This is a genomic window from Rhodoferax aquaticus, assembly GCF_006974105.1.
Taxonomy (GTDB): Bacteria; Pseudomonadota; Gammaproteobacteria; order Burkholderiales; family Burkholderiaceae_C; genus Allorhodoferax; species Allorhodoferax aquaticus_A.
The window spans coordinates 2,575,074-2,631,053 of the sequence record NZ_CP036282.1 but is presented as its reverse complement, the minus strand read 5'-3'; the positions used below and the strand labels follow the sequence as shown (position 1 = coordinate 2,631,053).

Annotated in this window: 53 protein-coding genes and 2 tRNA genes (2 of these 55 running past the window's edge); 34 read left to right on the top strand and 21 right to left on the bottom strand. The window is 55.9% G+C overall.

Translation table 11 applies throughout. From position 1 onward, the window contains the following. Together EXZ61_RS12050 and aat are read right to left on the bottom strand one after the other, a co-directional pair. Window positions 1-493, bottom strand: partial view of an arginyltransferase gene (locus EXZ61_RS12050; protein WP_142812002.1) — the 5' portion only. Its footprint begins 251 nt before the window's first position; the window shows 493 of its 744 coding nt (coding positions 1-493); the start codon lies at window positions 491-493; the stop codon falls past the left edge of the window. A gap of 4 nt (window positions 494-497) precedes the next feature. After that, entirely contained in the window at window positions 498-1,184 is a 687-nt protein-coding gene (gene aat, locus EXZ61_RS12045; protein WP_237218945.1) for a leucyl/phenylalanyl-tRNA--protein transferase, read from the bottom strand. Window positions 1,185-1,326: 142 nt separating this feature from the next. On the opposite strand from aat, the gene EXZ61_RS12040 reads away from it, so the two are divergent. Together EXZ61_RS12040 and EXZ61_RS12035 are read left to right on the top strand one after the other, a co-directional pair. Next, window positions 1,327-1,403, top strand: a tRNA-Pro gene (locus EXZ61_RS12040). A 54-nt stretch (window positions 1,404-1,457) separates the two neighbouring features. Continuing rightward, window positions 1,458-1,534, top strand: a tRNA-Arg gene (locus tag EXZ61_RS12035). A gap of 12 nt (window positions 1,535-1,546) precedes the next feature. Here EXZ61_RS12035 and murI read toward each other — a convergent pair. From murI to EXZ61_RS12020, 3 genes are read right to left on the bottom strand one after another with little or no spacing between them, the layout of a single operon-like run. Beyond that, window positions 1,547-2,368 (bottom strand): glutamate racemase, encoded by an 822-nt coding sequence (gene murI, locus EXZ61_RS12030; RefSeq protein WP_237218944.1) that lies wholly within the window; start codon window positions 2,366-2,368, stop codon window positions 1,547-1,549. 4 nt (window positions 2,369-2,372) lie between these two features. After that, the gene (locus tag EXZ61_RS12025) at window positions 2,373-3,923 is read right to left on the bottom strand and encodes a fumarate hydratase (RefSeq protein WP_142812000.1); all 1,551 of its coding nucleotides are present in this window, start codon (window positions 3,921-3,923) and stop codon (window positions 2,373-2,375) included. A gap of 25 nt (window positions 3,924-3,948) precedes the next feature. After that, window positions 3,949-4,548, bottom strand: coding sequence for a TIGR00645 family protein (locus EXZ61_RS12020; protein ID WP_142811999.1), 600 nt, complete (start codon window positions 4,546-4,548; stop codon window positions 3,949-3,951). Between the two features lie 155 nt (window positions 4,549-4,703). Here EXZ61_RS12020 and acs point away from each other — a divergent pair, with 155 nt between their 5' ends. Next, window positions 4,704-6,701, top strand: a complete 1,998-nt coding sequence (gene acs / locus EXZ61_RS12015; RefSeq protein WP_142811998.1) for an acetate--CoA ligase — start codon at window positions 4,704-4,706, stop codon at window positions 6,699-6,701. A 117-nt stretch (window positions 6,702-6,818) separates the two neighbouring features. Here the strand turns inward: acs and EXZ61_RS12010 are convergent, their stop codons facing one another. After that, window positions 6,819-7,130 carry a c-type cytochrome gene (locus tag EXZ61_RS12010; RefSeq protein ID WP_142811997.1) on the bottom strand — a complete coding sequence of 104 codons (312 nt, stop codon included), beginning with the start codon at window positions 7,128-7,130 and terminating at the stop codon, window positions 6,819-6,821. 93 nt (window positions 7,131-7,223) lie between these two features. Here EXZ61_RS12010 and EXZ61_RS12005 point away from each other — a divergent pair, with 93 nt between their 5' ends. Then, window positions 7,224-7,469, top strand: coding sequence for a TIGR04438 family Trp-rich protein (locus EXZ61_RS12005; RefSeq protein ID WP_142811996.1), 246 nt, complete (start codon window positions 7,224-7,226; stop codon window positions 7,467-7,469). Window positions 7,470-7,567: 98 nt separating this feature from the next. Here EXZ61_RS12005 and ilvD read toward each other — a convergent pair whose 3' ends face one another. After that, window positions 7,568-9,262 carry a dihydroxy-acid dehydratase gene (gene ilvD / locus EXZ61_RS12000; RefSeq protein ID WP_142811995.1) on the bottom strand — a complete coding sequence of 565 codons (1,695 nt, stop codon included), beginning with the start codon at window positions 9,260-9,262 and terminating at the stop codon, window positions 7,568-7,570. Between the two features lie 101 nt (window positions 9,263-9,363). Between ilvD and EXZ61_RS11995 the strand changes: the two genes are divergently transcribed. The 7 genes from EXZ61_RS11995 (at window position 9,364) to EXZ61_RS11965 (ending at window position 19,713) form a co-directional block, all read left to right on the top strand. Continuing rightward, window positions 9,364-10,290 carry a LysR family transcriptional regulator gene (locus EXZ61_RS11995; RefSeq protein WP_142811994.1) on the top strand — a complete coding sequence of 309 codons (927 nt, stop codon included), beginning with the start codon at window positions 9,364-9,366 and terminating at the stop codon, window positions 10,288-10,290. 74 nt (window positions 10,291-10,364) lie between these two features. Beyond that, on the top strand, window positions 10,365-11,216 hold the full coding sequence (lgt, locus tag EXZ61_RS11990) for a prolipoprotein diacylglyceryl transferase (protein WP_142811993.1): 852 nt from the start codon (window positions 10,365-10,367) through the stop codon (window positions 11,214-11,216). A gap of 125 nt (window positions 11,217-11,341) precedes the next feature. Next, on the top strand, window positions 11,342-12,154 hold the full coding sequence (locus tag EXZ61_RS11985; protein ID WP_142811992.1) for an enoyl-CoA hydratase/isomerase family protein: 813 nt from the start codon (window positions 11,342-11,344) through the stop codon (window positions 12,152-12,154). A 52-nt stretch (window positions 12,155-12,206) separates the two neighbouring features. Continuing rightward, window positions 12,207-13,775, top strand: a complete 1,569-nt coding sequence (locus EXZ61_RS11980) for a malonate--CoA ligase (RefSeq protein ID WP_142811991.1) — start codon at window positions 12,207-12,209, stop codon at window positions 13,773-13,775. Between the two features lie 112 nt (window positions 13,776-13,887). Then, window positions 13,888-15,024, top strand: a complete 1,137-nt coding sequence (locus tag EXZ61_RS11975; RefSeq protein ID WP_142811990.1) for an FIST signal transduction protein — start codon at window positions 13,888-13,890, stop codon at window positions 15,022-15,024. A 19-nt stretch (window positions 15,025-15,043) separates the two neighbouring features. Beyond that, window positions 15,044-18,631 carry a response regulator gene (locus tag EXZ61_RS11970; RefSeq protein ID WP_142811989.1) on the top strand — a complete coding sequence of 1,196 codons (3,588 nt, stop codon included), beginning with the start codon at window positions 15,044-15,046 and terminating at the stop codon, window positions 18,629-18,631. 26 nt (window positions 18,632-18,657) lie between these two features. Next, window positions 18,658-19,713: an HD domain-containing phosphohydrolase gene (locus EXZ61_RS11965; protein WP_237218943.1), complete on the top strand. Its 1,056-nt coding sequence runs from the start codon at window positions 18,658-18,660 to the stop codon at window positions 19,711-19,713. A gap of 43 nt (window positions 19,714-19,756) precedes the next feature. Here EXZ61_RS11965 and EXZ61_RS11960 read toward each other — a convergent pair whose 3' ends face one another. Further along, entirely contained in the window at window positions 19,757-20,200 is a 444-nt protein-coding gene (locus tag EXZ61_RS11960; protein ID WP_142811988.1) for a universal stress protein, read from the bottom strand. A gap of 106 nt (window positions 20,201-20,306) precedes the next feature. Here EXZ61_RS11960 and EXZ61_RS11955 point away from each other — a divergent pair, with 106 nt between their 5' ends. From EXZ61_RS11955 to EXZ61_RS11920, 8 genes are all read left to right on the top strand, one after another. Next, window positions 20,307-22,703 carry a heavy metal translocating P-type ATPase gene (locus EXZ61_RS11955; protein ID WP_142811987.1) on the top strand — a complete coding sequence of 799 codons (2,397 nt, stop codon included), beginning with the start codon at window positions 20,307-20,309 and terminating at the stop codon, window positions 22,701-22,703. Beyond that, window positions 22,703-22,840, top strand: a complete 138-nt coding sequence (gene ccoS / locus EXZ61_RS11950; RefSeq protein WP_142811986.1) for a cbb3-type cytochrome oxidase assembly protein CcoS — start codon at window positions 22,703-22,705, stop codon at window positions 22,838-22,840. The genes EXZ61_RS11955 and ccoS overlap by 1 nt, the downstream gene beginning before the upstream one ends. Before the next feature lie 108 nt (window positions 22,841-22,948). After that, the gene (ccoN, locus tag EXZ61_RS11945; RefSeq protein ID WP_142811985.1) at window positions 22,949-24,385 is read left to right on the top strand and encodes a cytochrome-c oxidase, cbb3-type subunit I; all 1,437 of its coding nucleotides are present in this window, start codon (window positions 22,949-22,951) and stop codon (window positions 24,383-24,385) included. Window positions 24,386-24,399: 14 nt separating this feature from the next. Further along, on the top strand, window positions 24,400-25,026 hold the full coding sequence (ccoO, locus tag EXZ61_RS11940) for a cytochrome-c oxidase, cbb3-type subunit II (RefSeq protein ID WP_142811984.1): 627 nt from the start codon (window positions 24,400-24,402) through the stop codon (window positions 25,024-25,026). An 18-nt stretch (window positions 25,027-25,044) separates the two neighbouring features. Further along, the gene (locus EXZ61_RS11935) at window positions 25,045-25,182 is read left to right on the top strand and encodes a cbb3-type cytochrome oxidase subunit 3 (protein WP_142811983.1); all 138 of its coding nucleotides are present in this window, start codon (window positions 25,045-25,047) and stop codon (window positions 25,180-25,182) included. A 19-nt stretch (window positions 25,183-25,201) separates the two neighbouring features. Next, window positions 25,202-26,119, top strand: a complete 918-nt coding sequence (gene ccoP / locus EXZ61_RS11930; protein ID WP_142811982.1) for a cytochrome-c oxidase, cbb3-type subunit III — start codon at window positions 25,202-25,204, stop codon at window positions 26,117-26,119. 32 nt (window positions 26,120-26,151) lie between these two features. Continuing rightward, the gene (gene ccoG / locus EXZ61_RS11925; protein ID WP_425353627.1) at window positions 26,152-27,609 is read left to right on the top strand and encodes a cytochrome c oxidase accessory protein CcoG; all 1,458 of its coding nucleotides are present in this window, start codon (window positions 26,152-26,154) and stop codon (window positions 27,607-27,609) included. A gap of 9 nt (window positions 27,610-27,618) precedes the next feature. Then, the gene (locus EXZ61_RS11920; protein WP_142811980.1) at window positions 27,619-27,882 is read left to right on the top strand and encodes a FixH family protein; all 264 of its coding nucleotides are present in this window, start codon (window positions 27,619-27,621) and stop codon (window positions 27,880-27,882) included. A 49-nt stretch (window positions 27,883-27,931) separates the two neighbouring features. On the opposite strand, the gene EXZ61_RS11915 is transcribed toward EXZ61_RS11920, so the two are convergent. Further along, the gene (locus tag EXZ61_RS11915; protein WP_237219183.1) at window positions 27,932-28,594 is read right to left on the bottom strand and encodes a helix-turn-helix domain-containing protein; all 663 of its coding nucleotides are present in this window, start codon (window positions 28,592-28,594) and stop codon (window positions 27,932-27,934) included. A 258-nt stretch (window positions 28,595-28,852) separates the two neighbouring features. On the opposite strand from EXZ61_RS11915, the gene hemN reads away from it, so the two are divergent. The 6 genes from hemN to EXZ61_RS11885 all read left to right on the top strand — a co-directional run bounded on the left by hemN (window position 28,853) and on the right by EXZ61_RS11885 (window position 35,997). Next, on the top strand, window positions 28,853-30,247 hold the full coding sequence (gene hemN / locus EXZ61_RS11910) for an oxygen-independent coproporphyrinogen III oxidase (protein WP_142811978.1): 1,395 nt from the start codon (window positions 28,853-28,855) through the stop codon (window positions 30,245-30,247). A gap of 9 nt (window positions 30,248-30,256) precedes the next feature. Beyond that, window positions 30,257-30,967 carry a sulfite exporter TauE/SafE family protein gene (locus tag EXZ61_RS11905; protein ID WP_142811977.1) on the top strand — a complete coding sequence of 237 codons (711 nt, stop codon included), beginning with the start codon at window positions 30,257-30,259 and terminating at the stop codon, window positions 30,965-30,967. Between the two features lie 29 nt (window positions 30,968-30,996). Continuing rightward, on the top strand, window positions 30,997-32,013 hold the full coding sequence (gene dusA, locus EXZ61_RS11900) for a tRNA dihydrouridine(20/20a) synthase DusA (protein ID WP_142811976.1): 1,017 nt from the start codon (window positions 30,997-30,999) through the stop codon (window positions 32,011-32,013). A 77-nt stretch (window positions 32,014-32,090) separates the two neighbouring features. After that, window positions 32,091-32,453 carry an ATP-dependent Clp protease adapter ClpS gene (clpS, locus tag EXZ61_RS11895; protein ID WP_142811975.1) on the top strand — a complete coding sequence of 121 codons (363 nt, stop codon included), beginning with the start codon at window positions 32,091-32,093 and terminating at the stop codon, window positions 32,451-32,453. Window positions 32,454-32,531: 78 nt separating this feature from the next. Continuing rightward, complete coding sequence (clpA, locus tag EXZ61_RS11890; RefSeq protein ID WP_142811974.1) at window positions 32,532-34,853, top strand: ATP-dependent Clp protease ATP-binding subunit ClpA; 2,322 nt, start codon at window positions 32,532-32,534, stop codon at window positions 34,851-34,853. Window positions 34,854-35,061: 208 nt separating this feature from the next. Continuing rightward, window positions 35,062-35,997: a patatin-like phospholipase family protein gene (locus tag EXZ61_RS11885; protein ID WP_237218942.1), complete on the top strand. Its 936-nt coding sequence runs from the start codon at window positions 35,062-35,064 to the stop codon at window positions 35,995-35,997. Between the two features lie 200 nt (window positions 35,998-36,197). On the opposite strand, the gene EXZ61_RS11880 is transcribed toward EXZ61_RS11885, so the two are convergent. Further along, window positions 36,198-36,740: a phasin family protein gene (locus EXZ61_RS11880; RefSeq protein ID WP_142811973.1), complete on the bottom strand. Its 543-nt coding sequence runs from the start codon at window positions 36,738-36,740 to the stop codon at window positions 36,198-36,200. 291 nt (window positions 36,741-37,031) lie between these two features. Here EXZ61_RS11880 and EXZ61_RS11875 point away from each other — a divergent pair, with 291 nt between their 5' ends. The 3 genes from EXZ61_RS11875 (at window position 37,032) to EXZ61_RS11865 (ending at window position 40,084) form a co-directional block, all read left to right on the top strand. Then, complete coding sequence (locus EXZ61_RS11875; RefSeq protein ID WP_142811972.1) at window positions 37,032-37,727, top strand: nitroreductase; 696 nt, start codon at window positions 37,032-37,034, stop codon at window positions 37,725-37,727. 30 nt (window positions 37,728-37,757) lie between these two features. Continuing rightward, window positions 37,758-39,005, top strand: coding sequence for a nicotinate phosphoribosyltransferase (pncB, locus tag EXZ61_RS11870; protein WP_142811971.1), 1,248 nt, complete (start codon window positions 37,758-37,760; stop codon window positions 39,003-39,005). Between the two features lie 95 nt (window positions 39,006-39,100). Further along, window positions 39,101-40,084 carry a 2-hydroxyacid dehydrogenase gene (locus EXZ61_RS11865; protein WP_142811970.1) on the top strand — a complete coding sequence of 328 codons (984 nt, stop codon included), beginning with the start codon at window positions 39,101-39,103 and terminating at the stop codon, window positions 40,082-40,084. A gap of 11 nt (window positions 40,085-40,095) precedes the next feature. Here the strand turns inward: EXZ61_RS11865 and EXZ61_RS11860 are convergent, their stop codons facing one another. Further along, a complete protein-coding gene (locus EXZ61_RS11860; protein ID WP_142811969.1) occupies window positions 40,096-40,899 on the bottom strand; it encodes an SPFH domain-containing protein in 804 nt (267 codons plus the stop codon). Between the two features lie 259 nt (window positions 40,900-41,158). On the opposite strand from EXZ61_RS11860, the gene EXZ61_RS11855 reads away from it, so the two are divergent. Continuing rightward, window positions 41,159-42,583, top strand: a complete 1,425-nt coding sequence (locus EXZ61_RS11855; protein ID WP_237218941.1) for a DNA recombination protein RmuC — start codon at window positions 41,159-41,161, stop codon at window positions 42,581-42,583. Beyond that, window positions 42,580-43,809, top strand: a complete 1,230-nt coding sequence (locus tag EXZ61_RS11850; protein WP_237218940.1) for an MFS transporter — start codon at window positions 42,580-42,582, stop codon at window positions 43,807-43,809. The genes EXZ61_RS11855 and EXZ61_RS11850 overlap by 4 nt, the downstream gene beginning before the upstream one ends. Here the strand turns inward: EXZ61_RS11850 and EXZ61_RS11845 are convergent. Then, window positions 43,784-44,659: an LOG family protein gene (locus EXZ61_RS11845; protein WP_142811968.1), complete on the bottom strand. Its 876-nt coding sequence runs from the start codon at window positions 44,657-44,659 to the stop codon at window positions 43,784-43,786. The two genes, EXZ61_RS11850 and EXZ61_RS11845, sit on opposite strands and share 26 nt — an antisense overlap. Window positions 44,660-44,754: 95 nt before the next feature. After that, window positions 44,755-45,696 (bottom strand): LysR family transcriptional regulator, encoded by a 942-nt coding sequence (locus tag EXZ61_RS11840; RefSeq protein WP_142811967.1) that lies wholly within the window; start codon window positions 45,694-45,696, stop codon window positions 44,755-44,757. Between the two features lie 91 nt (window positions 45,697-45,787). Between EXZ61_RS11840 and EXZ61_RS11835 the strand changes: the two genes are divergently transcribed. Beyond that, the gene (locus EXZ61_RS11835; protein ID WP_142811966.1) at window positions 45,788-46,681 is read left to right on the top strand and encodes a DMT family transporter; all 894 of its coding nucleotides are present in this window, start codon (window positions 45,788-45,790) and stop codon (window positions 46,679-46,681) included. A 20-nt stretch (window positions 46,682-46,701) separates the two neighbouring features. On the opposite strand, the gene EXZ61_RS11830 is transcribed toward EXZ61_RS11835, so the two are convergent. Continuing rightward, a complete protein-coding gene (locus EXZ61_RS11830; RefSeq protein WP_142811965.1) occupies window positions 46,702-47,256 on the bottom strand; it encodes a LuxR C-terminal-related transcriptional regulator in 555 nt (184 codons plus the stop codon). A gap of 118 nt (window positions 47,257-47,374) precedes the next feature. Between EXZ61_RS11830 and EXZ61_RS11825 the strand changes: the two genes are divergently transcribed. The 3 genes from EXZ61_RS11825 to EXZ61_RS11815 are packed head-to-tail and all read left to right on the top strand — an operon-like array spanning window position 47,375 to window position 49,274. Next, window positions 47,375-48,082, top strand: coding sequence for a CoA transferase subunit A (locus EXZ61_RS11825; RefSeq protein WP_142811964.1), 708 nt, complete (start codon window positions 47,375-47,377; stop codon window positions 48,080-48,082). Between the two features lie 2 nt (window positions 48,083-48,084). After that, window positions 48,085-48,723, top strand: a complete 639-nt coding sequence (locus EXZ61_RS11820; RefSeq protein WP_142811963.1) for a CoA transferase subunit B — start codon at window positions 48,085-48,087, stop codon at window positions 48,721-48,723. 50 nt (window positions 48,724-48,773) lie between these two features. Further along, window positions 48,774-49,274: a hypothetical protein gene (locus EXZ61_RS11815; protein WP_142811962.1), complete on the top strand. Its 501-nt coding sequence runs from the start codon at window positions 48,774-48,776 to the stop codon at window positions 49,272-49,274. Between the two features lie 55 nt (window positions 49,275-49,329). On the opposite strand, the gene deoA is transcribed toward EXZ61_RS11815, so the two are convergent. The 7 genes from deoA to EXZ61_RS11780 form a co-directional block, all read right to left on the bottom strand. Continuing rightward, entirely contained in the window at window positions 49,330-50,667 is a 1,338-nt protein-coding gene (gene deoA, locus EXZ61_RS11810; protein ID WP_142811961.1) for a thymidine phosphorylase, read from the bottom strand. 24 nt (window positions 50,668-50,691) lie between these two features. Next, window positions 50,692-51,495 (bottom strand): deoxyribose-phosphate aldolase, encoded by an 804-nt coding sequence (deoC, locus tag EXZ61_RS11805; protein ID WP_142811960.1) that lies wholly within the window; start codon window positions 51,493-51,495, stop codon window positions 50,692-50,694. A 51-nt stretch (window positions 51,496-51,546) separates the two neighbouring features. Beyond that, complete coding sequence (locus EXZ61_RS11800) at window positions 51,547-52,359, bottom strand: purine-nucleoside phosphorylase (protein ID WP_142811959.1); 813 nt, start codon at window positions 52,357-52,359, stop codon at window positions 51,547-51,549. Window positions 52,360-52,366: 7 nt separating this feature from the next. Then, window positions 52,367-52,789 carry a cytidine deaminase gene (cdd, locus tag EXZ61_RS11795; RefSeq protein ID WP_178084855.1) on the bottom strand — a complete coding sequence of 141 codons (423 nt, stop codon included), beginning with the start codon at window positions 52,787-52,789 and terminating at the stop codon, window positions 52,367-52,369. Window positions 52,790-52,922: 133 nt separating this feature from the next. After that, window positions 52,923-54,491 (bottom strand): DHA2 family efflux MFS transporter permease subunit, encoded by a 1,569-nt coding sequence (locus EXZ61_RS11790; protein WP_142811958.1) that lies wholly within the window; start codon window positions 54,489-54,491, stop codon window positions 52,923-52,925. Between the two features lie 67 nt (window positions 54,492-54,558). Then, a complete protein-coding gene (locus tag EXZ61_RS11785) occupies window positions 54,559-55,782 on the bottom strand; it encodes an HlyD/EmrA/EmrK family protein (RefSeq protein ID WP_142811957.1) in 1,224 nt (407 codons plus the stop codon). A 58-nt stretch (window positions 55,783-55,840) separates the two neighbouring features. Continuing rightward, window positions 55,841-55,980 carry the final stretch of an efflux transporter outer membrane subunit gene (locus tag EXZ61_RS11780; RefSeq protein ID WP_342590548.1) on the bottom strand. The gene runs 1,342 nt beyond the window's last position, so only the last 140 of its 1,482 coding nucleotides appear in the window; its start codon lies beyond the right edge, outside the window — the gene reads right to left on this strand; the stop codon is at window positions 55,841-55,843.

Here is a 55,980-nt window from a genome sequence, read left to right as displayed (position 1 = left end):
TTAGTTCACCTAAGCCACCGTCCTCTGCGGCTGTGCGAAACTCAATGAGCCTTGAGTTCACTTTGCTGTTCAGTAAAAATTGGCTGTATTGCTCAACACTGTCTTCGTCCATGCCGCCGCCTGCATGCCTACTATTTTGGTAGCGGCGGTACAGTTCGTAGTGTTCATGCATAAAGCCAAGCCCAAGCGTGCGAGCTTGCAGGTCTGAGTGCTGCGCCCACGCCCTGCGTTGGCTGCGATTTGGTTGGAAGGCACCAACCAATATGCGCAAGGGCAAGCAGGCCGCACATCCATCGCAATGCGGGCGATAGGTGAACACCCCACTCCTGCGAAAGCCTTGCGCCACAAGTGCCGAGTAAGCACTGTTATTGATCATGTGGCTGGGCGTGGCTACCTGGGAGCGTGCTTGCCTGTTGTCCAAGTAACTGCATTCGTAAGGTGCAGTGGCGTAGAACTGTATGGCTTGAATGGGGAGGTCTTTGAGGTCCGTCATTCGGTCATCTTTGCAAAATGGTGTCCCAGTATAGAGGGTTGAACGTCCAAGATGGGCCGGGTTGGTTGGTGGCGACAGAAACATGCCCGGCAAATACTGATCGGGGGATTTCTGAAGCCCCTAACGATGTCAAATGATTGGTGTTTTGCTGACAATCAATCATCTCAATGCCATTTGCGCCGGCCCAAGCCACTAGAGCTGCGAGCGCAATTTTTGAAGCATTCGTTTGATGTGCGAACATGGACTCACCAAATAATGCCATGCCAATGTTGACGCAGTACAGTCCACCGACCAGTTCGCCGTTGATCCATGTCTCAACGCTATGTGCATAACCAGCCGCATGGAGTTGCGTATACGCGTCTACCATGCGAGGCATGATCCAAGTCCCAAACTGATCCTTTCGTTTGGATTGCGCGCAAGACTCGATTACTCTAGCGAAAGCGGTATTCATGCGAATTCCCGCTGAGGGGTTTTGGGTGAATTGAACTAGGGTTTTTCGCATAGATCGATGAACCCTAAAGTCACTCGTTTTCAAAACCATTCGGGGGTCAGGGCTCCACCATAGAATGGGTTGGCCCTCACCAAACCAAGGGAACACCGCATTCCGATAGGCTTCCAAGAGCGTTGGTACGTCAAGTGCACCACCTGCCGCCAGCAGGCCTGGTGCATCAGAGTCAGCTGGCCATGCCATGTCGAGCGACGGAAACGGAGCGCTTGGCTTAAGCCATGCTAGAGGGGGAACCGATTGCTGCATATCTATCGTCAGGAGTTATGTAAAAATTTTCTGATCCGCTTCTAAACTAAGGGTTGGAACGGGTTACAATACTAGCTGTCGGGGCGTAGCGCAGCCTGGTAGCGCATCTGCTTTGGGAGCAGAGGGTCGCGAGTTCGAATCCCGCCGCCCCGACCATTCTTTCAAAATCAAAGGCTCTGAAGTTTTACTGCTTTGGGGCCTTTGTTCTTTGTGCCCGTAGCTCAGTTGGATAGAGCAACAGCCTTCTAAGCTGTGGGTCGGGGGTTCGATCCCCTCCGGGCACACCACCTTTGCGTACTTTAGACTGTTAGCACGCGTGAGCTTACGTTTATTCCTAGCCAGCGATGCGCCGCAGCTGCTAGAGCAGCCGGGTCACCAGTGCTGAACAAGTCGAGACTGGCTTGTTCTGCTAATTGTTTGTTGCCTAGTTTGTTTGCAGCTTCGAGTAATCTCCTCGTTTGACGGGCAACTGGCGCACCACCCTCCATAAACGTGACCGCATTGCCTGTGCCCAAGCGCAGCGAGTGCTCGGCGAAAGGGTAATGGGTGCAGCCAAGTACCAAGGTGTCCATCTCACCATGTTGCAGTCCAAAAGTCCCCATGGCACGCGTATATTCAATGCAAGCCGCGTCTATTTTGATCGCGTCGAACGCTTCAATAGCCGGCACAAGATCAGAGCAGGGTTGCAGCACGAAGTTGGCCTGATCTTGCAGCGAGGTCAGGAGGCGTTTGAATTTCTCGCTGCTCAACGTGCTGCGTGTGGCCATCACACCGACAACCTTGGTTTTGCTATGCGCTACGGCTGGTTTCAGTGCGGGCTCAATGCCGATGATGAATAGGTTTGGATGGGCTTCCCGAAGCACATGAATGGCCGCAGCAGTGGCGGTGTTGCACGCGACAACCAAGGCCTTGATCTGGTGGCGTTCCTTGAACCAACGCGCGATCCTGTGCGAGCGCTCAATCAGGTAGTCGTCGTCGCGCTCCCCGTAGGGTGCGTGGCCGCTGTCCGCCACATAGACGAACCTTTCTTGGGGCAGCTCAGTCCTGAGCGCCCGCAGGACGCTCAGGCCACCCACGCCACTGTCAAACACCCCAATGGGGGAGTTACTGATCTTGGACAAGGGCTTAGCGGGATGTCACCGGGATGTTCTTGAATTCGCCGGTAGCAATCTTCTTCTGCCACTCTGCCGGGCCGGTGATGTGCGCGCTGGTGCCACCGGAGTCCACGGCCACCGTGACAGGCATGTCAACCACGTCGAATTCGTAAATCGCTTCCATGCCCAGGTCTTCAAAGCCCACCACCTTGGCGTGTTTGATGGCTTTGGAGACCAAATAAGCTGCGCCGCCCACGGCCATGAGGTATGCCGACTTGTGCTTTTTGATGGCTTCAATGGCGACGGGCCCACGTTCAGCCTTGCCCACCATGGAAATTAAGCCGGTTTGCGCAAGCATCATTTCGGTAAAGCCGTCCATGCGGGTCGCGGTGGTGGGGCCGGCGGGGCCAACGGCTTCACCGGCTACAGGGTCGACGGGGCCCACGTAGTAAATGACGCGATTGGTAAAGTCCACAGGCAGTTTTTCACCCTTGGCTAGCATGCCCTGGATGCGCTTGTGCGCAGCGTCGCGACCGGTCAGCATTTTGCCGTTCAAGAGCAGGGTCTGGCCTGGCTTCCAGCTGGCTACTTCCTCTTTGGTCAGAGTATTCAGGTCGACTTTTTTGCTGAGTTGGTAGTCGGGTGTCCAGTTGACGTTGGGCCACAGGTCCAGTGATGGCGGATCAAGATACACCGGGCCGGAGCCGTCGAGCACGAAGTGCGCGTGGCGGGTGGCTGCGCAATTCGGGATCATGGCCACAGGCTTGCTCGCGGCATGGGTGGGGTACATCTTGATCTTCACGTCCAGCACGGTCGTCAGGCCACCCAGACCTTGTGCGCCTATGCCTAGAGCATTGACCTTCTCGTACAACTCAAGGCGCATTTCTTCCACCTTGTCCAGCGCTTCACCGCGGGACGACTTGGCTTGCAGTTCGTACATGTCTAGGTCGTCCATCAGGCTTTCCTTGGCCATGAGCACCGCCTTTTCCGCAGTACCACCGATGCCGATACCCAGCATGCCCGGCGGGCACCAACCAGCGCCCATGGTGGGTACAGTTTTCAGGACCCAGTCCACCACGCTATCGCCGGGGTTGAGCATGATCATCTTGCTCTTGTTTTCAGAGCCACCGCCCTTGGCTGCGACAGTCACTTCCACGGTCTTGCCGGGCACGATCTCCGTGAATATCACAGCGGGTGTGTTGTCTTTGGTGTTTTTGCGCAGGAACTCGGGATCGGCTACCACCGAAGCACGCAGCGTGTTGTCGGGGTGGTTGTAGCCTTGGCGTACGCCTTCATTGATGGCGTCGTCCAAGCTGCCGGTAAACCCTTCCCAGCGTACATCCATGCCTACTTTAAGGAACACGTTCACGATACCGGTGTCTTGGCAGATAGGTCGGTGGCCGGTGGCGCTCATCTTGCTGTTGGTCAGGATCTGGGCAATGGCGTCTTTGGCAGCTGGGCTCTGCTCGCGCTCGTAGGCACGGGCCAGATGGGCGATGTAGTCAGTAGGGTGGTAGTAGCTGATGTACTGCAGCGCGGCGGATACGGACTCGATCAGGTCTTTTTGGTGAATGCTGGTCATGGTGGCGGCTCGCGGATTGTTGTGATTAATGGGCGTCTGCAGGCCGACTCATGAGTCGGTCAGTGTAGGCAATCGCCATGGCAGACAACAGGAAGGTAATGTGAATTGCGGTTTGTGCAATGAGTACTTTTTCATCGTAGTTCGCGGCATTGATGAAGGTCTTTAGCAAATGGATGGAGCTAATTCCAATGATCGCGGTAGCTAGTTTGACCTTCAAAACGGACGCATTCACGTGGCTCAACCATTCGGGTTGGTCGGGGTGCGTCTCCAGGTCCATGCGGCTTACAAAAGTCTCATAGCCACCCACAATAACCATGATCAGTAAGTTAGAAATCATCACCACATCGATCAGAGCCAGTACCACCAGCATGATGATCGTTTCGTTTAATGCCACAGTGGTCGTAGTCTCCTTGTAGCCAATGCTTGCTATGAGAGACTGGAGAGCAGCTTGGTTGCCAAATGCGGCTTCCAGCAAGTGCACAAGCTCAACCCAAAAGTGAAACACGTAGACGCCTTGTGCTGCAATGAGCCCAACGTAAAGCGGGAGTTGCAACCAGCGACTAGAAAAAATAAAGGCGGGAAGGGGGCGTAAACGCACGGGAGATTTCGGTGTCGGTTGGGTCATAGAAAGTGTCTTTGGAATCGCTTAATTGTAGAGGTGCAGCGCACCAGAGGGCAAAGTGGTTGTGCGCTCAACGTAGTTACAGTCAGTGACCTGTAAGTGCCACGCTCGACAGTGCTGCAAGTTTGAGTTAATTAACTAAATGAGGATGACATACCGTGAGCGAACAACAGTCCACTATCACTTCTGGCTTGGTTGAGAATCGGGTTTTCCCACCCAGTGAAGCCTTCGTTAAAGCAGCGCGCGTATCGGGGATGCCAGCGTATGATGCCTTGTGTGCCGAGGCCGCACAAGACTTCGAAGGTTTTTGGGCCCGTTTGGCGCGTGAGAATCTAAACTGGACCAAGCCATTCACCCAAACGCTGGATGAGTCCCAGGCTCCGTTTTATAAGTGGTTTGCGGATGGAGAGATCAATGCTTCCGCCAACTGCTTGGACAGGCACATGGGGACTGCGGTAGAGAACAAGACCGCGGTCATCTTTGAGGCGGACGACGGCACCGTCACAAAAACAAGTTACAAAGAACTGCTGGCACGGGTAAGCCAGTTTGCCAACGCTTTGAAGGCCCATGGCATTCAAAAAGGTGATCGGGTATTGATTTATATGCCCATGACGCTAGAAGGCGTGATTGCGATGCAAGCTTGCGCGCGTTTGGGTGCCATACACAGCGTGGTTTTTGGTGGTTTTTCCGCCAAGGCTGTGCAAGAGCGCATCATCGACGTGGGTGCGGTTGCGGTCATCACGAGCAACTACCAAATGCGAGGCGGCAAAGAGTTGCCACTTAAAGCCATTGTGGATGAAGGTATGGCGCTGGGCGGTTGCGAAGCGGTAAAGACCGTTTTTGTCTACCAACGCACCGCAACTGCTTGTCCAATGCTCGCGGGTCGCGACAAGACTTTTTCGGAAGTTTTGGCTGGGCAGTCTGCAGACTGCGCGCCAGTGCCCGTGGGGGCGGAACACCCGCTGTTTATCTTGTACACATCTGGTTCCACAGGTAAACCCAAAGGAGTGCAGCACTCCACCGGTGGTTATCTGTTGTGGGCCAAAGTAACCATGGATTGGACCTTTGACCTTAAGCCTGAAGATGTGTTCTGGTGCACTGCCGACATTGGTTGGATCACAGGGCACAGCTACGTGGCCTATGGCCCCTTAGCGGCTGGCGCTACGCAGATTATTTTTGAAGGTATTCCCACCTTCCCCAACGCAGGGCGGTTCTGGCAAATGATTGAGCGCCACAAATGCTCTATCTTCTACACCGCGCCTACAGCGATCCGCTCGTTGATCAAGGCGGCAGAAGGTGATGCAAAAGTGCACCCGGATCGTTCTGACCTCAGCAGCTTGCGCATCTTGGGCTCCGTCGGTGAGCCTATCAATCCAGAGGCGTGGATGTGGTACCACAAGCATGTGGGCCATGAAAAGTGCCCGATCGTAGATACCTTCTGGCAAACCGAAACTGGCGGGCACATGATGACGCCATTGCCCGGTGCAACGCCCTTGGTCCCCGGTAGTTGCACCTTGCCACTGCCTGGCATCATTGCCGCCATTGTGGATGAGGTCGGAAACGACATCCCCAACGGCACCGGTGGCATTTTGGTGGTCAAGCGTCCTTGGCCCTCCATGATTCGCACGATTTGGAATGACCCTGAGCGGTTTAAGAAGAGCTACTTCCCTGAGGAAATGGGAGGGAAGCTGTATTTGGCGGGTGACGGTGCCATTCGCAGTGCGGATCGCGCTTATTTCCGCATCACAGGTCGGATTGACGATGTGCTCAACGTCTCAGGGCATCGCATGGGAACCATGGAAATTGAGTCCGCCTTGGTGGCCAAGACCGACTTGGTTGCAGAAGCTGCGGTAGTGGGCAGGCCTGATGACGTGACTGGCGAGGCCATTTGTGCCTTTGTAGTGCTCAAGCGTCCTTGCCCTAGTGGAGATGAGGCGAAAGCTATCGCCAAAGAGTTGCGCGACTGGGTTGCCAAAGAAATTGGGCCTATTGCTAAACCCAAAGACATTCGATTTGGTGAAAACTTGCCCAAGACTCGGTCGGGCAAGATCATGCGCCGATTGTTGCGTTCCTTGGCCAAAGGAGAAACGATTACCCAAGACACCTCCACCTTGGAAAATCCCGCCATCCTGAGCCAGTTGGGGCAAACCTACTAAGTAGAGCCTGCTGCGTAGAAAGTAAAAAACCCCGCGTTGGCGGGGTTTTTTACGGAGTCGCGTTGTTCGAACAAAAGTCAAGCGCTTGCCTGGCCAGTCGAGCATGCACCCAATCGCTTACTGGCTCAGAATCCAGCCCACCAATTTCTTAGCCTCGGCTTCAGAGACTTGATTCATGGCGGGCATTGGTACTTGACCCCAGACGCCACTCCCACCCTTCAAGATTTTGCTGGCCAATTTGTCCGCTGCGGACTTATCGCCTTTGTACTTGGCGGCTACATCTTTGTACGACGGACCTAGCAGTTTTTTGTCCACCGCATGGCAGGTCATACAATTTTTACTGGTGGCCAAGGCCAAATCAGCGAAGGCTGGGGCTGTGGAGAGAAGCGCGGCTACGCCAAGTGTGGCGGTCATCAAAGAGCGGTTCATGAATGGCCTTTGGGTTGGTTTACAGTATGTCAACGCGATTGTAGTAACAGAGGTTGACTCTAAGGCATTGGCGCAAAAAAGAACGAGGTGACTATGTATTTGGTTGGAATTGGTGTGGTCTTGCTGTTGCTTAAGTACTTGGAGGTAGCGCCGGTTGCGCTGTGGTCTTGGTGGCTGGTGCTTGCACCGTTTGGTTTGGCAACGGCGTGGTGGTATTGGGCAGATTCGTCGGGCTATACCAAGCGCAAAGCGATGGAAGCGGAGCAAGCTAAGAAGCAATCTCGAATCGACCGCAACAAAGAAGCGATGGGGAACCTCAACGCAAAGAAGCGCAAGTAAACGTTGCGGCCTTTTGCGGTTGAAACGCTCGCCATCGCTTCGAAAAGCCAAGCGTTGAGGGCTTGGCTTTTTTGGGAGGCATTCGGGTCTCCGAGTGCTCAATAGTTGTCGAGTACGGCGCCTTTGCTTGCACTGGAGGCATTGAACGCAAACTTCGCCTGAACACCACGGGTGTAGCGGGGTTTGGGGGGTGTCCATGCTGCACGGCGCTTGGCCAAGACTTCATCGCTCACATTGACTTGCAACAGCAACTGGTGCGCATCGATGGTGATGGAGTCGTTCTCTTCAATCAAAGCGATGTTGCCGCCCGCTGCGGCTTCCGGTGCCACGTGTCCCACGACCATGCCCCATGTGCCCCCAGAGAAGCGGCCATCGGTAATTAGTCCTACGGATTCTCCCAAACCTTGGCCTACCAACGCGCCGGTAGGTGCCAGCATTTCTGGCATGCCGGGTCCGCCCTTGGGGCCCAGATAGCGCAGCACCATGACGTCACCGGCCACAATTTTGTTGGCCAAAATTGCAGCCAAGGCAGACTGTTCGTCATCAAAAACCCGTGCAGGCCCTGTCATCACGGGGCGTTTCAGGCCGGTAATCTTTGCGACGCAGCCCTCTGGGCTCAGGTTGCCCTTGAGAATAGCCAGATGCCCTTGTGCATACATGGGGTTGTTAATCGGGCGAATCACGGTCTGATTGGCTGGTGGCTCGTCAGGAATGTCTTTCAGCACTTCTTCAATGGTTTGGCCAGTGATGGTGAGGCAGTCGCCGTTGAGCAAGCCCGCTTTCAGCAAAATCTTCATCACTTGTGGGATGCCACCTGCTTTATGCAACTCGACAGCCAGCGACTTTCCGCTTGGCTTCAGATCGCACAGCACCGGAGTCTTTTTACGCATGCGTTCAAAGTCATCAATGGTCCATTCCACGTCAGCGCAGTGGGCGATGGCCAAAAAGTGCAGCACCGCGTTCGTGGAGCCGCCAGTGGCCATGATGACCGCTACCGCGTTCTCGATGGACTTGCGCGTCACGATGTCGCGTGGCTTGATGTCTTTCTTGATGGCCTCTACCAAAACCCGTGCGGATTCGCGTGCCGACTTTACTTTTTCGTCGTGCTCATTGGCCATGGTGCTGGAGTAAGGCAGAGAGATGCCCAACGCTTCGAAGGCCGACGACATGGTGTTGGCCGTATACATGCCGCCACACGAGCCGGTGCCAGGAATCGCGCGTTTTTCAATTTCGGTCAGGTCGGCGTCGCTGAGCTTGCCGGCGGCGTTTTCGCCCACGGCCTCAAAGACGCTCACGATGTTCAGGTCTTGGCCTTTGTAGTGACCCGGCAGGATGGTTCCACCATAGACATAAATCGCTGGTACGTTGGCGCGCAACATGCCCATCAGGCCGCCGGGCATGTTTTTGTCGCAGCCACCGATGACCAGCACGCCGTCCATCCATTGGCCTTGCACGCAGGTCTCCACGCAGTCTGAAATGACTTCGCGGCTGACCAGTGAATACTTCATGCCTTCGGTGCCCATTGCCATGCCATCTGAAATGGTGGGTGTGCCGAAAATTTGTGCATTGCCGCCTGCATCCAAGATGCCTGCTACGGCTGCATCAGCCAGCTTTTGCAACCCGCTGTTGCACGGCGTGATCGTGCTATGGCCGTTGGCCACGCCCACCATGGGTTTGCCGAAGTCCTCTGCCGTGTAGCCCATCCCGTAGTACATGGAACGGTTAGGCGCCCGGGACTTGCCCTCGGTGATATTTTTGCTGCGGGGATTCATGACGACAGGTTTGATGTCCATGGTGCTTCCTAAATGGCGTGGGTTGACAATGGTGCGAAGTATGCCCGGCTTGATAATGTGACTCCAATCTCTTTTTTAACGCCTATTAATATGTTTTGCATATGAGTACCTCGCCAAGCCTCGCTCTCATCGACTTGCGTGCATGGCGCCAGTTTGTGGCTGTGGCTGAGGAGTTGCACTTCGGCCGCGCGGCCCAACGTTTGTGTATGACCCAGCCGCCGCTGACGCATGCCATTGCCCAGTTGGAAGCAACTGTGGGGGCTCGCTTGTTTGATCGCTCCAAGCGCAGCGTGCAGCTCAGTGCCACAGGGCGCACCTTGTTGCCGCATGCTATCGATTTGTTACAGCGGGCGACCGAATTGCAAGCGCTCGCCCATTCGGCGGCAGAAGGCAGTGCAGGGCGTTTGAAGTTGGCATTTGTCTCGACGGTGGGGTTTGATGTGCTTCCTCAGTGGGTCATGGCGTTCAGGCAAGCCTGCCCGCTGGTGCAGTTGGAGTTGGTCGAAGCTACTGGCGACGTTCAGCTGCTAGGTATGGAGCGCGGAGAGTTTGACGCGGGTTTCTTGTTGCATGCGCCAGGCTTTGCGCCGGTGGGATTAGCGGGGCTCATCCTCAACACCGACTCGTTGGTTTTGGCGATGCCCGAGCAGCATCCACTGGCCCAAGCACCTGTCGTACAGCTGACGGATATGCTTGCAACGCCGCTGGTCATGTTCCCAAGGCGGATCGTGCCCTCACTCTACGACGCCGTGTTTGGTATGTACCACGCAGCAGGGCTTCTGCCTGCGGTGGCCCAAGAGGCGATTCAGATGCAGACCATTGTGAACTTGGTGTCGGCCGGTTTGGGCGTTGCATGGGTGCCGGCGAGTGTGCGGCAGTTTCAGCGCCCTGGCGTTGTCTACCGGCAGGTGGTCGGTGCCGTGGCGCAGTGCCAAACCAGCTTGGTCTGGCCACATAGCAGCCCAGTACTATCGCGTTTTCTGGAGTTTGCGCCGCCGGGCGCATCCTTGCATAAGCTTGGTGCTTAGCGGCAACGTAATGCCTTGGACTTTTAAGGTGCCTGCTTTGCAGGTGGGGCACTAGCGCGTGCACAATCATGGCCATGCTGATTCATCCACAAATTGACCCTGTCGCCTTGCACCTTGGCCCTGTGAGCGTGCATTGGTATGGTTTGACCTATTTGGTCGCATTTGCCTTGTTTATGTTTTTGGGCTATCGCCGGCTCAAGCACCAGCCGTTTGCCAGCCTAGTTGGGCCCCGGGCATGGGCCTTCAAGGATGTTGAAGACATTTTGTTCTTGGGCGTGCTGGGTGTGGTGGCCGGTGGCAGAGTGGGCTACTGCTTGTTCTACAAGCCTTTGTACTATTTTGAGCATCCGCTGGAGATCTTTGCGGTTTGGCAAGGCGGTATGAGTTTTCACGGCGGCATGTTAGGCGTGATCGTGTCCATGGTGTGGTTTGCCTACTCGCGCAAACGGTCATTCTGGCAAGTGGCTGACTTTGTGGCACCTTGCGTACCTACGGGGCTCGCAAGCGGACGGATCGGTAACTTCATCAATGGCGAGTTGTGGGGGCGGGTCGCCGACCCTAGCTTGCCGTGGGCTATGGTGTTCCGCGGTGCAGGCGATGTGCCACGCCACCCCTCTCAGATCTACCAGTTTTTGATGGAAGGCGTGCTTTTGTTTTGCCTGTTGTGGTGGTACGCGCGCCGAGCACAGCCAGTCGCTGGAGTGGGTACCCCATTGGGTTCTGTTCGGGGGCCTCGCCAAGGACAAGTCGCCGCAGCGTTCTTGTTCGGTTACGGGGTCTTTCGCTTTATTGCGGAGTACTTCCGCGAACCCGACGCCCACCTGGGCTTGCTGTCCCTTGGAATGAGCATGGGCCAATGGCTCTGTGTGCCTATGGTGTTGGGCGGGTTGTTGGCTTGGCTATGGTTAGGCAAGAAAAATGGGTGACTGCTGGATAGAGAATGTAGAGAAAAAAGCGCTTTTCGCCCATCAATGCTGCTTAGCCAGCTATCAAAAACGTAGCGAACGCCGCGCTGCATGCAATGTCACCCACCTAAGGTAAGCGCCTCGCTATGACAGGCCATATCCACTACCAAGAAACTGGCGCTGCTGACCGCCGTATTGCACACCTCATCTTGCACCATGAGGGTAAGTTCAACGCCATGTCGCGCGAGATGTGGCGTGCGTTGAGACAACGCTTTGAATCGATAGCGCGCGACGACGGCTTGCGTTGCGTGGTGGTGCGTGGCGCGCAAGGTCATTTTTGTGCTGGCGGCGACATATCGGAGTACCCCAGCTTTAGATTCGACCCTGTCGCATTGCGAGCGTTCCACGAAGACGAGGTCTGGGGCGCACTGCATGCCATGCTGCAGTGCGATGTGCCCTTAGTGGCGCACATTGAAGGCAACTGCATGGGGGCAGGGCTGGAAATCGCTAGCTGCTGCGACATTCGATTAGCCGGGCAGAGCGCCAGGTTTGGTGCGCCTATTGCACGTTTAGGCTTTCCAATGGCTCCCAAGGAAGCGGCACTGGTGACAGGGGCGGTTGGCCATACAACCGCAAAAGCCATGCTGCTCAGTGCAGCCGTGTTTGATGCACCTCACATGCTTGCGCGCGACTTTCTGACCTACGTCCTGCCTGAGCCCGGGCTGGAGGGCGAGGTTGACGCACTGGCGCAGCGCATCGCCAGTTTGGCGCCAGCTGCTGCACGCATGAATAAACGGACGTTGAGAAGCATGAATATGCCATTGCCGCCCGTAGATAGTGTGGAGTGTGCTATGAATTTTGAATCGGATCATGCGGTGGATACATATGCCTACGCGGGATCTTTTGAGCACAGGGAAGGCATCGCGGCCTTCTTGGAAAAGCGCCCACCTTCATTTTGACCTCGCCTCGCTGGCCTTTCGTGTGACACCTTCTCACCTGCTTTCATTTGATATGCCACTTGCACCACCCCTCGCAACCGAAGATAGCAATCTGTTTGCCGCCTTACGCTCTGCGTTTCCCCAGGACCGTACTCGGTGCGCAGTGGAGACCGATACTGGCTTGCACTACTCGTGGCAAGACTTGGACCAGGCCAGCGCCATGGTGGCCAACTTGCTTGCATCTTTGGAGCTACCGGTAGGTTCTAGGCTAGTGGCGCAGGTGGAGAAGTCGGTGGAGGCCATGGTGCTCTACCTTGCCACTTTGCGAGCTGGGCTGGTCTATGTGCCGCTGAACACCGCCTACCAAAGCGCGGAAATGGACTACTTCATTAGCAATGCTCAGCCAGCAGTCGTGGTGTGCAGCACGGTGAACTTCGGCTGGATTAGCAAACTGGCGTTTGTGTCAGGCACACAGTACGTCTTTACGCTCAATGACGACCGCACCGGGTCTTTGCTCGACCGGGCGGCGGGCCACTCCGCGGTGCACACGCCCGTGCTGCGTGCCCCCAGAGATCTGGCTGCCATCATCTACACCAGTGGTACGACGGGTCGTAGCAAAGGCGCCATGCTGACCCATGGAAACTTGCTCAGCAACGCCCGTACCCTGCAGGCGTATTGGGACTGGCAAGCACCCGGGCATGGCCGGGCAGATGGGGGGGATGTGCTGATCCATGCCTTGCCGATATTTCATGTGCATGGACTGTTTGTCGCTATTCATGGCGCCTTACTGAACGGCAGCAAAATGATTTGGTTGGGTAAGTTCGATCCCAAGGTCGTGCTCAGCAAACTGCCGCAGGCGACAGTCTTTATGGGGGTTCCTACCCTGTACACGCGGCTGTTGGCCGAGCCTGGGTTGACTCGGCAGCTTGCGAGCGGCATGCGCTTGTTCATCTCCGGGTCAGCCCCCATGTTGGTCGATACCTTTGAGGCATGGGAGCAAAGAACTGGCCACCAGGTGTTGGAGCGCTATGGCATGTCAGAAACAGCCATGCTGACGTCAAACCCCTGCAAGGCTGCAGATGGACCCAGACGAGGTGGCACTGTAGGCCCCGCATTGCCTGGCGTAGAGCTGCGGGTGGTAGATGATAAGGGGCAAGCTGTTGCCATGGGTGAGGTGGGCAACATCCAAGTTCGTGGGTCAAGTGTGTTTCAAGGCTATTGGCAAATGCCTGAGAAAACGGCGGAAGAGTTTGCTGCCGACGGTTTTTTCAAAACGGGCGATGTAGGGTGCATCGACGCAGACGGCTATGTGACGATTGTGGGGCGCAGCAAAGACCTCATCATCAGCGGCGGCTACAACGTGTACCCAGCTGAAGTGGAAGGCTTCATCAACGCCTTGCCTGGTGTGTTGGAGAGTGCAGTAATTGGTGTGCCTGATGCCGACTTTGGTGAAGTGGGCGTGGCCGTGCTGGTACCTGAGACCGGAGAGACCATTGATGGCGTTGCAATCCTCAGGCAGCTAAAGGCTACGCTAGCCAACTTCAAGGTGCCTAAGCGTTGCTATGTGGTGCCTGAATTGCCTCGTAACGCCATGGGCAAAGTTCAAAAAAACCTATTGCGCGCTCAATACCTAAACCCATAGCACGTCTGCGGCTTGCGCAGCAAAACAGGGGGCATTTTTGGCGGTGGTCAAACCCAGCGTTCACAGGTATTATGAGTTGCACCACCGCTCGGCTTGACGAAGGAGTGAAACCGTGAAAGTCTCTCAACTGACCGTTCGCAGTGCCTACGAGGCCACCGACTACTCCACCCTGACAGCATTACAGCCCACGCTGGTTTTTGCCTTTGGTTCGGTAGACGCATTGCGCGGCGCGGCGTCTGCCTTGAGCTCGGCTTTCGCAGATTCTCATTTGGTGGGGTGTTCTACCGCCGGTGAAATTTCTCAACAAGGTGTTGAGGATGGAAGTTTGGTGGTCACCGCGCTGCGGTTTGAGCATACGCGCGTCGAGCAGGTAAGTGCTATCCTGGCGGACATGGCTGACTCATTTGCTGCTGGCCAGCGCTTAGCCCAAGGCTTGGAGATCGAAGGCTTGCGGGCCATTTTGATTTTCGGTCAGGGTGTCGCCATTAACGGGAGTGCCGTGATTGGTGGCTTGGCATCTGTCGTTGGGGCGCATGTGCCGATTACCGGTGGGCTGGCGGGCGACGGTGGCGCTTTTTCAAAGACGTGGGTATTGGACGATATGGGGCTGAGCAGCGATCGCTTGGTCTGCGTAGGGTTGTATGGTGAGAAGCTTGAGTTTTCCCATGGTTCTTTTGGCGGATGGTCACCCTTTGGGCCAGCGCGTAAGGTCACTCGAAGCGACAACAATGTGCTTTACGAACTCGATGGTGAGTCCGCCCTAGAGGTCTACAAAAAGTATCTTGGCGACCACGCCAAAGGTCTGCCAGCCTCTGGCTTGCTGTTCCCATTTGCCATGCTAGGTAGTGACCACAATGACGTAGGACTCATTCGCACGATATTGGCGGTGGATGAAGCCAGTGGTAGCCTGACCTTGGCGGGCGACATTGACCCCAACGGCTACTTGAAGCTCATGCATGCCAGTACCGATGCTTTGGTTGAAGGGGCGGAGTCAGCGGCACAGGCCGCGCAAGCCATGCACGCGAATGACAACGACGGCTTGGCACTCTTGGTTAGTTGTGTGGGCCGCAAACTCGTCATGGGTGGGCGAGTGGACGAAGAGGTCGAAGCCGTGGGAGAGGTGTTTGGGCGCGGCGCGACTTTGGCCGGCTTTTATTCCTACGGTGAGATAAGCCCGTTTGCGCCATCGGTTGATTGCAAATTGCATAACCAAACCATGACGATCACCTATTTATCCGAATCTGCCTAGTACCTAGGCTAGCAGGTATATGCACAAGTTGCTGGCCCGCCAGATGAAGCGCCTATTGGGCGTGGAAGAGGCGCAAGCGCCCGAGGTACTGGCAGAGCTTAAGGCCTTGGCCCAGCAGCCTGCGGTGTCCCCAGCGGCGGCGCAGTTACTCAGTGGATTGGCCACTTTTTTTCAACGAGTGGATGATGCCTACCTACAAAGCGACCGCGATCTTGACCTGAAAACCCGCAGTCTGGAGCTGAGTTCGATTGAACTCACACAAAAGAACGAGACGATGCGGGCAGAGATTGCCAGCCGCAACCGTGCCATTGAAAGCCTGCGGAACACAGCACGAAGCCTTATGGACGTGGACGATGCTGATCTCCTGCAAACCCAGGACGATGACTTAGAGAATCTTTCGACCTTGATGAGTCAGCTCTTTCAGCAAAAGCACGAGAGCCAACGCGACCTGCAAGCCGCACTTACCGACTTGGCCCACCAAAAGTTTGCGTTGGACCAGCACGCTATCGTGAGCATTACCAACGCAGTGGGCGACATTGTGTATGCCAACGACAAGCTCATAGAGATCAGCGGGTATTCCCGGGCGGAGTTGCTCAATAGCAACCACCGCATGATCAATTCCGGTGTGCAGGACCAGGCGTTTTTTGCCAATCTCTGGGAAACCATTACCCAGGGCCGCGTCTGGCACGGTGAGATCTGCAACCGTGCCAAGGCCGGCCATTTGTATTGGGTGAATGCAACCATCGTTCCACTGAGTGACGAAACCGGTAAGCCCCATATGTACATTGCCATTCGCACGGACATTACCGAGCGAAAGAGCATGGAGGCGAAGATCAAGGGCGCAGAGGCTAGGCTGCGCCACATCACCAACAGTGTGCCAGGCGTTGTGTTTCAGTGGCACGTCAGTGCAACAAGCTACCGATTTACATTTATCAGTGAGCGCCTTCAAGAGGTGCTGGGCTTGCAACGCGAAGCCTTGCTTGCGGACCCATCACTGACAACCCGACAGATCGTTGGCGAGGATCGCCCACGGGTGGTCGCAGGGGTTTTAGCGGCGGCCACCAATCGCACCGCATGGAGCGGCGAGTATCGTGTGCGCTTGCCTGATGGCGCGGTGCATTGGATTCGTAGTGAAATCATTCCAGAGTCTGACCTCGCGCCTGATGGGAGCACCGTGTTCACTGGAATTTGGCAAGACGTCAGTGTGCTCAAGGACGTCGATCTTCGCTTGCGTAACGTCACGCAGAACATTCCCGCAGCAGTGTTTCAGTACACCTTGTCAGCGCAGGGGCGTTTCTTGATTCCTTTCATGAGTGATGGCATGGAACGCATCTGTGGTGTCTTACCTGAAGACGTTGTGGCGGATGCAGACTCGTTTACGGGGTGCATCCACCCGCTAGACAAAAAAATGGTGTTCCAAACCATTGAGTCGTCTCAGGCACAAGCTAGGTCTTGGAGCATTGATTTTCGTGTCATTCACCGCAAAACCCAGGAAACCCTATGGGTGCATGGTGAGGCCAATGCAAGTCCTCAAGATAGAGCGAATGGGGTATGGAATGGCTACTTGACCGATGTCACGGTTGCCAAACGCATTTCAGCGGAGCTACAAAAAGCCAAGGAAGACGCAGAGTCCGCAAGCCGGGCCAAGTCTGATTTCTTGGCCAATATGAGCCACGAAATTCGTACCCCCATGAACGGTGTCATGGGTATGACCGAGTTGCTGATGGACACTGACCTTGACGATGAACAGCGCGAGTATTTAGGGATCGTACAGTCCTCGTCTGAAGCGCTTTTGGTCGTGATTAACGACATCCTCGATTTTTCCAAAATTGAGGCGGGCAAGCTTTTGATTGAGCACATTCCGTTTCATTTAGGCCGTACGGTCAACGACAGCCTCAAATCCTTGGCCCTGCGCGCCCAGAGCAAAGGGTTAGAGTTGGTATGCGACGTGGACGCTGATGTGCCATTGAACCTGCTGGGGGATCCTGGGCGGATCCGCCAAATCTTGCTCAACGTGGTCGGCAATGCCATTAAGTTCACCGAGCACGGGGAGATTGTGGTGCGTGTGGCTTTGGCAACGAACGGTGCTCGCCGCCTAAACGCAAGTAATGACCGTCTGCTGCACATGACCGTGAGTGACACCGGGATTGGAATACCGCAAGACAAGCTAGGCAGCATCTTTAACGCCTTTTCCCAAGAAGACAGCTCAACGACGCGCAAGTATGGTGGTACCGGCTTAGGTCTTACGATTTGTGATCGTTTGGCCCAGGCTTTGGGCGGGCGCATTTGGGCGGAAAGCGAGTTAGGCAAAGGCAGTGTTTTTCACTTGGAAGTTTTGGTGGCGCTTGATCCGCATCCGGCACACGCTGACGAGCCCTTAGCATTCACGCCAAACTTGGAAGGTCGGCGCCTATTGGTGGTTGACGACAATGACGTCAATCGCCGGGTGTTGACCAACGCGTTGCAAGGCGCGGGTGCTTTGGTCGTGGATGCAGCGTCGGGTGGCACAGCTTTGTCGCTTTTGGCGCAAACAACCCCAGACCCAGCTTTTGACCTTATTTTGCTCGATGCGCAAATGCCTGAAATGGACGGCTTTGCAGTTGCGCAAGAGCTGTCTTTATTGCCACACGCTGCGCAGATCCCGATGATCATGCTGTCGAGCGCTGGCATCAAAGGCGACGCAAGCCGAGCCAAAAATGCCGGCATTGCGGGCTACCTTAACAAGCCGATTGCCAGAGATGAACTCGTCTTGGCGGTATGGCGTGTGCTGGGTGCGGATACCACCGTACCCCAAGAGCTGCTGACCAGGCATTCGTTGTTGGACTCCCAAGTGCGTTTAAAAGTGCTGGTGGTGGAGGACCATGTAGTCAATCAGCGGCTAGCGGTGTCTTTGCTTAGCCGCTGGGGCCATGATGTGCAGCTTGCCGACAATGGACAGATCGCCCTAGATGTTTTGTCCCATACCAAGTTCGATGTGATTCTCATGGACATGATGATGCCTGTGATGGACGGCATGGAGGCTACCCGCCGATTCAGGGCAAGCGAACTAGGGCCGCGTACGCCAATTGTCGCCATGACGGCCAATGCAATGGCTTCCGACCGGCAACGCTGTCTAGATGCTGGGATGGATGATTACTTGTCGAAACCTATCAAGGCACTCGATTTGAAACTCCTCTTGGACAATTTGCATGCGCAAGGAAACACGGAGCTGGTTACGGATTCAACTGTGGAGGCCTATGAGGGGGCGGACGCCACAAAGCATCTAAGCAATGGGCCGCAACACTTTGACTACGCAAAGGCATTGTCAACCCAAGACATGGAGTTGGTTGACATTGTTTTGCAGCCGTTTCTAGAGCAGTGGCCCTTAGATATTGAAAAAATTGAGTTGGCATTGGCTGCCGGAGACTTTAAAACGATTCTCTTTACGGTCCATGCATTGAAGGGCACTTTCATGATGTTTGGTGCCGAGCCCGCCAGTCAATTGGCGGCGGATTTACAGACCTATGCGTCGCAAGAAGATGTTGTGCTTATCTCGGAGCATTTGCCTCAATTCAAGGCTGAGGTTGCCCAGCTAATATTTGTCTTGCGTGAGCACGGATTGCTGTAGGCTTAGCGCCTATTCACTATTTCATCATGGAAGAGCACACTCCAATGATCCAACATGTGTTGATCGTGGATGACACCGAAGTCAACCTCGTTTTGTTTGGGGCCTTGGTCAAAAAGCTGGGAAACTGCGTGGAGCATGTGTTCTCGCAGCCCCTAAAAGCACTGGAGTGGGCGGCTGAGAATGACATCGACCTGGTGATTGTCGATTACATGATGCCCGAGATGGATGGCCTGCAATTCATCAACCACTTTCGTGCTCTAGCGGGCTGTGAAACGGTGCCCCTTCTCATGATTACGGCCAACGACCAAAAGCAAGTGCGTTACCGGGCCTTAGACTCGGGGGCCAATGACTTTTTGACCAAACCGGTTGATAAAGTTGAGTTCTTGGCGAGGGCAAAGAACATGCTAGTGGTGAACGAGGCCAACAAACATCTCGCCCAGCGTGCTACTTGGTTGTCTGAAGAGGTGCGCAAGGCCACCGCTGAAATTGTGGCCAGAGAGCGAGACACGGTGATTCGCCTTTGCAGGGCCGCCGAGTATCGCGATCCAGAGACGGGTGCACACATTTTGCGAATGGCGCACTTCTCAAAGCTGATTGCTGCAGGCTTGGGTATGCCATTGGCACAACAAGAGCTCTTGCTAGAGGCCGCACCCATGCACGACATAGGAAAAGTGGGTATCAGCGACAACATTTTGCTAAAGCCCGGACGCCTGGATGAGGCCGAGTTTAATGTCATGAAGCAGCATGCCCAATTTGGTTATGAGTTGCTAAAGGGCAGCTCATCTTTGGTCTTGCAAACCGGTGCTGATATCGCGCTGGGCCACCACGAAAAGTTCGACGGATCAGGTTACCCGTCCGGGTTGAAAGGAGAAGAGATTCCGATCTTCAGTCGCATCGTCGCTGTGGCTGATGTGTTTGACGCCCTCACCTCCGAGCGACCATACAAGAAGGCTTGGACCTTGGAGGCTGCCGTAGAGTTTCTGGTGGCAGGCTCTGGGCAGCATTTTGATCCACAGTGCGTCAACGCGTTTTTGAGTGCATGGGAGCAGGTGCTCGAGATACGTGATCATTACCAAGGTTAGTTACACCGCCCTTTGACACACGGCTCAAAGTCAACGGGCAAAGTTATTTGAGTACCAAGACGGGGACATTCGCGTGGGTGAGCACTTGTTGGGTTTCACTGCCTAGTAACAGGCGCTTGATACCTCGGCGCCCGTGAGAGGCCATCACAATCAAATCACATTGGTGCTTTTTTACAGTGGCCAAAACAGCGTCGGAAACTACGTCCGACTTAACTACAACAGCCTTGCAAGTTACGCCTTTGGCGCTTGCCGACTTGGATACCGCGTCCACCACGGCCTGTGCATCATCTGCCCATTGTTTTTCTACCCTAGCCACTTCGCTGGCTTGCAGGGCAATCGCACCTTCAAAGTAGCTTTGGGGATAGCGCGGCACCACTTTGAGCGCAATTAACTCTGCACTACTAAGTGCCGCCAAGGCTATGGCACTACTGACTGCTTTTTTGGAAAGTTTAGAGCCATCGGTCGTAACGAGTATGCGTTGGTACATCAGAAGTCCTTGACGGTTGAAAAACCTCAGATTACGCTCTGCCGAACCCCTAAGCCTTGATTTACATCAAGAGTCCGAGTGAGGATTGTCTGCACACTGTCGCTCCATGACTGCATCGACGAATCTGCCGCCCATCAACGTAGTGCTAGGCACGATTGCAGGTGCGGGGGCTTTGCCGCCTGAGCGAACAGGGTTGATTCCTCATGGAGCGCAAACCTTGCGGCTCTTGGATGAGCCTTCAGAGTGGAATGCCTTTAGTGTGGCGGTGCCCACTCAGCCCGGTGCATGGGATTCCGCCCTAGTGATTGAAGGTATGCACTGCGCAGCATGTTCGATCACTGTTGAAGACGCCCTAAGTAAAGTACCTGGCGTACTGAGTGTTCGTGTAAATGCTGCGACCCACAGGGCGCATGTGGTCTGGCAGCAAGACCAAGTGCTTCCGTCGCAATGGATGCTCGAGGTTCAGCGCTGCGGCTACCGTGCGGCTCCAGCCAACGATGTGTTTGCAAGCGAGCGTAGACGCGCAGAGACCCGCAAGGCATTGTGGCGGTGGTTGGTGGCTGGTCTTTGCATGATGCAAGTGATGATGTATGCCTACCCGGCGTACATCGCGCATCCAGGTGACCTGACCCAGGAGATGGAGTCACTGCTTCGCTGGGCCTCTTGGGTACTCACGCTGCCAGTCATTCTTTTTTCATGCGGGCCTTTCTTTAAGAGTGCATTGCGCGATGTGCTGCATGCGCGTGTCAGCATGGACTTGCCCGTCGCCCTAGGCATGGCCATCACCTTTGCAGTGAGCACTGTAGGCACCTTTGAGCCCAATGGCATGTTTGGGCGCGAGGTGTACTTTGACTCGCTCACCATGTTTGTCTTCTTCTTGCTCACCGGGCGGTGGTTAGAGCTGCGCCTGCGTGACCGCACGGCGGGCGCTCTGGAGGCGCTGATGAACCGCTTGCCGGACAGTGTGGAACGCCAAAAAGCCGATGGCAGCTATGAGCGGGTTGCTGGGCGGCGCGTGCTGGTGGGCGATGTGTTGCGCGTACACGCCGGCGAGGCGTTTTTGGCCGATGGTGAGGTGCTTGAGGGCAACACCTCAGTCGATGAAGCATTGCTTACGGGTGAATCCAAGCCCTTGTCGCGAGGCCCAGGCGGTCAGGTCGTGGCGGGTAGCCACAACTTGTCGGGCACAGTGTTGATGCGTGTTGTGCGTGTAGGGGCAGACACTCGCTTTTCGCAAATCGTGGCGCTTATGGAGACGGCTTCTGCCGCCAAACCAGGCAACACAGCTTTGGTGGACCGCTTGGCCAAGCCTTTTTTAGTTGGCGTGCTGGTGGCTGCGGTGGCTGCATGCGCTTGGTGGTGGCCCCAAGACCCGACGCACGCCGTAATGGTGGCCGTGGCGGTGTTGGTGGTGACTTGCCCGTGCGCCTTGTCGCTGGCAACGCCTGCGGCCGTGCTGGCCTCAGCAGGTGCCTTGGCTAGGTGCGGCATATTGGTCCGCAAGCTAGACGCTTTGGATACGCTGGCCCAAGTAGACACGGTGGTGTTCGACAAAACAGGCACGCTCACCCAAGACGCCATGGTATTGGCCCAAGTGCATACGCGGGCAGAGTTCAGCACTGACCAAGCGCTTGCTTTGGCCGCAGTGCTTGCCAGCCAGTCTTTGCATCCGGCATCCAGGGCCATTGCTGCGGCGTTTGAGCAAGGCGTTGTCGCCAATTCGAATACGGCAGGCCGCTGTGCTTTGGTGGGTGATGTGCAAGAACTTGCGGGTGGCGGCTTGGCGGGCTCTGTGTTTGCGCCAAGTCGCGCAGACATTGAAGGGCAGGTAGGTCGGACTTACCAACTGCGTCTGGGTTCAGCGCTGCATTGTGGCGTGCCCTCGGATGCTGCGGCGCATGTGCGGGTATTTATGAGCGACCAAGACGGGTGGCTGGCAACCTTTGATTTGGCTGAGCAGGTGAGGGCGCAAGCACGTGGTGTTGTGGCTGACTTGGTCGCGCGTGGCTTGGATGTGCACTTGCTGTCTGGGGATGAAGAAGCCTCAGTCACTGCGGTTGCGCACTCAGTGGGTATCGCCAAGATGCGCAGTGCTTGTTTACCTGCGGACAAGTTGGCCTACCTGTCTGAACTCCAGCGTGCTGGTCACACTGTGGCCATGGTGGGCGATGGGCTTAACGACGGCCCGGTGCTTGCTGGCGCCAACGTGGCCTTTGCGTTTGGTAGTGCCGTGCCCTTGGCCCAGTCGAAGGCTGACTTTGTGGTGATGGGGAGCAGCTTGCAAGGCGTGGCGCAAACCCTTGGTGTAGCCCGCAAGACCCGTGATGTGATCCGACAAAACTTATGGTGGGCCTTGCTCTACAACGCAGCCTGCGTGCCCTTGGCCGTGGCGGGCATGTTGCCCGCTTGGGCGGCTGGACTGGGCATGGCTGCTAGTTCTCTATTGGTGGTGCTCAATGCGCTGCGACTGGCGCGTGCGCCGCGATTTGTGAAGGATGAGTGATGGACATTTTGTATTTGCTGATACCGCTGTCAGTCGTGCTGGTGTTTTTCATTCTGGGAGGGCTGTGGTGGGCTATCGACCGTGGCCAATTTGAAGACATTGAAGCTGAAGGTGAACGGGTGCTGCGTGACTCCTAAATGGTTCCCACGAATTGAAGCCATTTAAGGCAAGGTTTGATGTGAATCAACTGTCTAGTCCAAGTGCTCCAAGAGAATATCCCGTAGATAACTAGAGAAGAGGTAAATATGGCATTTCCTAACCAGCAGGCAACTGTCTACAACGATACCGTTGTACGTCAGTTCGCCATCATGACGGTGGTTTGGGGCGTAGTGGGCATGCTTGTGGGCGTGATCATTGCGGCTCAACTCGCGTGGCCAGAGTTGAACTTTGGCATCTCATTCCTGAGCTACGGACGACTGCGTCCGCTGCATACCAATGCAGTGATTTTCGCTTTCGGCGGATGCGGCTTGTTCGCATCCGCCTATTACATCGTTCAGCGGACCTGTCATGTCCGGCTGTTTGGCGACAAGCTGGCATCCTTCACGTTTTGGGGATGGCAGTTGGTCATTTTGGCCGCCGCGATTTCTTTGCCATTGGGTTACACCTCTGGCAAAGAGTATGCTGAGTTGGAGTGGCCGATTGACATCTTGATCACCTTGGTCTGGGTGTCGTTTGCCATTGTGTTCTTCGGTACCGTGGGTACCCGCAAGGTGAAACATATCTATGTAGCCAACTGGTTCTTTGGTGCGTTCATCATTGCAGTGGCAATTTTGCACTTGGTCAATAGCGCGGCTATTCCTGCAGGTTGGATGAAGTCTTACTCTGCGTACGCAGGTGTGCAAGACGCGATGGTGCAATGGTGGTATGGCCATAACGCGGTGGGCTTCTTCTTGACCGCTGGCTTCTTGGGGATGATGTATTACTTCATTCCTAAGCAAGCGGAACGGCCTGTGTACAGCTACCGCTTGTCCATCGTTCACTTTTGGGCGCTGATCTTCACTTACATGTGGGCGGGCCCACACCACTTGCACTACACCGCTTTGCCTGACTGGACCCAGTCTGTCGGTATGGTGTTCTCGCTGATTCTCTTGGCTCCTAGCTGGGGTGGCATGATCAACGGCATCATGACTTTGTCTGGCGCATGGCACAAACTGCGTGATGACCCTATCCTGCGCTTCTTGATCGTGTCTTTGTCCTTCTACGGTATGTCCACCTTTGAAGGCCCCATGATGTCTATCAAGACCGTGAATGCCTTGAGCCACTACACCGACTGGACTATCGGCCACGTGCATTCAGGTGCTTTGGGTTGGGTGGGCTTGGTGACCATGGGCTCTATGTACTACCTGATTCCACGCCTGTTTGGTCAAAAGCAAATGTTCAGCGTGAAAGCGATTGAGCTGCACTTCTGGATTGCCACCATCGGTATCGTGATTTACATCGCCGCGATGTGGATTGCCGGTGTGATGCAAGGTTTGATGTGGCGCGCGATCAACCCAGACGGTACTTTGACCTATACCTTTGTGGAGTCGGTGAAGGCTACTTACCCCTTCTATGTGCTGCGTCTGCTCGGTGGTTTGCTTTACCTGGGTGGCATGTTGATCATGTTGTGGAACACGCTGAAAACAGCAACCGCTGGCCGCGCTTCTAGCGTGACGATCCCCGCAGCTGCTGCCCACGCCTAAAGGAGAAAAACAACATGGCTAATCAACCTAAATCTTCGGGCTTGTCGCACGAGAAAATTGAAACCAGCAACTTCTTGATGATCGTTTTGATCTTGGTGGTGCTGCTGGCTGGGGGAATGGTGGAAATCGTTCCTTTGTTCTTCCAAAAATCGACGACTGAGCCGATTAAGGGCATCCAGCCCTACACAGCTTTGCAACTTGCGGGACGTGACGTCTACATTCGCGAAGGTTGCTACAACTGCCACTCGCAAATGATCCGTCCTTTCCGTGCCGAGACTTTGCGCTACGGCCACTACTCCGTGGCCGGCGAGTCAGTGTATGACCACCCCTTCCAATGGGGGAGCAAACGCACGGGGCCTGACTTGGCGCGTGTGGGCGGTAAATACAGTGATGAGTGGCATCGCATTCATTTGGTGAATCCGCGTGACGTCGTGCCTGAATCCAATATGCCAGCCTATCCATGGCTTGCAACTAACTTGGTAGACGCAGAGAGCCTACCTTCGCACTTGGCAGCGTTGCGCAAAGTGGGGGTGCCTTACACCGATGAGCAAATTGCAAAAGCCTCTGAAGAAGTTAAGGGAAAAACTGAACTCGAAGCCACCATTGCCTACCTGCAGGTGTTGGGCTTGGCTCTCAAGTAATTGAACCAGGAGAACAACATGGATATCAATACCCTGAGATCTGTTGCGACCGTGGTCAGCATGGTGACTTTCATTGGCATCGTCTGGTGGGCCTGCTCTAAGCGCCGCGCCCAAGACTTTACTGAAGCCGCCAACCTGCCATTTGAGCAGGACTGACCCCTGATAAGGAATAAAAATGAGCGACTTTACAAGTAACTTTTGGTCCATTTATGTGGCTGCCATTACGGTGGTGGCGATCGTGGCTTGTCTACTGCTGCTGTGGTTTAGTGGCAAAGCCAAGGCCATGACAGCGCATGACAACACCACAGGGCATGTGTGGGACGGAGACCTTCGTGAAATGAACAATCCCTTGCCTCGCTGGTGGGTGTGGTTGTTTGTGATCACCTTGGTGTTTGCCGCTGTCTATTTAGCTATGTATCCAGGCCTGGGCAGCTACCCTGGTGCGCTGACCGAGAAGTGGTCCCAAAAAGGCCAGTATGAAAAGGAAGTGGCCAAGGGCAATGCTGAAGTGGCGCCTTTGTACGCAAAATTCATCGCAATGAAGCCTGAGGATGTGTCCAAAGACCCGCAAGCCATGGCGATTGGCGAGCGCTTGTTTATGAACAACTGCTCCCAGTGTCATGGCTCTGATGCGCGCGGCTCTAAAGGCTTCCCAAACTTGACGGATGGAGACTGGCTGCATGGCGGTGCGCCTGACAAGATCAAGGAGACTTTGGTCAAAGGGCGCGTGGGTCAAATGCCTCCAATGGCAGCGGCCGTGGGTACTGGTGATGACGTGAAAAACGTCGCGAACTATGTGCTCAGCCTATCTGGTAGTCCACATGACTCGGTGCGTGCCAACTTGGGTAAATCAAAATTTGGTGTATGCGCCGCATGCCATGGTATGGACGGTAAAGGCAACCAAGCGTTGGGAGCGCCCAACTTGACAGATGACATATGGCTTCATGGCTACGGTGAAAACGCCATCATTGCTATGGTCAATAACGGTAAAGTGAACCAGATGCCTGCACAGGGTGAAAAGCTCACAGAAGCGCAGATTCATGTTTTGACATCGTATGTTTGGGGCCTCTCGAACAACGCTGTTTCTAAGTAGTGCGCGTTTAGAGACCTGGATTCGTGGCAAACATCACTCCGTCGTCCAATAGGGTTATACCTATCGTTGAGTCATCTGACAAAGGGCCCATTGAGCCACCAGCAGGTGCGGACGCGGAGTTGATCGCCTTGTATGAGGCACACAAGAAAATCTATCCCCGCAGCGTGTCTGGGTTCTTTTCTCGCTGGCGCTGGGCTACGGTGTTTCTCACGCAGTTGGTGTTTTATGGTGTGCCGTGGTTGGAGTGGGGGCAGCGTCAAGCTGTTTTGTTTGACCTAGGCGCACGGCGCTTTTACATTTTTGGCCTAGTGCTCTACCCGCAGGACTTTATCTACTTGACGGGGCTTCTGGTTATCTCCGCGTTCTCTTTGTTTTTGTTTACTGCCGTTGCAGGGCGGCTGTGGTGCGGATACGCGTGCCCACAAACGGTGTACACGGAGTTGTTTCTTTGGTTGGAAAAGCTGACTGAAGGTGATCGTTCCGCCCGCATGCGCCGCGATGCAGGCCCCTGGACTGCAGAGAAACTGGCTCGTAAGTTTGGGAAACACTTGTTGTGGCTTGCACTGGCTCTTTGGACAGGGTTTACTTTTGTGGGGTACTTCACCCCGATTCATGAGTTAGGCGCCGAGTTTTTGCAGCTCTCTTTAGGGCCTTGGGAAAATTTTTGGGTCTTTTTCTACGGTTTTGCAACCTATGGCAATGCAGGGTTTATGCGGGAGCAGGTGTGCAAGCACATGTGCCCCTACGCACGGTTTCAAAGCGCGATGTTCGACAAGGACACCTTGATCGTTACCTATGACCGAGAACGTGGGGAGCCTCGTGGAGCGCGCTCTAAGAAAGCCGATCTGACCACTTTGAACTTAGGCGCATGCGTGGATTGCACCTTATGCGTACAAGTCTGTCCAACCGGAATAGACATTCGAAATGGCCTGCAGTACGAGTGCATAGGCTGCGGTGCCTGTGCAGACGTCTGTGACACCGTTATGGACAAAGTGGGTTACCCACGCGGACTTGTGCGGTATTCGACCGAAAATGCCGTGAGCCAACATTGGACGCGTAGCCAAACTTGGCGCCATGTCTTGCGGCCACGTGTATTGGTGTATACCGCAGTGCTAGGGCTGGTCGTGTGCGCAATGGTTGCAGGCTTGGCGCTGCGCACACCCTTTAAGGTCGATGTGGTGCGAGACCGTGGCAGCCTAGCCCGCATCGTTGGAGGAGGGCGGATTGAGAATGTCTACCGACTTCAAATCATGAATGCGACTGAGCTTGCGCAAACATACACGATTGCCGCTGAAGGTTTGCCTGGCCTTACAGTGTCGTACGACGAGCATCTAATCGTTGAGGCTACTCAGGCTCGCTGGGTTGCTGTGAGGGTTCAAATACCTTACGAAGCTGCGCAGCCAGGATCCCATGCGATTCATTTCAAGATTAGCGCGCCAACGCTAGAGCGGACGGTGGCAGAAAAGTCTGTTTTTATTGTTCCACGTTAAGGAAACATCATGTCAACTTCACAAATCGATACGTCTCGCCCATGGTGGCAATTCGGCCATGTATGGCTCGTCATTTCCGGGCCACTCACCGTGGTGATAGCTAGCTTTTTCACCTTCTATCTGGCTGCAGTAGGTACTGACCCCGTAGTGGACGAGGACTACTACCGCAAAGGCATTGAGATTAACAGCACGTTATCGGCTAATCCCAGTAGCTTGGCACCTGCTATTCAAGCCCGTAACCATGCCGCGACAGGCGCCCCAGCACCCAAGTAAGTGGCACGTATTGTGGTAGCACGAGGTTTGCAGTTGCCTTTTGGGCAAGCTAGTTGCAAACCTTGGGGTTGACAATGTCTTTGAGCGCCTCAGTGTTCAGTATTCGTACGTGGCGTTGCTTGACTTCGACGATGCCATCGTCTGCAAACTTGGAGAATGTGCGGCTCACGGTCTCAAGCTTGAGACCTAGATAGCTGCCGATTTCTTCGCGCGTCATTCGCAAGATGAGCTCTGATTGAGAGAATCCACGGGCATGCAATCGTTGTACTAAATTCAATAAAAATGCAGCTACCCGTTCTTCAGCGCGCATGCTGCCAAGTAAAAGCATCACCCCGTTTTCGCGGACGATTTCACGGCTCATGATCTTATGAACATGGCGCTGCAGGGCATTGACCTCTCTAGACAACTCCTCAATGCGGTCAAATGGCATGACGCAGACCTCAGCGTCTTCTAGGGCCACGGCATCACATGTGTGATGGTCATGCACTATGCCGTCTAGGCCAATGACTTCCCCTGCCATTTGGAATCCAGTTACTTGGTCACGGCCGTCTTCCGATGCCACACAGGTCTTGAAGAAACCTGTGCGGATGGCAAAGAGACTCGTGAAGCGCTCCCCGTTTCTAAAGAGAGTGTCGCCACGCTTCACTTTTCGTCTACTTGCGACGACGTCATCTATCCGTTCAAGCTCCGATGGACTCAAGCCCAAGGGCATGCATAGCTCACGCAAGTTGCAGTTAGAGCAGGCCACTTTAATGGCTTGACCCGATAGGGTAGAACTGGCGGGATGCGCTGTGACTGCGATTGCAGCCAATGCATGTGCGCCAGGATGCGGCTTTAAGTCTTGTTCAAGCATATGCGTTCCGTGATTTGGATCAATTATGGAGCAGCGCAACGTCGATTCAACTTGATTTACATCAAGTTCGAATTGCAGTCATTCAGGCAAAGTCACTACGCTTGATTTGGAGTGTTTATGAATGCAATTGCAGCGCCTGTCGCGGAGGATGTGTTACGCCGCTATGACGTATCCGGTCCTCGTTATACGTCGTACCCAACCGCAGATCGATTTGTTGAAGCCTTTGGAGCCGATGATTACGCGCTAGCGCTAAAGCAACGGCGCAGTGGAGCTGCGGCGATGGCCTTGCCCCTGTCCTTGTACGTCCATATTCCGTTTTGTGAGTCACTCTGTTACTACTGCGCATGTAACAAAATCATCACCAAGCACCACGACAAAGGGGCTGTGTATTTGCGCTACCTCAGTCGGGAAATAGATTTGCACACTGCGCTTATTGGTCAAGGTCAAGTCATTAGCCAGCTCCACTTGGGTGGAGGCAGCCCTACATTTCTCAGCGACGCGGAGCTACGTGAGTTGATGGGGATGCTGCGGCGCAATTTCTCTTTTGTGCCGGGCGGTGAGTACTCCATTGAAATTGACCCCCGTACTGTGAACTCTGCACGCCTCGACACAATTGCGGATTTGGGCTTCAATCGTTTGAGCTTTGGTGTCCAAGATTTTGACCTGGCGGTACAGAAGGCGGTACACCGTGTTCAACCTGCGGAACAGGTGTTTGAATTAATGGGGGCTGCAAGGTCGCGTGGCTTTGACTCAGTGAACGTTGACTTAATCTATGGCTTGCCCCAGCAAACCCCTGAGTCGTTTAGCCGCACTCTAAATCAAGTGGTTGAGCTACGTCCTGACCGTATTGCTTTGTACGCCTATGCCCATTTGCCAGAACGTTTTAAGCCACAGCGTCGTATCAATACCGTAGAGCTGCCCACTGGGGGGTCAAAGATTTCGATGCTTTCTGGTTCCTTGGCCACATTTATGGGTGCGGGCTACGTATACGTTGGCATGGATCACTTTGCTTTGCCAGAGGACTCGCTCGCCATCGCCAAGCGGCAAGGGCGCTTGCACCGCAATTTTCAAGGCTATAGCACCCAGCCCGACTGTGACTTGATTGCTTTAGGCGTGTCATCCATTGGAAGAATTGGTGCGACTTACAGCCAAAATGCGAAAACCTTAGAAGAGTATTACGACTATTTGGACCAAGGCCAGTTTCCCGTAGTACGAGGGTTGGCTTTGACGCGGGATGATTTGGTGAGACGCGCGGTCATCATGGCTCTGATGTGCCAAGGTGAGCTCTACTATGAGTCGATAGACCTGTCGTTCCTGATAGATTTTCGGTCTTACTTTGCTGCCGAGTTGAGTGCTTTAGAGCTACTGGCAGAGCAGGGCATGGTCGAGGTGGATGAGCAGCGAGTTTTGGTCACCCGCCAAGGATGGTTCTTTGTGCGTGCTGTAGCCATGGTGTTTGACAAACATTTACAGACTGATAAGACCCGCGCACGTTTCTCGAAGATCATTTAGCATCGCCCCATGGATGCATCCCTTACTCTAACTGCACTGGTAATGGGCGTTGTTGGAGGGCCCCACTGTGTGGCCATGTGCGGAGCCGCTTGCGCCGGAATTGGCCAATTTTCAGCTGCTCGTCCAGCCCGCACGATCTTGTTGTTTCAATTGGGGAGGGTGGTGGGCTACTCTGGTTTGGGCGCATTGTCTGCGGCCTCACTTCAGGGGCTCGGTTGGCTGACTGTGCATTCGGCAGCGTTGCGACCCGTTTGGACTCTGTTTCATATCGCCGCGCTTGTGCTTGGCTTGCTGCTGCTTGTGCAGGGCCAACAGCCCGGCTGGGTTGATGCGCTGGGGCGAAACGCGTGGGGCAAAGTGCGGTCACTAACCAATAGGCACGCTATACGGTTGCCTGTTTTGGTAGGAGTCGCTTGGGCCTTGCTGCCATGTGGGCTGCTGTACTCGGCACTGATGGTCTCGGCCATGGCAAATAGTGTGTCTGGCGGTGCCGGTGTGATGGCAATGTTTGCTCTCGGTACCAGTATTACCATGACCATTGGTCCTTGGCTATGGTTACGGTTGCAAAGCGGCAACACCGTGCCGTTGCTTGGCAAAGTTCAGGTCAATGGACTTATTGGCGTAAAGGTGGCCGGGCTTGCCTTAGCTCTGAGTGCTGCGTGGGCACTGTGGATGGGCTTGGTCCACAACACTGCGCCTTGGTGTGTGACGCCGGCATGAAGTCGGTTGGGCTGAGATAATTGGCCCCTATGTCAAGTTATAAAGAAGTTTCAGCCGAGCGTTGGCGTCTGTCCGTTGCCCCGATGATGGATTGGACCGACAGGCACTGCCGCTACTTTCATCGCCTGCTTTCGAAACGCGCGTTGCTGTATACCGAGATGGTCACTACAGGAGCCCTGTTGCATGGTGATGTGCCTCGCCATCTCCAATACAGTGCTCAAGAACATCCGCTTGCCTTGCAGTTGGGTGGAAGTGAGCCTGCTGATCTGGCCCATAGTGCGCGTTTGGGAGCAAGTTGGGGTTACGACGAAATCAACCTAAACTGTGGTTGCCCTAGTGAGCGGGTTCAGCGTGGAGCGTTTGGCGCATGTTTAATGAATGAGCCTAGCTTGGTTGCAGACTGCGTCAAGGCCATGGTGGATGTAGTTGACGTGCCGGTCACTGTCAAACACCGTATTGGCATTGACAAGGACGAGAGCTACTCTTTTGTTCGTGATTTTGTCGGGACAGTGGCTGAAGCAGGTTGCAATACCTTCATAGTGCATGCACGCAATGCATGGCTCCAAGGACTCTCGCCCAAAGAGAACCGTGAAATTCCTCCTTTGCGATATGAAATCATCGCCATGCTTAAGGCTGATTTCCCCGATTTGGTAGTTTGTGTCAACGGGGGGATTAAAACCAATGTGGAGATCGCATCGCATCTGCAGGCATGTGATGGCGTGATGATTGGACGAGAGGCGTACCACAACCCTTGGCTGCTCAGCCAGTGGGACACCATCTTCTATGGCGCGCCAGCGGATAGCCTGAGTCGTGAATCCGTTGAGGAGCAAATGGTGGAGTATATGGAGCTAGAACAAGCAAGGAATGGCCAGGGCTGGTACGGCATCGCGCGCCATATGCTGGGTTTGAGGCATGGCTTGGCCGGATCACGCAAATGGAGGCAGCTTTGGAGTGATCACAGGCTGAAGCACCTGCCCGCCCGTGAAGTATTGGCGCTGTCGCGCTCCTCTCCTTTTGAGTTCGAAGCGGAAGCTACTCAGATTTGAAGTGTATTGAAATTGCGATATCGCCCCCAGTTACTAGCGTGATACAGTATTCTGAGAGCATCGATTAAGTGACAAGCATGGCTACCAAACAACCTACCCAACCGCCGGCACCGCCGACGTTAAGCCCTGAGCGTGACGAGGGCAACGCGGTGGTTCTGGAACGCCGAACGCAGCGTGTCCAGCCCCCGCATATGTTTCAAGTGGTAATGCTGAACGATGACTACACCCCCATGGAGTTTGTTGTTTTTGTCATTCAAGATTTTTTTGGCAAAGACTTGGAAACTGCTACACAGATCATGCTGAAAATTCATTTGGATGGTCGGGGCGTTTGTGGTGTTTACTCCAAAGATGTGGCGGCAACTAAAGTGGACCAAGTCTTGGAGGCGGCGCACAAAGCGGGTCATCCCTTGAAATGTATTAGCGAACCTATCGAGTCATAGCTTGAAAAGGCACATACCGCATCCATCTTTGGAAAACGGTTTACAGTTATTTATCAGAGCTCGCAAAAAGGAAATCACATGATCGCTCAAGAATTAGAAGTTAGCCTTCATATGGCCTTTGTTGAAGCCCGCCAACAGCGTCATGAGTTCATTACCGTTGAGCATTTGCTCCTGGCACTGTTAGATAACCCCAGTGCTGCGGAAGTGTTACGCGCCTGCTCTGCAAATATTGATGATTTGCGCAAGTCTTTGTCCAATTTCATTAAGGACAACACGCCTCAGGTTGCGGGTGCCGACGATGTAGATACCCAGCCTACGCTTGGCTTTCAACGCGTGATTCAGCGCGCCATCATGCACGTGCAGTCTACTGGCAGTGGAAAAAAGGAAGTAACCGGTGCAAATGTCTTGGTAGCCATCTTTGGCGAGAAAGATTCCCATGCTGTGTACTACTTGCACCAACAAGGCGTGACGCGCTTGGATGTGGTGAACTTTATTGCCCATGGCATCAAGAAAAACGACCCACCCGAAGTCACAAAATCTGGCGATAGCCCTGCCGAAGCAGAGGAAGGTGCTGCGGAAAAGAATGAGAAGGCCTCTCCTTTAGAGCAATACACTCAGAATCTGAACCAATTGGCAAAAGACGGAAAGATTGACCCGCTCATTGGCCGCGAGTTTGAAGTCGAGCGCGTGATCCAAATTCTGTGCCGTCGTAGGAAGAACAACCCACTGCTCGTAGGTGAAGCGGGTGTCGGAAAAACCGCAATTGCTGAAGGGCTTGCGTGGCGCATTTCTCAAGCGGATGTTCCCGAAATCCTCGCTGAATCTATTGTGTATTCCTTGGACATGGGTGCGTTGCTCGCCGGTACGAAGTATCGGGGCGACTTTGAGCAACGCCTGAAGGGTGTGCTGAAAGCCCTAAAGGACAAACCTAATGCGGTTTTGTTTATTGACGAGATTCATACACTCATCGGTGCAGGCGCCGCCTCGGGCGGCACGCTCGATGCTTCCAACTTACTCAAGCCGAGCCTTAGTTCTGGGCAGCTGAAGTGCATCGGTGCCACGACATTCTCAGAGTACCGCGGTATCTTTGAGAAAGATGCAGCCTTGTCTCGCCGCTTCCAGAAAGTGGACGTGGTAGAGCCCACCATTGACCAAACCGTTGAAATTCTCAAGGGTTTGAAGTCGCGTTACGAGGAGCACCACGGCGTGAAGTACGCAGTGGCGGCATTGCAAGCTGCTGCCGAGTTAAGTGCTAAGTACATCAATGACCGTCACTTACCTGACAAAGCCATTGATGTGATCGACGAAGCGGGTGCCGCGCAACGTATTTTGTCGCCAAGCAAGCGCAAGAAAACCATCAGCAAGGCTGAAGTTGAAGAGATTGTGGCCAAGATTGCGCGCATCCCTCCGGCAAACGTATCCAATGACGATCGCAGCAAACTTAAGACGCTGGAGCGAGACCTGAAGAGTGTCGTGTTTGGACAAGACAAAGCACTGGATGTGCTTGCTTCGGCCGTCAAAATGGCGCGTTCCGGATTGGGCAAGGGGGATAAACCCATTGGTTCATTCCTGTTTAGTGGCCCTACTGGAGTCGGCAAAACAGAGGCTGCCAAACAGCTTGCCTACATCATGGGCATTGAGCTGATTCGCTTTGACATGAGTGAGTACATGGAACAGCACGCCGTGAGTCGACTCATTGGTGCACCTCCTGGCTATGTGGGTTTCGATCAAGGCGGTTTGCTGACAGAAGCCATTACCAAGAAACCGCACTCGGTACTTTTGCTGGACGAAATTGAAAAGGCACACCCCGCCATATTCAATGTACTGCTGCAAGTCATGGACCATGGGACTTTGACAGACAACAACGGACGCAAGGCAGATTTCCGCAACGTCATCATTGTGATGACGACCAATGCGGGGGCTGAGACCATGAACAAGGCAACCATCGGGTTTACCAACCCAAGGGAATCTGGCGACGAAATGGCGGACATCAAGCGCCTGTTTACGCCAGAGTTCCGCAACCGTTTGGATGCAATGGTTAGCTTTAAGGCTTTGGACGAAAACGTGATCTTGCGTGTGGTTGACAAGTTCTTGCTGCAATTGGAAACGCAACTTGCCGAGAAGAAGGTTGAAGTTACCTTCACAGACAAACTGCGCAAGCACCTCGCCAAGAAGGGTTTTGATCCCTTGATGGGCGCACGTCCGATGCAGCGCCTCATCCAAGACACAATTCGTCGTGGCTTGGCGGATGAGTTGCTGTTTGGTCGCTTGACAGAAGGTGGGCGTCTGACCGTGGATCTTGATGAAACTGACCCAACCAAAACAGAGGTTTTGTTGGACATCCAGCCCCTACCCAAGAAAGAAGGTAAGGCTAAGCCTGAAGAAGCAACCGCCGGTTAAGCGAGCACGTTTCGGTTGATAAGATAAGGCCTAGTTGCTAAGCAACTGGGCCTTTGTCTTTGCAGTCGTAAATTCCTTACAAATATCAGTGGACTGAGTCGTAGTACGTCTGTGCGCTAACTGTTTTGGCATGGGTTTTCCGGCTCAAGCCTTCCTTCATCAGTCCTAGCAAGACTTCATTTCCTCTTTTTTCGTTGTAGTTCTCTATATGAAGTTTCTCCTTATCTTGTTTGCCATGGTCTTGGCAGGTTGTGCAACAAGTCCTCCTAATGCAGTGGTGGTGCAAGACTCCGGCGCAACGGCATCAACAACGGTACCTGAAATTCCCGTAATAAGCCCATTACCGCCAGTGGTTCCAAAGGTTCCGCCGCGTGTGGGGCTTGCCTTGGGGGGAGGCGCTGCACGCGGTTTCGCACATGTAGGCGTGATTCAAGTGCTAGAAGAGGCGGGCATTCGTCCCTCGCTGGTTGCAGGGACATCGGCTGGCAGCGTGGTTGCCGCGATGTATGCCAGCGGAAAGACTGGCACCCAGTTGCAACACATCGCTGAAACCATGGAGGAGGCAGCCATTGCGGACTGGACACTCCCCATCTTTAGCCGAGGCATGTTGCGTGGCGAGGCTCTTGCCCGCTATGTCAACGGGCAGGTCAAGTCTAAGTTAATTGAGGATATGCCTCTGCCTCTGGGTATCGTAGCCACCGACCTAAATACTGGCCTCAGTGTGCTGTTTCGGCGCGGCGATACCGGCACAGCTGTACGTGCTTCAAGCGCAGTGCCTGCGGTTTTTCAGCCCGTAAAGATTGGGGGCAAAGAATACGTGGATGGCGGCTTGGTGTCGCCAGTGCCTGTGCGTGGTGCCAGATCGATGGGGGCTCAAGTCATTGTTGCGGTGGACATTTCAAGCCCGCCCGAAGGAAGCCTCACCGGCGGCACACTGGAAATCTTGCTGCAGACGTTTTCCATCATGGGCCAGAGTATCAATGCACTGGAATTGAATGATGCTGATGTCGTGGTGCGCCCTGCGCTGCAGGGCATTTCGAGCGCTGATTTCAGTGCGCGCAAGCGGTCTATCGAAGCGGGCCGCCGAGCCATGTTGCAAGCATTGCCTCAACTGCGCGCCGCCATAGCAGCCAAAACCAAGTAGGCCGATTGTTCGGGAGACAAAAAAAAGGCCTCGTTTTGCAACGAGGCCTTGAAGGGATCCCTGAACCAAAAGGTTTCGAAAGGACCCGAGGAGACAACTGGTAGAAACAACGTTTCTCAATGCGCGAATTATCTCAGGGTTTTCCCTTGTCTGCAACGCATTGGGGCCATTGCCCTCAAAAATTCTTAGCCTGTTGGCCGTTAGCGCTTTTTGGCAGTCGATTTGGCAGTGTTGCTGGCGGTTGCCGCTACTGCGTTGAAGTTGCTTTCAGCTAGTTCTGTGGCTTGTTTCACGGCCTTTTGAACGGACTCTAGCGCATTGTTGGCGGATGCAACGGCGCTTTTCATGACCGCTACGGCAGCCTCTGATCCAGCTGGGGCGTTCTTAGCGGCATTGTCTACCAAGCCCAAAAACTTCTTTTGCGCCTCAGCGGCTTGGGCTTCATAGGTTTTTGTGAACTCAGCGCCCGCGCCAGAGGCGATGTCGTACAGGTGGCGGCTGTACGCTGCTGTTTTCTCGGCCAAGGGTTGAAACAAACCAGACTGCAATGCCAATAGCTCTTGGGCATCTTTGACACTTAGCAGCGCTTTGGCTTGTTCACCAGACTCAAGCATTGCAGCTTTGGTGGCGGTCAGGTTCAGCTCGACGATCTTTTCCACGCCTTCAAAGGCCTTTGCGGTCAAGCCTAACAAAGTTTCGAGGTTGGCTTTGTGGGACGCTACGACTTGGTCAACTGTCAGCATGGGTTACTCCTAAAGTGTGTGTGTGACAAACATTTGCGCTGCGCTGAAATTGGCAGTTTGCCAATGTTGCAGTGCAGCATTCAGATCAATTATAGAGACTGAGTCAATCATTGCAAGCATATTGTTGCAATGCAGCAAATGAACACGTTTGCCCCTGAAGCTTTGAAAATTTCATACCTGTGTCATGAAACTAAGGTTTGGACCCGACAGGCTTGAGTGGAAGCCGTGCGCGCTACGCTGGCAGAATGTGCTTACAACCCCCAAGCGCTTTAACCTATTGAAAGCCTTTCAATGTCCAACATCTCTGTTGATAACGCCATTCGCTCACGTCGGTCCATTCGTGCATTCAAGCCACAACCTGTTGCCAAAGAGCTGATCACCCTTCTGCTTGATCTCGCAAGCCGTGCACCTTCAGGTACCAATACACAGCCGTGGAAGGTCTATGTTTTGCAGGGGCAGAGCCGCGATACTTTGGTCCACAAGGTCTGTGCGGCCCACGATGCAGTTCGTGCGGACCCTAGTTTGGCCGCTCAATACCGAGAGGAGTACGACTACTACCCCGAAAAGTGGATCAGCCCATTTATTGACCGCCGCCGCGAAAACGGCTGGAGCCTTTATGGTTTGCTGGGCATAGGCAAAGCTGACAAAGACAAGATGCATGTACAGCACCAAAGAAACTTCCAATTCTTTGATGCGCCTGTGGGACTCATGTTCACGATCAACCGCGTCTTAGGCCGTGGCTCTTTGCTGGACTACGGCATGTTCTTGCAAAGCATCATGGTGGCTGCACGGGCGCACGGTTTGGACACCTGCCCGCAGGCTGCTTGGAACGGTTTTGCATCCATCATCTTGCCGCATATTGGTGCCGGAGCTGAGGAAATGCTGGTCTGTGGAATGTCGCTTGGCTATGCCGATGAAGATGCGGTGGTCAATACCTTGCAAACGCCTCGCGTTGCGGCACAAGACTTTACCCAATGGTTGGACTAAGCCCTAAGTCCTGACTCTGAGACCACACCCATGATCATTACCAGTCTGCTAGACACTGATCTTTACAAGTTCACCATGATGCAAGTCGTACTGCATCAGTTTCCGGGGGCGCAGGTCGAATACAAGTTCAAGTGCAGAAACCCCGCCATTGACCCGCTCACTGGACAGGCCACCCGTGCGTTGGCTCCGTACATCGCTGAAATTCGCAGCGAGATCCGCTCGCTGTGCAGTTTGCACTTTCAAGACGAAGAGCTGGAGTACCTGCAATCGCTGCGCTTCATCAAGAGCGACTTCGTGGACTTTTTGGGCTTGTTTCAGCTCAACGAAAAGTACATCACAGTGGAGGCGCTGCCTACAGGGGAAATTGGTATCAGCATTCGGGGCCCATGGCTGCACACCATCTTGTTTGAGATACCCGTGCTGGCCATCGTCAATGAGGTGTACTTTCGCAATACCCAACAACTGCCCAACCTCATGGAGGGCCGCAGGCGCCTAGACGAAAAAATCGCGCTCTTGCGTGGTGAGGGCCTCGCCGACCTCAAGATCGCTGACTACGGCACGCGCAGACGTTTCTCCAAGGCGTGGCACGAAGAGGTATTGCGGGTGCTGTCCGCCAAACTGGGCCTAGGACAAAGCCCTGGCCATGCGCGCGGCACACCTGGCCAATTGGCTGGGACCAGCAATGTGTTCTTCGCCATGAAGCTAGGCATGACCCCCTTGGGCACCATGGCCCATGAGTACTTGCAGGCCTGCCAAGCCTTAGGGCCACGGCTTCGCGACAGTCAAATCTATGCCTTCGAGTCATGGGCCAAAGAGTATCGGGGCGACTTGGGCATTGCATTGAGCGATGTGTACGGCATGAGCGCGTTTTTGCGCGACTTTGATTTGCTGTTCTGCAAGCTGTTTGATGGTGCGCGCCATGACAGTGGGGACCCCTTCAACTGGGGGGAGCGCATGTTGGACCATTACATCAGTAACCGGGTGGATCCCCGCACCAAAACTCTGATCTTTAGCGACGCTTTGACCGTTCCACGCACCATTGAGTTGTACCAGCAGTTCCGTGGTCGCTGCCAACTTGCCTTTGGTATTGGCACCGACCTCACGAATGACATTGCCGATGCGCCCGAGCATGTGCCCTTGCAAATTGTGATCAAAATGGTGCGATGCAACGGCCAACCCGTGGCCAAGTTGTCTGACACGCCGTCCAAAAGCATGTGTGACGATGAGAAATACTTGGCCTACTTGCGCCAAGTGTTCGATATCAACCAACCCGAGTAGACATGCTGTCACAGCGTAGTGTGATTGTTTGCTATAAATTAAATAGCTGTCTGCGCCTATTTGATGGGCGCAAAGCCATTGTTTAAGAGAATGAGATGAGCCAACTGCCCAAAGTGTTGATTGCCCGCGCCATTTTTCCCGAGGTGCTAGACCAGTTGTCTGCACACTTTGAGCTCGAGACCAACCAAACAGATGAAGTGTGGGGTCCCGATGTCTTGGCCGCTAAGTTGCAAGACAAAGCAGGGCTGTTTGCCATGGGCACCGATAGGGTCGATGCCGCCTTGCTGGCCGCTTGCCCCAAGCTCAGAATCTGCGCTAACATGACGGTGGGCTACAACAACTTTGACCTCGCTGCGATGACGGCCGCCAAAGTGCTTGGCACCAATGCACCAGACGTATTGACCGAAACCACCGCAGACTTTGGCTTTGCCTTGCTGCTAGCCACCGCCAGGCGCGTGACCGAAAGCGAGCATTTCCTGCGTGCCGGACTGTGGACCCAATGGCGCTATGACATGTTTGCGGGTGCCGATGTGCATGGTTCTACCCTGGGAATACTAGGCATGGGGCGCATAGGGCAGGGTATAGCCAAACGCGCCGCACTAGGGTTTGGCATGAAGGTGCTGTACCACAACCGCAGCCGTTTAGACCCCGCGACAGAAGCCCAGTGCCGGGCCCAGTGGGTTGCCAAAGAAGAGCTTTTGCGCTCCAGTGATCACTTGATGCTGGTCTTGCCTTACTCGAAGCAAACGCACCACGCCATAGGGGCCCCTGAGTTGGCCCTCATGAAGCCAAGCGCCACCCTCATCAACCTCGCCAGAGGCGGCATCGTAGACGACGCAGCGCTGGCCGAAGCCTTGGCGGCAAAACGCATTGCAGCAGCAGGGCTAGACGTGTTTGAAGGCGAGCCCACCGTGCATCCCGCACTGCTGGCATTGAGCAACGTGGTGTTAACGCCGCACATTGCCAGCGCCAGTCTGCCCACGCGCAGGGCTATGGCGCAGTTGGCGGTGGACAACCTCGTGGGCTACCTTGTGCATGGCAAACCGGTTACGCCCTTGAACCCAGACGTGCTGGCCTAGCCGACCTTGCCCTACTTTGCGTTCACGATGCCCTTGAAGTCGTAAGGCACCACAATCGTGTTCACTTTGCCTGCTGCAACGCCTTCAGCGATCTTGAGGTTGGCCATCGCGTTCATATAGCCAATTGCACCTGCATTCGCGTTCAGTGCGGCAATGCGTTCGGCCTCTTTCTTGGCAGTTTGCACTTCCACCTCTTTGGTCTTGAGTTCATTTTGTGCCCGCACCAGTTCATTGGCGCTGGCAACAATGATGTCTGCAGGGGTGATGGCGCGCACTTGAATCTGAGACACGGTGATCTTCTCGGCCAGCTTTTCTTCCGTCAGGGTCTTGATGATGTTCTCGCGGATTTTTTGCTCAATGATGGGCCGGTTGTCCGCCATTTTCAAAGACTCGTACTCACGCGCCACCTTGTAGGCCGCGTTGCGCGCACTCAGTGCCACGTAGTTTTGCATGAGCAAAATGTCTTTGTCTGACATGCCATGGAAAGTTTTGTTTTTGGTCGTCCACAGCTCAGAGACGGCTGCGGGGTTGATGTTGTAGACCACGGTCATGTCGAAGTCTTTGATCGTGGAGTTGTCAGACGCCAAGGGCGTCATGTTGTCCACCGCTACCGCTACATCTTGGATTTTGAACGTGATGATGTCGCCAATCAGCGTTTGGTTAAACGTTCCCGGCAGGCGCTCCGTGGGGTCCGTGGTTTTGTCAAAGTTGATACGCAGGCCCACCTCACCGGTTTCGATGCGGGTGCAAGCCGAGAGTGCTAGGGACATAGCGATTGCCGACAGGGTCAAGCTGAGACGTTGTGTGTTGTGCATGTTTTTCTCCGTTTGTTGTAGTGATAGCCATCATGCTATTTCCAATGTGACTGCGGTGTAACGCAGCGGCGTTTATTTTGTGACAGAGCGTGCTGTTGCTGGCCTCGAACTCACCTCCCTTGTGCTACCTGTGTACTATAAATTTGATAGCTGCCTGCGCAAGCGCAATGGGCGCCAACGGGTGGTTTTGCCTCAAAATGCGTCGGACGAAGCCACACGCTCGCTTTTGCACAACAATAGAGGACTGGAGGAATTGGGTTTGAATGATGTTGCGGTGTGGGTTGGTGTGGGTTTGGCTGGCGTCAACCTGGTCTTGTTGGCTGTGTTGCTGTGGCGTAACTTGGCAGGGGGCCAGCAGCTGGATAGCAAATCAGCAGAGTTAGCCGCACGTGCCGCAGAGCAGGGCCGCCTTGAACTCCTCGCCACCGTCCGCACTGGCTTTGAGCGCATGGCCGCGTTCGAGCGCGACCTGCGCCGCGACATGGCAGACTCAGCGCGCCAAGGTCGTCAAGAACTGGGGCACACCCTGGCCACCTTTCAGCAGACCCTTGTGCAGCAAAGTGCAGAGGCCACCCGCACTCAAAATACCCAAATGGATGCCTTTGGCCAGCAACTGGCCTTGCTGCAAAAATCGGTATCCGACACCCTGAGCCAACAACTCTCGGGCTTGGCGGAGTCCAACGCCCGGCGCATGGGAGAAGTGCGCGAAACCCTAGAAAAGCAACTGGCCCAACTGCAGGCCAGCAATGCGGGCAAGCTTGAAGAAATGCGCGCCACCGTGGACGAAAAGCTGCAAGCCACCTTGCAAGCCCGCCTAGGCGAAAGCTTTAAGCAGGTGGCAGAGCGTTTGGAGCAAGTGCACAAAGGCTTGGGCGAAATGCAAGCCTTGGCGCAGGGCGTGGGCGACCTCAAGCACCTGCTCACCAACGTTAAAACCCGGGGTATTTTTGGGGAGGCACAGCTGGCGTCCCTGCTAGAGCAAGTGTTTGTGCCCGACCAGTATGCTGCCCAGGTCGCCACACGGCCAGGCAGCAAAAACGTGGTGGACTTTGCGATCAAGCTGCCGGGCAAGTCTGAGACCGGCGACCCGCTGTGGCTGCCGATTGATGCCAAGTTTCCCAACGATGATTACGAGCGCCTGTTAGACGCGCAAGGCCGCGCGGATGCTGCAGGGGCAGAGGCAGCCGGTAAAGCGCTAGAGCTGCGCATCCGGCTAGAGGCCAAGTCCATCGCCGAGAAGTATGTAGAGCCGCCATACACCACCGACTTTGCCGTGCTGTTTCTCCCCACGGAGGGCCTGTACGCCGAGGTGTTGCGCCGCCCGGGGCTGATGGAGGTTTTGCAGCGTGAACACCGCATCACACTGGCGGGCCCCACCACACTGTTAGCCATGCTGAGCTCTTTGCAAATGGGCTTTCGCACGCTCGCCTTGGAGAAACGGTCCAGCGAAGTCTGGCAGGTACTGGGTGCGGTAAAGACAGAATTTGGCAAGTTTGGCGATGTGCTGGCCAAAGTCAAAGCGCAAACAGAAACCGTGCTCAAAACCTTGGACAGCGCAGAGACGCGCAGCCGGGCGATGGGCCGCGCACTCAAGCACGTGCAAGCGCTGCCCGATGCGCAAGTGCCCGGCATCATCGCGTTTGATAAAGACTTTGACACCGACCCTGTGGTCGATAAGCCATGAGTGCTTCCCACATGCACCAGCGCGCACAGCGCCATCTATTGGCGCGGCTCATTGCCGCGCAAATTTGCTTGCATGCCTGTATGGCGGGCACCCGCATGGCAGCGCCGCTGCTGGCCCTGAAAATGGGCTACAGCCCCTTGGCCGTGGGGGTGCTTTTGGCGCTGTTTTCCTTGACGCAGGTGTTTTTGGCTCTACCCGCTGGGCGATTTACCGACCGGCACGGCCTGGTGCGCCCCGTGGGGTTCGCGGTGATTGCGTCTGTGGTCGGGGTGGGCTTTGCTGTGCTGTTTCCTGTGTACCCGGTGTTGTGCGTCAGTGCGCTCATGTCGGGGGGCGCCACCGGCGCGGCTGTCATAGCCTTGCAAAGGCATGCAGGGCGCATTGCGCAGAACCCAACCGACCTCAAGCGTGTGTTTAGCTGGTTGGCCACTGGCCCCGCAATCTCTAACTTTTTGGGGCCATTTGCTGCCGGATTGCTGATTGACTACGCAGGCAGCGCAGCGGGCGACCTGGTGGGCTACCGCGTGGCGTTTTTGCTCATGGCACTCTTGCCTTTGGGTACTTGGTTTTTAGTTCGCAGCTCTGGCATGAGCGAGTCAAGCCAACCAAGCACTGTGGCCAAGTCCGCACGCGCCTGGGACCTGTTGCGCCAACCCATGATGCGAAGGCTCATGCTGGTCAACATCAGCTTGGCCTCGTGTTGGGATGTGCACACCTTTGTGGTGCCGGTGTTAGGCCATGAGCGTGGGCTCAGCGCATCGGTCATAGGCACCATACTGGGCGCTTTTGCCGTAGCGGCTGCGGTGGTGCGGGTGCTCATGCCCCTGTTTGCTTCGCGCTTGAAGGAGCATGTGGTCTTGGTGTGTGCCATGGTGAGCACGGCTACCTTGTTTGCGCTATATCCCCTGATGCACTCTGCGTGGGCCATGGGCCTGTGCTCGGTGTTGCTGGGCTTGGCCTTGGGCTCCGTGCAGCCCATGATCATGAGTACCTTGCACCAAATCACGCCAGAAGCGCGCTTGGGCGAGGCCATTGGCATCCGCTTGATGGCGATGAACGCGTCCAGCGTACTGATGCCCATGCTCTTTGGTGCCGTAGGCGCTACGGTGGGTGTTTCGGTCGTTTTTTGGGTGGTCGGTGCCACGGTAGGTGCCGGTGCCCGCCCCGCATGGCATTTGCGGGCACCGCCGCATGGCGGGCTTACAAACCGTAAAACCGACGAATAACGTCCCAAGCGTCTTGCGGCGTGTCCACATAGCTAAAGAGCTTGAGGTCTTCTTCAGAAATGGTGGCTTCTTCCACCAACACATCAAAGTTGACCAAACGCTTCCAGTAGTCAGAACCAAACAGCACGATGGGCACCGGCTTGGCCTTGCGTGTTTGCACCAAGGTTATCACTTCAAACAGCTCGTCCAAAGTACCAAAACCGCCAGGAAACGCCACCAGTGCCTTCGCCCGCATCATGAAATGCATTTTGCGCGTGGCAAAGTAGTGGAACTTGAAATTCAGGCTGGGTGACACATAAGGATTTGCGCTTTGCTCGTGGGGCAGGGCGATGTTCAGCCCCACGCTTAAAGCGCCCAGTTCATGGGCCCCGCGGTTAGCCGCTTCCATGATGCCGGGGCCACCACCCGTAGCAATGGTGAGGCGCTGCTCGTGGGGCAAAGGCGCGCTGTACGACGCAACCAAGCGCGCAAACAAACGGGCTTGGTCGTAATACACCGCATTTTTGACCTGCTGGCGCGCAGTGGCGAGCTCTGTTGCACTGCCACTGGCCTGCGCTTTGGCCAAAGCGGCTTGTGCATCTTCAGGGGCAAGAAAACGCGCACTTCCAAAAACCACCACCGTGTTTTGGATGCCCTGGCTGGCTTGCTCCAAGTCCGGCTTGAGCATCTCAAGCTGAATGCGCAGCCCACGGGTTTCGCGGCGCAGCATGAATTCTGGATCGGCAAACGCCAAGCGGTAAGCATTGGGCTCCAAGGGATTGCCTTGCGCTGCATGGTTTTGCAACTCGGCCCACGCATCGGCGAGGCGGTTGTCGGTTACGTGTTGGGTAAGGGTTTCAGTAGATTCCATAGGTGGCATTGTGTACCGAAATCATGAGCGGATGACACGCAAGCAAGGGGGGGGGGGCGCAAGGCGGGGACGTGAAAACGCCGAGCGACTAAGGCTTAGTCTTTTTCCGCAGCATGGGGTTGCATCTGCGGGGCCAAGTGCTCTGCAATGTAGTCAATCCAAACGCGCACTTTGCTCGATAGGTAGCGGTTAGGGGGGTACAAGATCCACGCCATGCCTGCGTAGTCGGTTTGGTGTTCCCAGTCGTCGAGTACGGTGACCAGTTCACCACTGGCCAAGGCTTGGCGCGCGGTGAACTCGGGCAGGCTGGCAATGCCCAGGTGGTTGAGGGCGCCTTCTAAGCGTATTTCACTGTGGTTGGCGATGTAGCGCCCTTGCACGCTGACCTGCACACGCTCGCCCGCACGCTGAAAGCGCCAATGGCGGTCGCGGGCGTCTTCACCTAAGTACAAGCAGCTGTGCTGCGCCAAGTCGCGCGGGTGCTGGGGTGTGCCGCGTTGCGCCAAATACTGGGGGCTGGCGCATGCCAGGTGGCGAATGCGCATCAGCGGGCGGCCTGCCAAGCCCAGTGGCGGCGTGTCGGTGATGCGGATTGCAAGGTCCAGCGACTCTTCGAACAAGTCCACCGCGCGGTCGGTCACCACCAGCTGCACATCGACCTCTGGGTAGCGCTGCAAAAAACCTAGCATCAATGGGTGCACAACCAAGCGGCACACGGCCTTAGGCATGCTCACCCGTACCAAGCCTTTGGGCACTTCGGTATGGGTGTCGCTCAGGGCCAACACCTCGCGCGCGGCGCTCACCATGGCTTGGCAGCGCGTGTAGGCGGCTTGGCCTGCATCGGTGAGCCGCAGTTTGCGGGTGGTGCGCTCCAGCAATCGGACCCGCAGCAAGTCTTCTAGCCGTGCCACTTGTCGGCTCACTGCCGAAGGGGTTACCCCCAGTTGGCGTGCGGCCGCCGAAAAGCTGCCTGCATCCACTACGCGGGCAAATGCAGCCATGTCTGGCAAGGAGTCCAAGGCGGTATTGATGCTCATGGCGCAAAAGTAATGTTCTGAAGTTGGTGATTATCAATACAGATTCACGGATCAACAATAGGCTTCGTTCACTGATGACTCCCCCCACGACATGACAAGCCTCGTCCTTACGCAGCCCAGACATTTGCAACGCCTGTCCGATATCGCTCTACTTTTGGTCGCGGTCGTTTGGGGCACCAGCTATGGCGTGGCCAAGGGTGCTTTGGCCTTTTATCCCGTGCTGGGCTTCTTGGCGGTGCGGTTTTCGCTGACGTTTTTGCTTCTGAGTCCTGCCCTGTGGGCCGCCACGCCGCGCCAACGGCAGCATGCCCTGATTGCAGGCCTGCCCTTGGGCGGCATGATGCTGGCCATTTTTTTGTGTGAAACCTATGGGGTGGCCCACACACAGGCCAGCAATGCCGCCTTCTTGATCAGCTTGTGCGTGGTCTTTACGCCGTTTGTCGAGTGGTGGATGCTGGGGCGCAAGCCGGCCCCGGCCATCTTTGTGTTTGCGGCGGTGTCGCTGGTAGGCGCTGGTTTGCTCAGTGGTGGCTTGGAGTCCCAGTTTGGCTATGGGGATGCATTGATGCTCTGTGCCGCCATGTTGCGCGCAGTCGGTGTGTGCCAAACCAGCAAGTGGACCCAGGGGCGTGACGCACCGGCTTTGGCACTGACGGCGGTGCAGTCGGGGGTGATAGCCGTGGGTTGTTTGGCCTTGGGCCTGGCGAGTCAGGAGGGCCTGCCAGCACTGCCGAGCAGCCCCGCGTTTTGGCAAATGGTGGCTTACCTGGTGATCGGCTGTACCGTATTTGCTTTTTTTGCCCAAAACTGGGCGCTTAAGCACTCTTCACCCAGCCGCGTGACGTTGCTGACCAGCAGCGAGCCTGCGTTTGGCGCCTTGTTTGCGGTGCTGTGGTTGGGGGAGTCTTTGAGCTTTACCGCGTGGGTTGGCGGTGGCTTGATCGTTGCGTCCGCCTTATGGGTGTGCGCCTGCAGGGCTGACTAAGTGCTGGCGGTCCTTGGCCTTTACCCAGCGACCAGCTTGTGCACCAAGTCTGCCGTGGTGGTCGCCTGGTATTTGCGCATCAGCCTGGCGCGGTAAATTTCTACCGTGCGGTGGCTAATTGTCAGAGTCTTGCCAATTTGTTTGGAGGTGAGGCCTTGGATCAAATAGGCACAGACTTCGCGCTCGCGCGCGGTGAGCTCTGCTTTTACGGGACGGTGGGCGCTGAGGTCTTCAAAGGTCCAGATTCCAGCCTCGTGGGGCGTGTCGCGCTTGAGCGCTGCACCGGTGACGTGGCACCAAAAAATCTCACCCTTGCAGCGGCCGTCTAGGCGCTTCATCAGGCGGTCATCGGCGTAGCTTCCACTGCGGTTCAGGATGGGGTAGATGCGCTCACCCGCGCGCTCAAATTCAGCAGCGCTGGGGTACAAGATTTGGAACGATTGGCCCACCAGTTGCTCGTGGCTTGCGCCAAACATATCGCACAGGCGTTGGTTGCAGTCCATGATGGCGCGGTTGCGCGAGAGCACCAAGCCCACGGGCGCAAGCTTGAAAGCAAGTTGGTAATCAAGTTCCATGGTCAGATGATGCCCCACGGTGGCACAGGATTTGCCTAGGGTTGGGCTTTACGAAGTACTACGTATGTGGTTAAGTAGTATCGTATGCCCCATTGTTTCTTTAATGGAGAAAAGCACTGTGAACAAAATCTTCCCCAGCGCTGCAGCAGCGCTAGATGGCATCGTCAAAGATGGCCAGCTACTGGCCGTTGGCGGCTTTGGCTTGTGCGGTATTCCTGAAGCCCTGATCGACGCCTTGCGCGACAGCGGCGTCAAAGACCTGAGTGTGATTTCCAACAATGCAGGCGTCGATGGCTTTGGCTTGGGCAAGCTCTTGGAGACGCGCCAGATCAAAAAAATGATTTCTAGCTACGTGGGTGAAAACAAAGAGTTCGAGCGCCAGTACCTGGCCGGTGAGCTCCAGCTCGAATTCACACCCCAAGGTACCTTGGCCGAAAAGCTGCGTGCCGGTGGTGCTGGCATTCCTGCGTTCTTTACCAAAACCGGTGTGGGCACCATCGTGGCCGAAGGTAAAGAGCTGCGCGAGTTTGATGGCGAAACCTATGTCATGGAGCGCGCGCTGGTGCCCGACGTGGCCTTGGTCAAAGCGCACCGCGCTGACAAGTCTGGCAATTTGCAGTTCCGCTTTACGGCGCGCAACTTCAACCCAGCCGCTGCCATGGCCGGAAGAATCACGGTGGTAGAGGTGGAAGAAATTGTGGAAACCGGGGCCATCGAGCCCGACCAAGTGCATTTGCCCGGCATTTATGTGCACCGCATTGTGCTGAACGCCACACCCGAGAAGCGCATTGAGAAGCGCACCATCACCGAAGTAACAGGAGTCTGACTATGAGCTGGAACCAAGACCAAATGGCAGCGCGTGCCGCCAAAGAGCTGCAAGACGGCTTCTACGTGAACTTAGGCATTGGCATTCCGACACTGGTGGCAAACCATGTGCCTTCCAGCATTGAGGTGTGGTTGCAAAGCGAAAACGGCATGTTGGGCATTGGCCCATTTCCTACCGAAGCGGAGGTGGATGCAGACTTGATCAATGCGGGCAAGCAAACGGTAACCACCATCAAAGGCTCCAGCATTTTTGGTAGCCACGAGAGCTTCGCCATGATTCGCGGTGGCAAGATCAACTTGAGCATTTTGGGTGCCATGCAGGTCAGCGAAAAAGGTGACTTGGCCAATTGGATGATTCCCGGAAAAATGGTCAAGGGCATGGGCGGTGCCATGGACTTGGTGGCCGGTGTGAAGCGCGTGATTGTCTTGATGGAGCATGTGGCCAAGAAGAAGGATGGCACTGAAGACCTCAAGATCCTGCCCCAATGCACTTTGCCGCTGACGGGCCTGGGCGTGGTGGACCGCATCATTACCGATTTGGCGGTCATGGACGTTACGCCTGAAGGTCTGAAAGTGGTGGAGTTGGCCCCCGGCGTCACCCTAGAGGCTTTGCAGGGCAAAACAGGCGTCAAACTCATCTAAGTCGTCTTTTTCTGCGGGTAAGATAAGCGGAACTACTTCACGGGGGACACATGACGAGAGCACTCAAGTTTTTAATGTTCATCTACTTTGTGGTGCTGCTGACCACGGGGGTGTTCATGGTGCTCATCGTGAATGCAGACGATGCGTCTCCCCCTTGGATCACACTGCTGGTGCGCAACCACGGCATCGTCTTTGTTTGGCACTTGGCCTGCTGGATGATCATGGGCATGTTCTCCAACTACTACTGGGACTTGTTCAACATGGGCAAGGGCCTGGAGTCGGTGCAAGTAGGGCGCATCATGTTGCCCTTGCTGGTGTCTCCCATCGTTTTTTACCCCACCTACAACCTGTGGTTGTCCAGCAGCTCACAGAGCTACATCTTGTTTGAAGTGATTGCCTTCCAAGGCGGCTTCTTCTGGCAGGCCCTGTTCACCAAGGCCAAGCCTCTGGAGGCTGCCACCTCGATTCCTTGGAGTGTGAATAACCGCGCCAATGCCAAGCCCACGGCTGTGGTCAATGTGCCCGCGTCAGGGCAAGAGTTGGGGCGCTAAGTCGCGGTCTCACCGCGCGTCAAATCAAAAAGGGCCTCTAGGCCCTTTTTTGTTGTCAGGCGTGGATGCGCTGGAGGAGCGGCGAAGCGTTTTGAAGTTGGGCTGCGTGTGAGGCGCTGGTGGTGCCAATGTGCACACTGCGCGCAAACCCTTGGCTTGCAGCCTGTGCAGCGTCCGCAGTGGCAGCGTGCACCATAGCCAATACATCACCTTTTTGCACCGCGTGGCCGAGCTGGATGCATTGGCTAAAGCCTACGCAGGGGTCCACCACATCGCTGGTTTTGTGGCGCCCGCCGCCCAGTTCGATCACCTGCAGGCCCACATCACGCGTGTCGATGCCAAGTACATAGCCGCTTTCTTGGGCGAACACCGGTATTTTGACTGGCGCATGGGCGAGGTAGCTGTCCGCACGCTCGCAAAAGTCAGCGGGGCCGCCCAGCGTGTGCACCATGCGTGCAAAGTGCTCCAAGGCACGGCCACTGTGTAAGGCGGCGTCTACGCGGGCCAAAGCCTCCGATTCCGTGGCGGCCAGTTTGCCAAGGCACAGCATCTCGGCACTGAGCAAGCGGGTGACGCTTAGCAAGCGTGCTTCTTGCCGTTCCCCTTTCAAAAAGGCCAAAGCCTCTTGCATCTCCAAGGCATTGCCGCAGGTGTCTCCCAAAATCTGGTTCATGTCGGTCAAGCAGGCCCGGGTAGGCAAGCCCGCGCCGTTGGCCACGGTTACCAGCGATTGGGCCAGCGCCTGCGCCATGGGCAGGTTGTCGGCAAACGCACCGTTGCCCACCTTCACATCCATCACCAAACCCTGTAGTCCCGCTGCCAGTTTCTTGGACAAGATGCTGGCGGTGATCAAGGGAATGGATTCCACGGTGGCGGTCACGTCGCGAATGGCGTACAGCCTGCGGTCAGCAGGGGCTAGTTCATCCGTTTGGCCGATGATGGCGCAACCCGCGGTTTGCAAGGCTTTGCGCAGCTGCTGTGTGTTGGGCGTGCTGTTGTAGCCGGGAATGCTGTCAAACTTGTCCAGTGTGCCGCCGGTGTGGCCCAAGCCACGGCCTGAGATCATGGGCACGTAGCCGCCACACGCCGCCACAATCGGCGCGAGCATCAGGCTGACCTTGTCGCCCACACCGCCGGTGGAGTGTTTGTCCAATATGGGCCCAGGCAGCTCGGCGTGGCTCCAGTCCATGACCGAGCCGGAGCGGGTCATCGCCTGGGTGAGCGCTATCGTCTCGTGGCTGTCCATGCCTTTGAGAAACATGGCCATCGCCATGGCGGCAGACTGGCTTTCACTCCAACTGGCGTCTACCAAGCCTCTAACAAAGGCGGTGATGTCGGCATCACTCAGGGCGTGGCCGTCGCGCTTTCTGCGAATGATTTCTTGGGCAAGCATGGCGTTCGGTCAAAGGAAGGTGATTTAGTAAGTGCCGGGTTTCGCTGGTGGCGGTGCCACCTTGCCACCCAAGACGGCTTCAATGTCCGTCAGAACGCTGCTAGCCCCAAGGCGAAAGCGGCTTGGGCTCAAGGCTGCGCGGCCCAATAGTTCTTCGGTGGCTGCTATAAAAATGGCAGCATCTTGCACCGTGCGTATGCCGCCTGAGGGCTTAAAGCCGACCATGTTGGCGCGTGGGTCAGCCGCAATAGCGGCGAGCATGGTGCGGGCTGCCTGCGGTGTTGCGCTGACTGCCGTTTTGCCCGTGCTGGTTTTAAGGAAGTCGGCCCCAGCGTCCAGGCTCAGGCGTGAAGCGTGGGCGATCAGAGTGGGGTCTTGCAGCACGCCGCTCTCCAGAATGACCTTTAAGCGCAAGCCGGCAGCAGCCTTTCGCACCGCTTCCAAAAGCTGCGCCACCACGCGGTCCTCGCCCGCCATGAGTGCTTGGTAGGGCAGTACCACATCCACTTCTTGCGCACCGGCTTGCACGATCTCTGATGTGTCGCGCACGGCGCGGGCCACATCGGTGCTGCCATCCGGGAAATTGGCCACCGCTGCAACGGCAATGTGGGCAGGGAGTTGGGCACGCGCAAACGCGGCCAAGCGGGGCCAGACACAGACGGCAGCTACGGGGCCAAACGGACCTTGGGCCTTGGCGCATAGGCGGGCGATGTCAACCTCGGTGTCTGCGTCGTTCAGGCTGGTGAGGTCTAAGCAGGCCAAAGCGAGCTGCGCGCTGGCGCGTAAGTCTTCAGACCATGGAGTGGAGCTAGGGTTCGGATGGGTCATAAAGCGCGTGGCAGGCACAAGAGCAAGTGCCGCTATTGTGGTGTTGAAGGTCTAGGGGAGACTTTGCGCCAAGTCAAGTTGGCCCACGATCTGGGCCAGCAAACCGCTGGCGGCAACGCTGGCGGCTTGGGCTTGCTCAAGCGTGTGGGCATGGCTGAGCTGTTCGTGCGACAAACCCGCGCCCATATTCGTGATCAGCGACAGGGCCAGCACCCGCAGCCCCGCGTGGCGCGCCAAAATGGTCTCAGGCACGGTGCTCATGCCCACCGCATCGGCACCCAGCTGTGCAAACATACGAATCTCGGCCGGGGTTTCAAACTGTGGCCCGAACGCCCAGGCGTACACGCCTTCGGTGAGCACTTTGCCATGGGCTTTCGCAATGCTTTGGGCTTGTGCGCGCAGTGCGGGGTCATAGGCATCGACCATGCCTACAAAACGCTCAGAGCCGGTCGCGCCCACCAAGGGGGAGCGTTGGGGGAAGTTGATGTGGTCGGCCACCAGCATCAAGCTTTGCGGCGGTAAGTGCGTGCGCAGGCTGCCTGCCGCGTTGGTTTGCACCAGCACTTCACACCCCAACGCTTTCAGGGTTTGCAAAGGCAGCTGCATGCCGTTGATGTCACCGGTCTCGTACCCATGCTTGCGTCCGCTCATCACCGCCACACGGTTTTGGCCTAAGGTACCCAGCACCAGTTCGCCGCTGTGGCCTGCCACCGTGGCGTGCGGAAAGCCCTCTAAGTCTGCGTAGGGAATGCGCACCGCGTCACTTAGCAACTGCGTCAAACCGCCCCAGCCGGAACCGAGAACGATTGCAATGCGAGCGTAGGCCCCGGGGGCACGTTGGGCAATGGTGTCGAATGCGGTCATGGTGTGCTCAGGTGTTGAGGTGTTCAGGGCCAAAGCTGTCAGGCAGCAGTTGGGCCATGGTGTAGCTGGGTCCCATCTCGGTGTCGTTGGCCGTCAAGATGGGGGTGTCTTGTGCACAAAACTCGCGCAGCTTTTGGCGGCAACCGCCGCACGGGGTGATCCAGGCGCCGCCGGTGCCCACCACCAACACGCCGCGCACCTTGGTGCTGCCTGCCAACACCATGGCGCTCAAGGCACCAGCTTCCGCGCACACGCCTTGCGGGTAGGCCACGTTCTCCACATTGCAGCCGGGGTGGATGCGCCCTTGGTCGTCCAAGATGGCCGCGCCCACCAGGTAGTGGGAGTAGGGGGCGTAAGCCTTTAAGCGCGCTTGGCGCGCGGCGTCCAGCATGCGCGCGATGGTGTCTGGGGGAATCGAATGGGGTGTCATGCGCACCATAATACCGCCGCCCCGTGGCATCACCGCGGCAAGGGCGCGGGCTTGCGCGCTGTGCAGGTGCGCGGGTTGCTATGAAAAAAGTAGCTGCTTGCGCAATAGATACGGGCGCAAGCAGCCTGTTTGCCTAGTGTGCGCCAGCTGCTGCGTCTGCCGCTCCAGCGCCACCGGCTGCTGCACGCTTGGGCCGGGCGAGCCACACGCAAGGAATCAACAGCAAGAAGATGATGGCCGAGCCATAAAACACATCGTTGGCCGCCAGCATATAGGCCTGTTGGTCCACCATGCGGTTGATTTGGCTTAAGGCCTGCTCGGTGCCCATGCCCGCAGCACCAAAGCCTGCCAGCGCGCTGTTGGTGGCGCTGCTGCCGATGTTCACCAATTCAGATAGTTGGGCGTGGTGAATGGCGGCGCGGTCTTGCCAGATGGTGATGGCAATAGAGGTACCAAACGAGCCCCCCACAATGCGCGCAAAGCTAGACAGCCCAGAGGCCGACGGAATCTTCTCCGGCGGAATGCCACCCAAGATGATGGTGGTGAGCGGGATGAAGAAGAAGGCCACCGCCACGCCTTGGATGACGGTGGGCAACATGATGGTGCCAAAGTCCGCCTGCGTGTTGAAGTTGGAGCGCAAGTACAGCACCAGTGAGAACACGACAAACGCAAACGTGGTGAGCGCACGGGGGTCAAACTTCTGGATGTTTTTGCCCACCAGCGGCGACAAGATGATGGCAAACAAGCCCACAGGTGCCATCAACATACCCGCTTGCGTGGAGGTGTAGCCCATGAACTGTTGCAGCCACAAAGGTAGCAGCACCAAGTTGCCCATGAAGAGGCTGTAGGCCACCGCCATGGCCACGGTACCGGTCCAGAAGTTGCGCAGCTTTAGCAGCTTGAGGTCCACCACGGGGTGGGCGTCGGTCAGTTCCCAGGCAATGAAGAAGGCCAGGCCAATCAGCGCGACCAAGCCCAAAGCGATCACCTCGCCCGAGTGGAACCAGTCCAGCTCTTTGCCCTTGTCCAGCATGATTTGCAGCGCACCGACCCAGATCACCAACAGCGTCAGCCCCACCTTGTCGATCGGCAATTGGCGGGTGGGCGTTTCGCGCTTTTTGAAGATGGTCCAGGTGATGAAGGCCGCGATTAAACCGACGGGGATGTTGATGTAAAAAATCCAACCCCAGTGCGTGTGGTCGGTAATCCAGCCGCCCAGCACAGGCCCCATCACGGGCGCAACGAGCGTGGTCATGGCCCATAAAGCCATGGCCATGCCTGCCAGGGCAGGCGGGTAGCTAGACAGCAAGAGGGCCTGGGCCAAAGGCATCATGGGACCCGCCACAAAGCCTTGGGCTGCACGCATGGCAATCAGCGTTTCCATATTGGGCGATAGGCCGCACAGCCACGAGGTCAGCACAAACAGCAGCACGCTCATGGTGAACAAGCGCACCTGGCCAAAGCGCTGGGACAACCAGCCGGTCAGGGGCAAGGCAATGGCGTTGGCCACGCCAAAGCTGGTGATCACCCAAGTGCCTTGGTTGGGGCTGACGCCCAAGTCACCGGCAATGGAGGGCAAAGAAACGTTGGCAATGGACGAGTCCAGCACGTTCATAAACGTAGCCGCAGACAGGGCAATCGTGCCCCACATGCGGGCTGAGCCTTGCAGCGGCTGCAAGGGCGTGTAGGTGGGCGTGCTCATGGGCGGCTCAGTGGCGGTAGCGGGGCGCGGTCAGGTGTGCAGATGCGTCAGTGGTAGACACAAAGGCTTAGTTCACTGCAGGCAACTTCTGGCCCGCGTTGGCAGCAATCACCTTGCGCACCTCGGCATTGGCCTCGGTGTCTAGAGCGGCGTACACCTGCGTTTGGACGATGGAGGCCGCGCGGGGCGCATCCGCCAAGGCTTTGCCGCTTTGGTCGGTGACGTCCACGGTGGCTTCCATAGACAAGCCCACCCGCAAAGGGTTGGCAGCGAGTTGTTCAGCGTTCAAGGCAATGCGCACAGGCACGCGTTGCACCACCTTGATCCAGTTGCCGGTGGCGTTTTGTGCGGGCAACAGGGCAAAGGCCGCACCGGTGCCAGCACCCATACCAGCCACGGTACCGGTGTACTCCACCTTTTTGCCATACAGGTCGGCGGTCAGGGCTACCGGCTGGCCAATGCGGATGTTGCGCAGCTGCACTTCTTTGAAGTTGGCATCCACCCACAGTTGGTTCAAGGGGATGATGGACATCAAGGGCGCACCTGCGGGTACGCGCTGGCCGAGCTGCACGGTGCGCTTGGCCACAAAGCCATCCACCGGAGCGGGCAAGGCGGCGCGGTGCAGCGCCAAGAAGGCCTCACGCACCTTGGCAGAGGCCGCCAGCACGCTGGGGTGGCTCTCAATATTGGTGCCATCGGTCATGGCGCGGTTGCTGCTCAGTTGCTCTTGGGCGGCTTCGACACCGGCTTTGGCACTGGCCAAAGCGTTTTGGGCCGCGACCAGCTGTGATTGGGCATGGTTGAGTTCTTCTTTGGACACTGCGCCATTGCCCACCAAGGCTTGGCGGCGGGCCAGGTCGTCGGTGGCGCGGGCGATCTCGGTCTGTGCTTTCACAATGTCGGACTCACGCACATGGATTTGCGCGCCCAAGGTGCCGTTGTTGGCATACAGGGTGCGCACCTGGCGCACGGCTTGTGCGAGGTTGGCTTCCGCTTGGTCCAGCGCCACTTTTGCGTCTGCTGTGTCTAGCTGCACGAGTGCTTGGCCGGCCTTCACGAAGTCGGTGTCGTCGGCCAAGATGCCCGTGACAGTGCCACCTGTTTGGGGGGTGATTTGAATCACATTGCCTTGTACATAAGCGTTGTCGGTGGCTTCTTGGTGGCGGCTGCCCATCCACTCATAACCGCCCCACGCCAGACCTACTAGCACCACGCCCGATAGAACGGTGAGGGCCTTTTTACGTGCAGGGTTGGCTTGAGAGGCGGAGGGTGTTGTGTTTGCTGTGCTCATGATGTTTTTGAGAAATTGGGTCTAGATAAATGCGTTGGGTCTGGGGTGGGGCCGGGGTTCAGCGGGCAGCATGCAGGCTGTCTGCTTCTGCGCTATAGCCGCCACCGAGTGCGCGAATGAGTTGAATCTGCGTGTCCAGTACGCGGGCGTTGAGGTCAACCGCCTGGCGGCGTTGGGCCAGTACCGCGGTTTCGGCGC

What these genes read in the sequence shown, in the direction of transcription:
- dusA (WP_142811976.1), top strand. Translation starts at nt 30,997, where the DNA reads ATGTCAAGTTATAAAGAAGTTTCAGCCGAGCGTTGGCGTCTGTCCGTT.
- clpA (WP_142811974.1), top strand. Translation starts at nt 32,532, where the DNA reads ATGATCGCTCAAGAATTAGAAGTTAGCCTTCATATGGCCTTTGTTGAA.
- EXZ61_RS12020 (WP_142811999.1), bottom strand. Translation starts at nt 4,548, where the DNA reads ATGACCCAACCGACACCGAAATCTCCCGTGCGTTTACGCCCCCTTCCC.
- EXZ61_RS11935 (WP_142811983.1), top strand. Translation starts at nt 25,045, where the DNA reads ATGGATATCAATACCCTGAGATCTGTTGCGACCGTGGTCAGCATGGTG.
- lgt (WP_142811993.1), top strand. Translation starts at nt 10,365, where the DNA reads ATGCTGATTCATCCACAAATTGACCCTGTCGCCTTGCACCTTGGCCCT.
- EXZ61_RS11840 (WP_142811967.1), bottom strand. Translation starts at nt 45,696, where the DNA reads ATGAGCATCAATACCGCCTTGGACTCCTTGCCAGACATGGCTGCATTT.
- EXZ61_RS11785 (WP_142811957.1), bottom strand. Translation starts at nt 55,782, where the DNA reads ATGAGCACAGCAAACACAACACCCTCCGCCTCTCAAGCCAACCCTGCA.
- EXZ61_RS11955 (WP_142811987.1), top strand. Translation starts at nt 20,307, where the DNA reads ATGACTGCATCGACGAATCTGCCGCCCATCAACGTAGTGCTAGGCACG.
- EXZ61_RS12005 (WP_142811996.1), top strand. Translation starts at nt 7,224, where the DNA reads ATGTATTTGGTTGGAATTGGTGTGGTCTTGCTGTTGCTTAAGTACTTG.
- ccoN (WP_142811985.1), top strand. Translation starts at nt 22,949, where the DNA reads ATGGCATTTCCTAACCAGCAGGCAACTGTCTACAACGATACCGTTGTA.
- ccoS (WP_142811986.1), top strand. Translation starts at nt 22,703, where the DNA reads ATGGACATTTTGTATTTGCTGATACCGCTGTCAGTCGTGCTGGTGTTT.
- EXZ61_RS11790 (WP_142811958.1), bottom strand. Translation starts at nt 54,491, where the DNA reads ATGAGCACGCCCACCTACACGCCCTTGCAGCCGCTGCAAGGCTCAGCC.
- EXZ61_RS11865 (WP_142811970.1), top strand. Translation starts at nt 39,101, where the DNA reads ATGAGCCAACTGCCCAAAGTGTTGATTGCCCGCGCCATTTTTCCCGAG.
- EXZ61_RS11830 (WP_142811965.1), bottom strand. Translation starts at nt 47,256, where the DNA reads ATGGAACTTGATTACCAACTTGCTTTCAAGCTTGCGCCCGTGGGCTTG.
- EXZ61_RS11970 (WP_142811989.1), top strand. Translation starts at nt 15,044, where the DNA reads ATGCACAAGTTGCTGGCCCGCCAGATGAAGCGCCTATTGGGCGTGGAA.
- ccoP (WP_142811982.1), top strand. Translation starts at nt 25,202, where the DNA reads ATGAGCGACTTTACAAGTAACTTTTGGTCCATTTATGTGGCTGCCATT.
- EXZ61_RS11905 (WP_142811977.1), top strand. Translation starts at nt 30,257, where the DNA reads ATGGATGCATCCCTTACTCTAACTGCACTGGTAATGGGCGTTGTTGGA.
- EXZ61_RS11815 (WP_142811962.1), top strand. Translation starts at nt 48,774, where the DNA reads ATGACGAGAGCACTCAAGTTTTTAATGTTCATCTACTTTGTGGTGCTG.
- clpS (WP_142811975.1), top strand. Translation starts at nt 32,091, where the DNA reads ATGGCTACCAAACAACCTACCCAACCGCCGGCACCGCCGACGTTAAGC.
- hemN (WP_142811978.1), top strand. Translation starts at nt 28,853, where the DNA reads ATGAATGCAATTGCAGCGCCTGTCGCGGAGGATGTGTTACGCCGCTAT.
- EXZ61_RS11850 (WP_237218940.1), top strand. Translation starts at nt 42,580, where the DNA reads ATGAGTGCTTCCCACATGCACCAGCGCGCACAGCGCCATCTATTGGCG.
- aat (WP_237218945.1), bottom strand. Translation starts at nt 1,184, where the DNA reads ATGGCATGGCCAGCTGACTCTGATGCACCAGGCCTGCTGGCGGCAGGT.
- EXZ61_RS11880 (WP_142811973.1), bottom strand. Translation starts at nt 36,740, where the DNA reads ATGCTGACAGTTGACCAAGTCGTAGCGTCCCACAAAGCCAACCTCGAA.
- EXZ61_RS11885 (WP_237218942.1), top strand. Translation starts at nt 35,062, where the DNA reads ATGAAGTTTCTCCTTATCTTGTTTGCCATGGTCTTGGCAGGTTGTGCA.
- EXZ61_RS11965 (WP_237218943.1), top strand. Translation starts at nt 18,658, where the DNA reads ATGGAAGAGCACACTCCAATGATCCAACATGTGTTGATCGTGGATGAC.
- EXZ61_RS11860 (WP_142811969.1), bottom strand. Translation starts at nt 40,899, where the DNA reads ATGCACAACACACAACGTCTCAGCTTGACCCTGTCGGCAATCGCTATG.
- EXZ61_RS11995 (WP_142811994.1), top strand. Translation starts at nt 9,364, where the DNA reads ATGAGTACCTCGCCAAGCCTCGCTCTCATCGACTTGCGTGCATGGCGC.
- deoC (WP_142811960.1), bottom strand. Translation starts at nt 51,495, where the DNA reads ATGACCCATCCGAACCCTAGCTCCACTCCATGGTCTGAAGACTTACGC.
- EXZ61_RS11845 (WP_142811968.1), bottom strand. Translation starts at nt 44,659, where the DNA reads ATGGAATCTACTGAAACCCTTACCCAACACGTAACCGACAACCGCCTC.
- EXZ61_RS11875 (WP_142811972.1), top strand. Translation starts at nt 37,032, where the DNA reads ATGTCCAACATCTCTGTTGATAACGCCATTCGCTCACGTCGGTCCATT.
- EXZ61_RS11920 (WP_142811980.1), top strand. Translation starts at nt 27,619, where the DNA reads ATGTCAACTTCACAAATCGATACGTCTCGCCCATGGTGGCAATTCGGC.
- EXZ61_RS12025 (WP_142812000.1), bottom strand. Translation starts at nt 3,923, where the DNA reads ATGACCAGCATTCACCAAAAAGACCTGATCGAGTCCGTATCCGCCGCG.
- EXZ61_RS11985 (WP_142811992.1), top strand. Translation starts at nt 11,342, where the DNA reads ATGACAGGCCATATCCACTACCAAGAAACTGGCGCTGCTGACCGCCGT.
- ccoO (WP_142811984.1), top strand. Translation starts at nt 24,400, where the DNA reads ATGGCTAATCAACCTAAATCTTCGGGCTTGTCGCACGAGAAAATTGAA.
- EXZ61_RS11800 (WP_142811959.1), bottom strand. Translation starts at nt 52,359, where the DNA reads ATGACCGCATTCGACACCATTGCCCAACGTGCCCCCGGGGCCTACGCT.
- deoA (WP_142811961.1), bottom strand. Translation starts at nt 50,667, where the DNA reads ATGCTTGCCCAAGAAATCATTCGCAGAAAGCGCGACGGCCACGCCCTG.
- ilvD (WP_142811995.1), bottom strand. Translation starts at nt 9,262, where the DNA reads ATGGACATCAAACCTGTCGTCATGAATCCCCGCAGCAAAAATATCACC.
- EXZ61_RS11980 (WP_142811991.1), top strand. Translation starts at nt 12,207, where the DNA reads ATGCCACTTGCACCACCCCTCGCAACCGAAGATAGCAATCTGTTTGCC.
- EXZ61_RS12010 (WP_142811997.1), bottom strand. Translation starts at nt 7,130, where the DNA reads ATGAACCGCTCTTTGATGACCGCCACACTTGGCGTAGCCGCGCTTCTC.
- EXZ61_RS11835 (WP_142811966.1), top strand. Translation starts at nt 45,788, where the DNA reads ATGACAAGCCTCGTCCTTACGCAGCCCAGACATTTGCAACGCCTGTCC.
- cdd (WP_178084855.1), bottom strand. Translation starts at nt 52,789, where the DNA reads ATGACACCCCATTCGATTCCCCCAGACACCATCGCGCGCATGCTGGAC.
- EXZ61_RS11820 (WP_142811963.1), top strand. Translation starts at nt 48,085, where the DNA reads ATGAGCTGGAACCAAGACCAAATGGCAGCGCGTGCCGCCAAAGAGCTG.
- EXZ61_RS11915 (WP_237219183.1), bottom strand. Translation starts at nt 28,594, where the DNA reads ATGCCCTTGGGCTTGAGTCCATCGGAGCTTGAACGGATAGATGACGTC.
- EXZ61_RS11960 (WP_142811988.1), bottom strand. Translation starts at nt 20,200, where the DNA reads ATGTACCAACGCATACTCGTTACGACCGATGGCTCTAAACTTTCCAAA.
- pncB (WP_142811971.1), top strand. Translation starts at nt 37,758, where the DNA reads ATGATCATTACCAGTCTGCTAGACACTGATCTTTACAAGTTCACCATG.